Consider the following 43,972-nt stretch of genomic DNA (forward strand, 5'->3'; position numbering starts at 1 on the left):
GTGGTGGAGTAGTAGAAAAAGATATAAATTATTATTATTTAAAAGAAAATTCTTTAATAGTTAATGTAAGAAGAGATTTAGAAAAATTAGAAATTGGTGGAAGACCACTATCAAAAAAATATGATTTAGATTTTTTGTATGAAAAAAGAAAAGATCTATATGATAAATTTAAAGATTTTGAGGTTTATAATAAAAATTTGAATGTTTGTGCAAAAGAAATTGAGGAGAAATTTTATGAGAATATTAATAATTAATGGGCCCAATATAAATATGCTTGGAATTAGAGAAAGAGATCTTTACGGAAAAAAAACTTATAAAGATTTAATTAAATATATAAAAGATTATGTTTATAATAAGGATATTGAAATTGAAATTTACCAATCAAATTCTGAAGGACAAATTATAAATAAAATTCAAGAAGCATATAGTTTTTATGATGGAATAGTGATAAATCCTGCAGCATATACCCATACATCAATTGCAATTTTAGATGCCTTAAAAGCTGTAAATATACCAACAGTTGAAGTTCATTTAACAGATGTAGATAAGAGGGAAGAATTTAGAAAAATTTCCTATGTTTCATATTTTGCCATGAAAACTATAAAGGGCGAGGGATTTGATGGTTATATTGAAGCAATTAAGTATTTAAAAGAAAATTTCGAAAAATAATTATTGTAAATTTATTTTACAATTGATTGATTTTCATTTAATATTATATTTGAGATATTTTAATCCTATTTTATTGATAAGAGTCATAAAAAAGGTAGGATATACAGTGAATTAGAGGTGAAAGATTTGGCGTTATTTAATATATTTAAATCATTTAGTCAAAAAGAAATTGCCAACAATCAAAAATTAGTTGACAAAATTTTAGCACTAGATGAAGATATGCAAAAATTAACAGATAAACAGTTACAAAATAAAACAAATGAATTTAAAGAAAGACTTAAAAACGGAGAAAGTCTTGATGATCTTTTAGTAGAAGCATTTGCAACAGTAAGAGAAGCAAGTGATAGAGTTTTGGGAATGAAACATTATCCTGTGCAATTGTTGGGAGGAATTGTTCTACATAATGGACAAATAGCAGAAATGAAAACAGGAGAAGGAAAAACTTTAGTTGAAACTCTTCCTGCTTATTTAAATGCCCTTGACGGAAAGGGAGTTCATGTAGTTACAGTAAATGATTACCTTGCAAAACGTGACCAAGAGTGGATGGGGAAAGTTTATTCATTTTTGGGTCTTACAGTAGGTTGTATAATTTATGGACTTACAAACTCTGAAAGACAAAAAAATTATAATTGTGATATAACTTATGGAACAAATAACCAATTTGGTTTTGATTATCTTAGAGATAACATGGTTATTTATAAGGATAATATGGTTCAAAGAGGACTTCATTATGCAATAGTCGATGAGGTCGATTCAATCTTAATTGATGAAGCTAGAACTCCACTTATAATTTCTGGAGAAGGTGATGAATCTACAGATACTTATAAAAAGGCTGATGAATTTATAAAAGGACTTGAGGGAAGAATTTTAGATCCAAATGAAGATTTAGATCAAGATCCATTTGATAGAGAATTTGTTGTAGAGAAAGTAGATTTCTTGGTAGATGAAAAAAGAAAATCATCAAACCTTACAGAACAAGGAACAGAAAAGGCTGAAAAATTCTTTGGAATTGAAAATTTATCAGATCCAGAACATCTAGAACTTGCTCACTACATTAATAATGCCCTAAAAGCAAATACAACTATGACAAGAGACATAGATTATGTTGTAAATAAGGGCGAAGTAATGATTGTAGATGAATTTACAGGCCGTATTATGCAAGGAAGAAGATACTCAGATGGTCTTCATCAAGCAATTGAGGCAAAAGAAGGAGTTGAAGTTCAATCAGAATCAAAAACTCTTGCAACAATTACCTTCCAAAATTACTTTAGAATGTATGATAAATTATCTGGAATGACTGGTACTGCAAAAACAGAAGAAGAAGAATTTTCAGAAATTTATAGCTTGGATGTTGTAGAAATTCCTACAAACAGATCAATCCAAAGAGTTGATGATGTAGACTATGTTTATATAAATGAAAATGGAAAATATAATGCAATTATAGAAGAAATTAAAAAAGTTCACGCAACTGGTCAACCAATTCTAGTTGGTACAATTTCTATAGAAAATTCTGAAAAATTATCGAATGCTCTAAAAAAAGAAAAAATAAAACACGTAGTATTAAATGCTAAAAATCACGAAAGAGAAGCTGATATTGTGGCTCAAGCAGGTAGACTTAATGCTGTAACAATAGCTACAAATATGGCGGGTCGTGGTACTGATATTATGCTTGGTGGAAATGCTGATCATATGGCAAAACAAAGATTAAAAAGAGAAGGAATTTCTGATGAATTATTAGAACAAGTAGACTCTTTCCAAGAAACAGATAACCAAGAAATATTAGATGCGAGAAAAAAATATAAACACTATAAATCTCTTGTAAAACCTGAAATAGATCAAGAAGCTAAAAAGGTAAGAGAAGTTGGTGGACTATATATAATAGGTTCAGAAAGACATGAATCTCGAAGAATTGATAACCAATTGAGAGGACGTTCAGGAAGACAAGGAGATCCTGGTAAATCAAGATTTTTTATCTCATTAAAAGATGATTTAATTAGACTAAATGTAGGAGAACAAATTTCTAAATTTGTAGAAAATTACAATTATCCAGAAGATGATCCAATTGTTTCAAAAATGGTAACAAGATCAATTGAAAAAGCTCAAACTAGAGTTGAGGCAAATAACTTTGCAACAAGAAAAAGAGTCCTCCAATATGATGATGTAATGAATAAACAAAGAACAATAATCTATAATGAAAGAAAACAAGTTCTTTACGGAGAAAATATGAGAGAATCAATTTTAGCAATGATAAAAGATTCGATTTCTCAAGCTGTATATTCATTTACTAACCCACAAATAAAACCAGAAAATTGGGAAATGGTAGCCTTATTAAATCATTTAAAATCAATAGCAATCCCAGTTGAACTTTTAAGATTTGAAAATATTAATGATTTAACCCAAGAAAAATTAATAGATTATATTTACCAAACAACCTTAAATAAATATGAGGAAAAAGAAAAACAATTTGGTGAAGATAATATGAGAGAAGTTGAAAGGGTAGTTCTTCTTAGAGTAATTGATACAAAGTGGATGGAACACATCGATGCAATGGATCAAATGAGAAAAGAAATTGGTGTTAGAGCTATGGGTAATGATGATCCTGTTCGTGCTTATACAAATTCCGGATTTGAAATGTATGAAGAAATGACTAATGCAATACAAGAAGAAACCGTAAGGTTAATGATGGGTGTTGAAATTAGACAAAATATTGAAAGAAAACAAGTTTTAAGACCTGATTCAGAAAATCTTGAAAATGCTGAGGATCCTGATCAAGCAACTAACAGAGCTGAAAGAAGAAGATTAAAAAGAGAAGCAAAAAAAGGTAATATTAAGGGTAATTAGATGGCAGAAATTTATGAGTTAAGAGAAATCATTGAAGAACTTGAAAAAAATCTTAATATGATTGGAGCTCATCTTGATCCTGATAATCTTTTTTTAGAAATAAAAAATATTGAAAAAGAAACCCTTAAAGAAAATTTTTGGGATGATAGCCAAAAAGCCCAAGAAATAATGGCTGATTTATCTGATAAAAAAGATGATTATAAAACTTTTACAAATTTTAAAGAAGAATTAAAAGATCAATCTGATTTAATTGACATTATTGAACAAACAAATGAAGAATTAGATAGTTTAGTTGATATAGAAGATTCTCTAAGTATTTTAAAAAAAGAAATATCATCTTTTAAAATAAAAACTGAACTTGATGGAGAATATGATAAGAATAATGCCTATATGGTGATTCATGCAGGCGCTGGTGGACTTGAGGCTACTGATTGGGCAGAAATGCTTATGAGAATGTACACTAGATTTTTTGAAAGACGCAATTTTAAATTTGATATAACAGATTTAAATAATGAAGAAGCAGGTGGTATAAAGTCTGCAACTATTCATATAAAAGGCTCTTACGCTTATGGATACTTAAAAGGTGAAAGAGGAGTTCATAGACTTGTCAGGATTTCTCCTTTTGATTCTTCAAAAAGACGTCATACTTCTTTTGCATCGATAGATATTTTTCCAGAGTTAAATGATGATATGAGTGTTGAAATTGATCCTAAAGATTTAAGAATTGATACTTATAGGGCAAGTGGGGCAGGTGGACAACACGTTAATAAAACCGATTCTGCTGTTAGAATTACTCATATACCTACTGGAGTAATTGCTTCAAGTCAAGCAGAAAGAAGCCAAACTCAAAATAAAGAAACTGCAATGAAACTTCTTTTGGCAAAGCTTACTCAAATTAAAGAAGAAGAACATAGAGAAAAAATTGAGGATATTCAAGGGAATTACACCCAAATAGCTTGGGGAAGCCAAATAAGATCTTATGTATTTCATCCATACACTCTTGTAAAAGATCACAGAACAAATTTTGAAGTGGGAAATGTAGATAGTGTAATGGATGGCGATATTAATGGATTTATAGATGCTTATTTAGCAAAAGGGGGAAAGGAATAATCCTTTCCTTTTATTTTTATAAAATTTAAGGAGAAAAAATGAAAAATATAATATTAACAGGAGATAGACCAACTGGAAAACTTCATTTGGGTCATTATGTTGGATCTTTAAAAAATAGAGTAAAAATACAAAATGAGGGAAATTATGACAAAATGTATGTTATGATTGCTGATGCTCAAGCTTTGACAGATAATTTCAATAATCCTAAAAAAATTAGAGAAAATATTACAGAGGTTATGCTTGATTATCTTTCAGTAGGACTTGATCCTGAAAAAGTTACATTTTTTGTACAATCTTATGTAAAAGAACTAACAGAACTTACTTTTTATTTATTAAATTTAGTTACCTTGTCAAGACTTGAAAGAAATCCTACTGTAAAAAGTGAAATAAAATCTAAAAATTTTGAAACAAGTCTTCCAACTGGATTTTTAATTTATCCAGTAAGTCAAACATCAGATATTATTTTGTTTGATTCAAATATTGTTCCAGTTGGAGAAGATCAAGAGCCTATGCTTGAACAAGCTAGAGAATTGGTTAGGTCATTTAATAATACCTACAAAGAAATTTTTAGAGAGCCAAAAGCAGTAATTCCGGAAAATAAAGTATGTAGAAGACTTCCAGGTATTGATGGATCAGCAAAAATGAGTAAGTCATTAGACAATTGTATTTATTTATCTGACTCTAAAAAAGAAGTAAAAAGAAAAGTAATGTCCATGTTTACAGATCCTGGTCATATAAAAATAAGTGATCCTGGAAAAGTTGAAGGCAATGCAGTATTTACTTATCTTGATGCTTTTTGTGAAGATTATCATTTTGAAAAATATTATCCTGAATATAAAAATTTAGACGAACTTAAAGATCATTATAGACGTGGAGGTCTTGGTGATGTTAAAATTAAAAAATTCTTAAATAAAGTTTTGGAAGATTTTCTTGATCCTATAAGAGAAAGAAGATCTTATTATGCTAAAGATATTGATAATTTATTTAAAATTATGGAAAATGGATCAAAAGAGGCAAGCTTATATGGTCAAAAGAAATTAAATGAGGTAAAAGAAGCTATGGGAATAAATTATTTTGATGATAATAATTTAATTTCTGAACTTCAAGAAAAATATGACCAAGAGTATAAATAATGTTTTATAAATTGTTAAAAAAAAGTGCAATATTACTTGCACTTTTTTATTTTATGTTTTATAATGAAAAGGTAGTCATATAGAAACTATATATTTTACATAAAAAATTATAGTTAAAAAAAAGGAGTATTTAAAGACATGAGTAAATCGGAAAAGAAAAAACTAGGTTTAATACCTAAATTATTGATAGCGATTGCCTTGGGTACCTTAGCAGGTTTATATTTACCAGAATGGTTTGTAAGAATTGCCGTGACATTCTCAACTATTTTTGGTGCATTTTTAAACTTTGTAATCCCACTTATGATAATCGCTTTTGTTACTAAAGGAATTGCAGATCTTGGAGAGGGAGCAGGAAGATTACTTGCTGTAACAGTTCTTATTGCATATACTTCAACATTAGTTGGTGGTTCATTATCTTATGTAATGAGTTCTAATATTTTCCCATCATTTATCAGCCAAGACCAAGTTGCAAAAATCCAAGCTTCAAGTGAAATTGAAGTTAACCCATTTTTTGAAGTACCAATAAAACCATTTTTTGATGTTACATCAGCAATTATTTTTGCTTTTATGATGGGTATAGCAATCTCATGGTTAAGAAAACAAGGTAAGGGAGAATTTTCTTACGGACTTATTGGAGAATTTAATGAGATAATTACTAAAGTATTATCAACAGCAATTGTTCCATTATTACCATTTTTCATTTTTGGTAATTTCTCAAAAATGGCATTTACAGGATCAGTATTTGCAGTTCTTTCAATATTCTGGAAAATATTCTTATGTGTAATTGCTCTTCACTTATTATATGTATCTGCTTTATTTATAATAAGTGGTTCTTACACAAAGAAAAATCCAATAAGACTTATCAAAAATCAAGTAAAAGGATATTTAACAGCTGTTGGTACACAATCATCAGTTGCAACAATTCCAGTAAACTTAGAATGTGCTAAGCAAAATAGTGTTAGCAAGGGAATAAGAGATTTTGTTATTCCTCTTGGAGCTACAGTTCACATGCCAGGTTCTATGATTACAATCACTGCTTGTACATTTACAATTTTAACAATGTATGGAATGGATCATTCTTATTTATTAATGTTAAGATATATGGCAATTTTAGGAATTGCTATGGTTGCTGCACCAGGAGCACCAGGTGGAGCTGTAATGAGTGCCCTACCATTTTTACCAGTAGTAGGAATTCCTTCAGAAGGTGAACTTGCATCATTATTGATTACTTTATATCTAACACAAGATTCATTTGGAACTGCAGCAAATATTTCTGGAGATACAGCAATTTCTGTTGGTATTGATAAGATATTTAATAAACATATAGTTAAAAATGATGACTACAAAGACGGTTTCAATGAAAAAATTATAAATGCTAAAGAAATTTAATGAAAAAAACTAGGCCCTGTGTGACCTGAACCCCAAAATCCGGAATACGGATGGAGGGGTTTTTCTATGCCAAAATACACAAAAGAATTTAAAATAAAATTAGTGATGGAATATTTATCAGGGAAATCTGTTGGCAGGATGATGGTTGCTAAAAAATATGATATACCCGAGGGAGGGTATATTACAAAACTGGATAGTAAAATATAAATCAGGAGGCTTTGATAGCTTATCTAAAAAGTCAAAAAACAACAAATTCACTAGTGAATTTAAGCTATCTGTAATACAATATAGGCAAATAAATAATACTTCGCTTAAAGAGACTGCAGAGCGCTTTAATCTTGTTAATGGATCTATGGTATACAGATTGGATAAAGCATATCAAGAACATAGTCTATCTGGGCTGGAAGATAAAAGAGGAAGGCCTAAAAAAGACATGACCAAATCAAATAAAAAGTCTAAACTTAATACTCCAATAAACGAAAGTGAAAGAGAAGAATTAATAAGATTAAGGGAAGAAAATAGACTACTTAAAATGAAGATAATATAGGAAAAAAAGCTACAAGCCTTGCTCCTGGAAGAGGAAGCAGAAGCAAGGAAAAGACAAAGATAATCCTCAAACTTCTAAAAGAAAATCCAAAAAGTAAAATAAATGAATGGCTAAAAATAGCTAAGTTGCCAAAATCATCATACTATGAATGGAAGATAAAATTAGGAAATCCAGTAGATAAAGGCAAATAAATCAGAAAAGAAATAATAACAATAATAGAAGCATCAAAAGGTAGATATGGCTATAGAAGAGTAACTATGGTATTAAAAAATAAAGGCTTTAATGTTAACCATAAAAAAGTCTTAAGAATAATGAGAGAAGAATCCTTGCTATGCTCTAAATTTAAAACTAGATCAAGAAAATACTCATCATACAAGGGACAAATAGGTAAAGTAGCCGATAATATTGTAAAAAGACAGTTTACAGCTACTAAACCAAATAAAATATGGTTAACAGATGTAACAGAATTTAGAATAAAGGGTAAGGAAAAGAAACTATACCTATCACCAATATTAGACCTATACAACAGCGAAATAATCAGCTACACACTGAGCAATCACCCAACAATAAAATTAACTAATACGATGTTAGAAAAAGCATTAGGAGAAAATAAAGACATTATAAATTTAACTATACACTCAGACCAAGTATTTCATTACCAACATAGTACTTGGACTAAAAAACTATAAAAAATTAATATTAGGCAAAGTATGTCAAGAAAAGGCAATTGTCTAGATAATTCTCCAATGGAGAACTTCTTTGGAATATTAAAAAAAGAAATGTATTATGGAGAAGATTTTAATAGTTATGATCATTTGAGAAATGAGATCGAAAAATATATCAAATGGTACAATGAGGATAGGATTAAAACAAAATTAAACGGAATGTCCCCTGTTATGTACAGATTACATTCCGCTTAAAATATTATTAAATTATTCCGTGTTTACGGGTTCAGGTCAGATACAGTCTGCGGATTTTTTTATTTTAAAAATTTTAAATATAGATATGGAAAAGAGGAAATAAACATATATCGGATAAAAAGAGTAAAGGAAACTTTGCTCTTTTTTATATCAGACTTTATTTCGATAAATATAAATTACTATGTATAATTATCAAACGATATTTTTATATTATTCCCTAAATACTATGTATATTTTCAAAATTATGTATGTAGGGCAATTTATTCTACATGATTAGAAATTTGTAAATTCTATTAATTGTTAGGATGGTACATTTCTCTTCATAGCTATGAAAACATTTGAACTTGTTGTAAATCTATTTATATTGTACTATTTAATTGAAAGGAGGGTTAGTATAAATAAGAGAAGATATGAAATTTTATGTATTTTATTAAATGAGAATGATTTTGTACCAATAGATTATTTGAAGAAAAATTTCAAAGTGAGTCTTAGAACTATAAATGACGATGTAAAGATAATAAATAATCATCTGCTTAAGTATTCTGGTATTAGTATTGATGTTAGAGATAGTGAAATAATATTAGAAGATAAAAAAATGATTAAAAGTTTTTTATCTGGCTTAAACTTTTATGATTACACTCTTAACAAAGCTGAAAGGTTAAACGTGGAGACCTTAATTTTGCTTATATCAAAAGAGTATGCTACAAAAAAAGAATTGGCTGATATTATGTTTACATCTAGATCGACTGTAACTTCCGACATTGATGACTTAGCAATTTTTATAAAACAAAAAAATATATCGCTTGTTACAAAACCGGGAAAAGGATTGTATATCGATGGGTCACATAAGCATAAAAGAGAGGCTCTAATAGAGCTTGTTAGTGATAATTATTACCTTATAAATATGTTCATAAATTCTGTAAACAACTTATATGAAAATATAGCTTTTAGAATTGAGGAAAATAAAAAAACTATATTTAACATTATTGGAGAATCTGAATATAGGAATAGTGTTATATTCTCTGAAAAGTCTTTTGATATCTTATCAAACTATTTATTGATGTTGTCGTTAAGTTCTACTTACGATTATGAAATTACTGAAGAATCTGACTTTATATCAGATAATTTAGATAAAGATATAGCATATAGCTTGTATAAACAGCTCATTGAACATTTTGAATATAATTACTATATAGACGAATGTATATATCTTTCTAAACTAATATTAAACCTCCAGTTCAGAATAGTAGGAGCTAATGATAATGATTCAATAAGTATAAATTTTATAACTAGAGAATTAATTGACTCATTATCACGAGAATTATCTATTCCTTTATTCTTAGACTATAAGTTATTTGAGAGTCTTTCATTACACATAGAAAGAATGAAACAGTATAAAATAGAAGATATCGTTAATTATCCAGAACTTAAACTTATAGCAAATGAAAAGAAAGACCTATTTGAAAAAGTTAAAAAACACTCTGAAGTACTATCTAGTTACTTTGATAGAGATATATATGACATAGAAATATCATATATTGTTATATACGTCTATGCATCATTAGAAAGAATGATTGATAGAGCATGCAGGAGATTGAAATCAATTGTTGTATGTAATTCAGGCATAGGAACTAGTCAATTATTAAATCATAAATTGGAAGAATTGTTTAAGTTTAAGATAGTAGGATGCACAACAAGCCACCAATTGAGAAATATGGACTTAGATGATATTGATATCATAATTACTACGGTTGATTTATATAATATTAATAAAGAGTATATAAAAGTATCTCCATTAATAAATGAATATGATTATAAAAAAATATCTGACTATGTGTATGAAAGATCTAGCTCTATAATCAAGGGTTACGACCTTGATTTTATTGAAAATAAATCAAAAAAACAAAGTTATAAAGATCAGGATATATTTTTAGAAAAAATGAATTCAGATGAAGGTAATAGTTTGGAAGACTTTCTTATTGAGGATAACATCGTGCTAGATATTGAAGCATCTGATTGGAAAGATTCAATAAAAATAGCTTCAAAAGTTTTATTAAATAAAAACAATATTAGCCAAGAGTATGTAAGTGAAATGATTGAAAATATAGAAGAATTTGGACCCTATGTAGTAATTAGTGAAAATTTTGCTTTACCACATGGGAAAATTTCTTCAAAAGTTAATAAGACCAGTATGGCCTTAGCTAGATTAAGGAATCCTGTTAATTTTGGATCTTCAGTTTTTGATCCTATTAAGTTTGTTTGTATATTAGCGGTTGATGAAAACAAAGATCATTTAAAAGCTTTATTTGAATTAATTAATTTATTAAAAATAGATGAATTTAAAAGAGCTTTAGAATTGGCTAGAACAAAGGAAGAAGTCAGAAATCAAATAATAAAATATAATAGAATTTTTAATTAGTTAAAAATGCTTTTAAGTAAACAATGTAATAGATGAAAACAGAAAGGAGGTAGTTATGGAAAGTCAAATTAAAGTAAGAGAAGATCTAATATTTATCGATTTAGACTGCGATAGCAGAGAAGAGTTGATAAAATATATGTCTGATCAAATGATGGATGCTGGGAAAGTAAAAGAAACATATTTTAATGCGGTGCTTGAAAGGGAATTAATATATCCTACAGGTTTGAATACTGGAGATATAAAAGTTGCCATTCCACACACCGATCCTATCCATGTTAATTCAGCGGGGATAGCAGTAGCTACATTGAAAAATAGTGTGGAATTCAAAAATATGGAAGATCCAGATCAAAATATTGATGTAGATTTAGTATTTATGTTAGCGGTAGCAAACCCTGAAGCTCAGGTACCTTTGCTTGTTAAATTGATGGGCGTATTTAGTGACAAAGAACTATTAAAAAAAATAAAAGATTCAAAAACAAAACATGAAATAAAACAAATTTTAGAAAAATTAATAAAGGAGTAAATTATGAAAAAAATTGTAGTAGCATGTGGTTCAGGAGTAGCAACAAGTCAAACTGTTGCATCTAAAATCAACAGTATGTTAGAGGACGACGGTATCAGAGCAACTGTAGAAGCTGTAGATATAAAGTCACTTGAGAACATTATAGATACAGTAGACGTTTATGTATCAATAATGCCAGGAGGAAAAACTTACGAAAATGTACCAAAGATTAATGGGATAGCATTCTTGACAGGTATGGGTATGGATGAAGAATATGAAAAATTAAAAGGCTATATAAATAGTTAGGAGTCATAAAAAATGTTAGGTCAAATAATTAATTACATTTTAAATTTAGGGGCAGCCATATTTTTACCAATAATTATGATTATTATTGGATTGATATTCAAGATGCCTGCTAAAAGAGCTATAATTTCAGGTATTACTCTTGGTGTAGCATTCACAGGAATGAGCTTGATATTAGACTTTATGTTTGGGACAATAAGTCCAGTAGCGCAAGCTCTAGTAGAAAGAACAGGTCTTCAACTAAACGCTGTAGACGTTGGTTGGACCCCAATGAGTGCGATTGCTTGGGCGTGGCCATATGCTTTATTGATGTTTCCTATTCAAATAGTAGTAAATTTATTGCTCATAGGTTTTAAATGGACAGATACACTAAACGTAGATATGTGGAATGTTTGGGGAAAAATATTTACAGCTACCATGGTAAACGCAATATCTGGGAACATAATATTTGGTTTCGTCGCAGCCATTATACAAATAGTATTTGAATTAAAAATGGCTGATGCAAACCACGAAAGAATTCAAAAATTAACAGGCATACCTGGTGTAACTTGTACTCACTACATGACATTTCAATGTGCATTGATGTCTCCAGTTAATAAGGTTTTAGACAAGATACCAGGTCTTGGTGGAAGATCACTTGACTCTGATAGCCTTAAAGATAAGATAGGTATTTTTGGAGAAAATAGCGTAATGGGTTTACTAGTTGGTATACTATTAGCTATTATAGCTGGATATAGCGTTTCAGATACATTGAATGTAGGTATTAAAGTTTCAGCATCTTTAGTGCTATTCCCAATGGTTGCCAAATTGTTTATGCAGGCACTTCAACCAATATCAGATTATGCAAGTAATTACATGAAAAACAAATACAAAGATAGAGAAATTCAAATTGGTTTAGACTGGCCATTTATGGCTGGAAGATCTGAAATTTGGGTTGTATCAATCATACTTGTACCACTTGAAATAGCTTTGGCATTTTTATTTGCTAAGCTTGGATGGTCTTCAGTTTTACCACTAGCAGGAATTGTAAATGTTATTGTAGTAGTACCAGCATTAGTAGTTACAAATGGTGATATAATCAAAATGATAATACTATCAATTCTTTTCACACCAACATATCTATTGGTTTCAAGTAGATTTGCTGAAGCTATAACAGCATTAGCAGGGCAGGTAGGAACTATAGATATACCTGCAGGTCAATTTATAACTTACTTTGGGGTTGAGGCTCCAATATTTAGATGGGCAATTTCAGAAGCTTTTGCTTTCAATTTAGTAGGAATAGTTTCGTTTGTAGCCTTTGTCGGATTGTTTATAGTATACGTAAAAAAAGCTATGAGTAAAAAACAGCTTGAAGAAGAAAATAACTAGGAGAAAATTATGTTAGAAGAATTAAAAAACAACGTTATAAGAATATCAAAAGATGCACAATTAAAGGGACTATGTCAACCAGGATCAGGAAACTTTAGTGAAAAGGACAAAGAAACAGGATATGTAGTCGTAACACCTGCAACAGTAGATAGGATGAAACTAACAACTGATGATATTGTAGTTGTTGATTTAGATGGAAATATAATAGAAGCTAAAAATGATAGAAGACCGTCTAGTGAAACAATGATGCATCTTCAAATTTATAAAACAAGAGATGATATAAACGGTGTAGCCCATACACATTCTAAATATGCGACTAGCTTCGCTGTTATTGGTAAAGAAATTCCAGCGATAGTCTATGAGTTAGCTACTATGGGACTTAAAGAAGCAAGAATTCCAGTAGCTCCATTTGCTACACCAGGAACACCAGAATTAGCAAAAACAGTTATAGAATCATGCAAAATTTCAAATGCATTTTTGATGGAAAAACACGGAGCTGTTGGTATAGGTGAAGATTTGGAAAAAGCATATCTAAACATGCAATATTTAGAGGATATAGCACATATTTACTTCAATGTACTAATGATAAATAATGGAAAAGAACCAGATTCATTTAAACAAGAAGACTTTGATATCTGGAAATATCCAGAAAAATTAGATTTGGAGGGCTAAAATTAATGAAAATGAAAAAAATAATTAATAAACCAGAAGACTATACAAAGGAATTTATGGAAGGGATCATTAAAGCTCATTCAGATAAATACGCTTTGTTGAATGATGACTTTAGGATGCTTATTCGTAAGAATAATCCTAAAAAAGATAAAGTAGGTATAGTAACAGCTGGCGGAAGTGGACACCTTCCGTTATTCCTAGGCTATGTTGGTGAAAAAATGCTTGACGGATGTGCAGTAGGTAATGTTTTTGCATCTCCAGCTGCCTCTAAAATGGAAGATTTAATTAGAGAATGTGATTTTGGTAAAGGCGTTTTGTGTTTATATGGTAACTATGGCGGAGATAATATGAACTTTAATATGGCGACCGAAATGACAGATTTTGATGACATCGAGACCGTTAAAATTGCTGTTAAGGATGATATTGCCAGTGCACCTTATGAAAAAAGAGATACAAGAAGAGGTGTAGCCGGAATAGTATATGCTTATAAAATAGCAGGAGCTGCAGCTGATAAAGGTTATGATTTAGAAAAAGTAGCATCAATAACAAATAAAGCCTTAGAAAATATAAGAACTATGGGTGTAGCATTGAGTGCTTGTGTTGTCCCAGAAGCAGGAAAAGCAACATTTTCTATTAATGAAGATGAAATCGAGATAGGAATGGGAATCCATGGTGAAGCTGGAATTGATGTAAAAAAAATGATGACAGCTGATGAGGTAGCAGATTTATTACTAGAAAAACTTTTAACAGAAGTAGAACTTGAAAAAAATGATGAGATTTCTATCATGATTAATGGACTGGGATCAACACCACTAGATGAGATGTATATTGTATACAATAGATTATATGATTCATTAAAAGAGAAAAATATAAATATAATCCAACCACACATAGGTAACTTTGCAACTTCAATGGAAATGGCTGGTCTTTCAATAACATTGTTTAAACTAGATGAGGAGTTAAAAGAATTATTATTAGAAGTTTCAAGTACTCCATTCTATACAAATTATAATAGGTAGGTTAATATGAATACTAAAGATATTCTTAAAATAAATGAGATAATTGAACAACTGATGATTGAAAATAAGGAATATTTGATAGAATTAGATCAATTGTTCGGAGATGGAGATCTTGGCATCTCAATGTGTCAAGGATTTAGAGGGCTTCTTGAAAATCTTAATAGTGATGAAAGTGATTTAGGAAAAGTTTTTATCAAGATGGGAAGAGATTTTAATGAAAGCGCTCCTTCATCACTAGGTACTATTTTATCTTTTGGAATGATTGGAATGGCTAAGGCTACCAAAGGTAAAGAAGATTTATCAAGCGAAGAGCTTTATGATTCCATTAAAGCAGGAGTTGATAATATAGTAAGTAAAACGGGATCTAAAGAAGGCGAAAAAACTATACTTGATTCATTAATTCCAGCTGTAGAAAATACAGAGGGTGTAAAATCTGAAGGTATTGAAAAACTAGCTGCTGCTATGGCCAAAGAGGCTGATAAGGGTGCTGAAGAAACTAAAAACATGATAAGCCAACATGGAAGAGCATCCTACCATGGTGAAAAAACTCTAGGCCACATGGATGGTGGGGCTTATGTAGGTAAACTTCTATTCGAAGCTCTAGATAAATATTACAATAAGTAAGATATAAAGATAAGATGAAAAACATTAAATTGATAGCTTTTGATTTGGATGGGACCTTATTAAACGAAAATAGAGAATTATCAGAATATAATATAAGAGCTATAAAAAAGTTAGTAAAAAAAGATATAAAAATAGTTATAGCTACTGGTAGACCTTATGCTGGATTCAGTAGATTTTTAGCACAGTTAGGTACATTGGGTAAAGATAATTATTCAATAACAAATACTGGCTCTATTATAAGAGAAAATATCGATGAAGGGAATATTAAACTCAATGCTATGGATTTAAATGACTATTTATTTATCAAAGATTTAACTAAAAATTATGAAAATCTCCAAGTAGCCTTTTATACTGATGAGTATTTATACATTGAAGAGCTTTGCCCTAACGAAGCATTTATTCATGACAAGAACATCTTGAGGATGGATAGCAAAAATGTTGTTTCCTACAAAAATGAACCCATATGTAGAATAAATGTAATGGGGCCAGAAGATTTACTAGATAATTTTCAAAAAGAGAATTTAAATACTCTGGAGAAGAAATATGCCACAATGAGGAATGAAACATTTAGTTATGAGATATTAAATAGAAACTCAAGTAAAAGAAAAGGCTTAGAATTTCTAAGTAGATATTTAAATATTGACAGAAATCAAATAATGGCATTTGGGGATAACGTCAATGACGTAGAAATGATAGAATACGCTGGTGTTTCTGTTGCTATGGGAAATGGAAAAGACGTCCTTAAATCCAAGGCTGACTATATAGCTAAAGCTAATTCAGAAGACGGTGTAGCAAGGTTTTTAATAGATTACTTTGAATTAATGAATTAGGCTCCCTGCTTATCTTTATATAAGTTAAAATATTTCAAAAGTAAAGGTAACAAACAGCTCATTCTGTATTTGAAAAGATAGAGGAAGATTAAAAACTTAAAAGCTCAGGGAAATGACCTGAACCCCAAAATCCGGAATACGGATGGAGGGGTTTTTTGTATGCCAAAATACACAAAAGAATTTAAAATAAAATTAGTAATGGAATACTTATCAGGGAATTCTGGTGGACTTAAATCAATATCTAAAATATATAGTATTCCTAAAAGCACGTTAGAACTATGAATAAACCAATACAAATATAAAGGGGTTGATAGCTTATCTAAAAAGTCAAAAAACAACAAATTCACTAGTGAATTTAAGCTATCTGTAATACAATATAGGCAAATAAATAATACTTCGCTTAAAGAGACTGCAGAGCGCTTTAATCTTGTTAATGGATCTATGGTATACAGATGGGAGAAATCTTATCAAGAACATGGTCTATCTGGGCTAGAAGATAAAAGAGAAAGGCCTAAAAAAGACATGACCAAATCAAATAAAAAGTCTAAACTTAATACTCCAATAAACGAAACTGAAAGAGAAGAATTAATAAGGTTAAGAGAAGAAAATAGACTTATAAAAATGAAGATAATATACGAAAAAAAGCTACAAGTCTTGCTGATGGAAGAGTAATCAGAAGAAAGGAAAAGACAAAGATAATCCTCAACCATAAAAAAGTCTTAAGAATAATGAGAGAAGAATCCTTGCTAAGCTCTAAATTTAAAACTAGATCAAGAAAATACTCATCATACAAGGGACAAATAGGAAAAGTAGCAGACAATGTTGTAGATAGACAATTTAAAACAAGTAAACCAAATCAATTATGGCTAACAGATGTAACAGAATTCAGAATAAAGGGTAAGGAAGAAAAACTTTATCTGTCACCAATATTAGACCTATTCAACAGTGAAATAATCAGCTACACACTAAGTAATCATCCAACAATAAAATTAACCAATACTATGCTAGATAAAGCTTTAAGCAAAACAAGAGACACAAGCGAATTAATAATACATTCAGACCAAGGCTTCCACTACCAACACAGTTCTTGGGCAAATAAGTTAGAAAAATTTAACATAACCCAAAGTATGTCAAGAAAAGGCAATTGTCTAGACAATTCTCCAATGGAGAACTTCTTTGGGATATTAAAACAAGAAATGTATTATGGAGAAGATTTTAAAAGTTATGATGAATTAGTTAATGAGATAGAAAAATATATTAAATGGTACAATGAAGATAGGATTAAAACAAAATTAAACGGAATGCCTACAGATTACATTCCGCTTAAAATATTATTAAATTATTCCGTGTTTACGGGTTCAGGTCAGTGCCTAGTTTTTTTGTCTTTAAATTAAATAAATTTATAAATTTGAAATTGGCAAGCTTACTTTTATTAAGCAGCCTTTTTCTTTATTTAAAACTTGTATCTCTCCTCCGTGGATTTTTATTGTTTCTTTTACAAGGGATAGGCCAAGACCTGATCCTTTTTCTTTTGTATCATTTATTCTATAAAAGGCCTTAAATATATTTTCTTTTTCTTTTTCATCTATGCCTATTCCACTATCTTCTACAAAAATTTCTACAAAATTTTTACTTTTCTTTGAATAAATTTTAATGTAACCATTATCTATATTATATTTTATTGAATTTTCAATTAAGTTATAAAATGCCCTATAAATTAAAATATCGCTTCCTTGAATATAGATTGTTTCACAATTGTTTTCTATATTTATGTTTTTCTTGTCAGAAATTAAGGATAAATCTTGAATCGTTTCTTCTATTAAAGATGAAAGCTCGATTTTTTCATTTCTACTTACTGATTTTAATTCGCTTATATCGAGTAAACTTGTAACTAACTTTGCCAGTCTATCACTTTCTATTTTTATCATATTCATAAGATCTCTAGTTTGATTTTCATCCATTTTGCTTTCTTGGTAAAGATCGATTTGTGAATTTATAATTGTAAGTGGCGTTCTTAATTCATGAGCTGCTCTTGCAGTAAAATCCCTTTCGATTTCATATGATTGGTCTAGTCTTTCTATCATTTGATTAAATGATTTTGTTAATTTTTGAAATTCTTTTATTGGATTTTCTTCAACTTCATAAGATGTTAGATTTTTAAGTCGTATTTGTTCAATTTGTTTTGAAAATTTATCTAAGGGTTCTAAAAATTTTCCGCTAAGAAAATAAGAGCTTAGTCCACCCAAAATTGTAATTAAACTTGTAATTATCCGTGATTTTTTTGAATAGTTTATTTTTGTTGTTTTAATTTGATTTGAAAAATTATTTTCTAAATCTTCTACTTTATCTTTGTCTATATTTATGTAAAGTTGTTCATCTGTTGAATCATCCATAAAGCCACCAAGAGAATCAATATAAAAATATGCAGTTTTATTCGTGAAAAAATTTAAACTAATGCTCGTTACTGCAATTAAAATACTGGTAAGAATTGCGATTCTTAATCTTAATGAAATTTTTTTCATTTAACTTTCCTCAACATATAACCTACTCCAATTCTATTTTCTATTGGATCATAGTTTAGTTTATCCTTTAATTTTTTTCTTAGAGCTGATATGTGCACTCTGATAGAATTACTTAATAGGTCAACACTAGAATCCCAAACGTGTTCAATTAACTCTTCTTGGCTAATTGGTCGATTTTGATTTAAAAGAAGATATTCTAAAATACCTGTTTCCTTACGAGTTAATTTTAATTCTTCTTCGTTTATATAAACACTTCTATTTTTACTATCAAATTCAATTTTATCGAAAGAAATCTCAGTATTATTTTGAATAAAGTTTCTTCTTGTCAAAGATCTTACTCTTGCCTTTAATTCATCCAAATGAAATGGCTTTTGTAAAAAATCATTTGCTCCTGCATCAAGGCCATTTACCTTATCTTTTATTTGACTTCTTGCAGAAAGAATTAAAACTTTTGTTTCATTATCATTTTTTCTTAAATTCTTCAAAATCTCCATGCCGTCCATATTAGGTAGGTTTAAATCTAAAACTATTAAATCATAAGATTCAACTTCAATCATTTCCATAGCATCAAATCCATCAAAAACAGATTCAACCTCATAACCAGATTTTTTTAATGACTTATTAATTGTATCATTTAAAATTTTTTCATCTTCAACTATTAAAATTTTCATATCTTCTCCTTTATAAATATTATATCAAATCAAAATAAAATATTTGTTAAGAATATCTTAACAGAAAATTTATATCTTATTTGTTATTATAAACTTGTAAAGGGGTGATTGGTATAGGGATTAGAAAAAAGAAAAATTTACAAATAGGATTTTTGCTTTTAGGAGTATGTTTTATAATTTATGGAGCCTTTAGGGGAGAAGTTGATACAGTCTTTTCAAAAGCAATAAATTTATGTTTGGAGTGTGTTGGAATTGGATAAAATAAAATCTATAGTTATTGCAAAATATAGGTTCTTGATCCAAATTATTGCAACATTTCTTACAAATATCCACTTTCCAAATTTTTTAAAAGGAAGAATATATAGGGGAGAATTTAAAAAGATTTGTGTGCCAGGATTAAATTGTTATTCTTGTCTTGCTGCTACAGGGGCTTGTCCAATAGGTGCCTATCAAGCTGTTGTTGGTTCATCAAAATTTAAATTTTCATATTATATATCTGGATTTTTAATTTTTGTTGGAGTGATTTTTGGAAGAGTAGTTTGCGGATTTTTGTGTCCGTTTGGTTTTTTTCAAGAATTACTATATAAGATACCATTTAAAAAATTTTCAACAGAAAAACTAAAAATTTTAACCTACCTAAAATACATAATTCTTCTTGTAGCTGTTATAATTTTGCCTGTTTTTCTTACCAATAGTTTAGGTATGGGCAATCCATATTTTTGCAAATATATTTGCCCAGCTGGAGTATTGGAAGGAGCTATTCCACTTTCTATTGTTGACTCATCAATTAGAGCAAGTTTAGGGTCATTATTTAATTTAAAACTAACAATTTTAATAATAAGCATAGTACTTTCAATAATATTTTTTAGACCATTTTGTAAGTGGATTTGTCCATTAGGAGCTTTTTATGCCTTATTTAATAAAATATCACTTTTTAAAATAATATTTGATGCTAACAAGTGTATATCATGTAAAAAATGTAAAAAAGCTTGTAAAATGGATGTGGATGTAAGAAAAAATCAAAATCATACTGAATGTATAAGATGTGGAATGTGTATCAAGGCTTGTCCAACTTGTGCACTAAAATATGAATTTGGACTAGATAAGAAAAAAGAAATTAAAGGAGAAAAAAATGAAAAATAAAAAAATGCAAATATCAGCCCTAGCTTTGGCATTGGCATTTACTTTTGTAGGATGCGGAAAAAAAGAAAATACAGAAAATTCAACTAGTACTAAGACAAGTATAGAAAGCAATATGAAAGATAATAAAAAAAATGAAGACAATATAACATCTAATAAAAGTTCAATGGCTTCAAACTCAAATGGTCAGTCAGTAGATGATTTAATGCAAAAACAAAATGATATTTTGAAAAAACATGATAAACAATGGCAAGTAGCATTTTCAAAAGCAGATAAAAGTAAAATAGCAGGGGAGCCAGATGTTTCTTATGATATGTATTTACTAGATTTAGTAGAAAAATCCAAAGATGAACTTTCAAACAAAGATTATGACCTATTAAAAAAAGATGTAGAAGAAATTGGAAAGATTGAAAAAATAATCAACAAGAAAAAGGGAATAGAGGATCAATTTAATAAAGATAAGAAAAAAGAATCTGCATCAACAAAACAATTAAATTTATTCCCAGAATTTAAATCAAAAGATTTTGATGGAAAGGAAGTAACAAAAGATATTTTTAAAGACAAAAAATTAACTCTAGTAAATTTCTGGTTTAATGGATGTGCACCTTGTGTTGGAGAAATTCCACATTTACAAAAATTAAATAAGGAAATTGAAAAAATGGGTGGACAAGTAATTGGAATAAATACAGAAGCTCAAGTTGGAAAAGATGATGTAATAAAAGATGCAAAGAAAATTCTAAAAAAACAAGGAGCAACTTATAAAAATATAAGTCTTGATCCAGATAGTGAACTTGGAAAATATGCTCAAGAAATCATGTCATATCCTACATCAGTTCTAGTTGATAATGAAGGAAATATTGTAGGAGATCCAATAGTTGGAGCTATAGATAAAAAAGATACTTATGATAAAGTAAAAACAATGATGGAAAAAATAATAAAAGATGAAATCTAAATTGAAAATTGAATTATCCTTCTTGAAATAAAAAATACCAGAGTTCATACTCTGGTATTTTTGAATTAAAATTATTTATTTCTTGGGTGTTCAATTGCTTCTTGAGCTGCAGCAAGTTTTGCAATTGGAACTCTAAATGGTGAACAAGATACATAATCAAGTCCTACATTATATAGATATTTTACAGTTGTTGGTTCTCCGCCGTGTTCTCCACAAATTCCTAAGTGAAGATTTGGATTTGCTTTTTTACCGCGTTCAACTGCAGTTTCAACTAAGAAACCAACTCCTCTTTGATCTAAAACTTGGAAAGGATCTTTTGCAAAAATATCTTTGTCTAAGTAAAGATCCAAGAACTTTCCAGCATCATCTCTTGAAAGACCAAAGGTCATTTGTGTCAAATCATTTGTACCGAATGAGAAGAAGTCAGTAATTTCACCAATTTCATCAGCAGTAATTGCAGCTCTAGGTATTTCAATCATTGTTCCTAATAAGTAGTCAATTTTTTTGCCTTTTTCTTCAAAAACTTTTTCGATTTCTTCTTTAACTTGAGATTTTACATAAGCAAGTTCTTTAACATCAGATGAAAGTGGAATCATTATTTCTGGAACAACATTAATTCCATCTTCATGACAATGAATTGCAGCTTGAATTATAGCACGAGCTTGCATTTTTGAAATTTCTGGATATCTTACGCCTAGTCTTAGTCCTCTAAATCCAAGCATAGGGTTTACTTCTTCAAGATCTAGAATTCTTTTTTTAACTTCAGAAATTTCCATATTTAAATCTTCAGCAAGAGTTCTAATTTCTTCTTGTCCTTTTGGTAAAAATTCATGGAGAGGTGGATCAAGAAGTCTTACAGTTACTGGTCTTTCTCCCATTAAAGAATAAATTTGATAGAAATCTTCTTCTTGCATTGGAAGAATTTTATCTAAAGCTTCTTTTCTTGTTTCAAAATTGTGAGCTAAGATCATCTTTCTTACTTGGAAAATTCTATCAGCCTTAAAGAACATATGTTCAGTTCTACATAAACCAATTCCTTCAGCGCCGAATTCTAAGGCTTGTTTTGCATCATGAGGTGTATCGGCATTTGTTCTAACTTTCATATCACGATATTTATCAACCCAGCTCATGAATTCTCCAAATGTACCTTCAAGTTTTGGATTTTCAGTTTCAAGTGCTCCTATATAAATATTTCCAGTAGATCCATCTATTGAAAGTACGTCTTGATCTGAATATTTTTTGCCATCGATTCTAACGAATCTCTCATCTTCATTTACATAAATTTCATGAGCACCAGATACACAACATTTTCCCATTCCTCTAGCTACTACTGCAGCGTGACTTGTCATTCCGCCTCTTGCTGTAAGAATTCCAGAAGCTGATACCATTCCTTCTAAGTCTTCTGGTGAAGTTTCCTCACGAACTAAAATAACATCAACACCTTTTGCAGCTCTTTTTTTAGCTTCTTTAGCAGAAAAAGCAATGTAACCAACTGCAGCTCCTGGACTTGCTGCAAGACCTTTTGCAACAGCTTTATTTTCTTTTATGGATTTTTGAGAAAGTGTAGGGTGAAGTAGACCATCAAGATCTTTAGGGTCAATTCTTAAAACAGCTTCTTTTTCTGTAAGTAATTCTTCATGAACCATATCAACAGCAACTTTTACTGCAGCATGAGCAGTTCTTTTACCATTTCTAGTTTGAAGCAAGAATAACTCACCTTCTTGGATAGTAAATTCCATATCTTGCATATCTTTATAATGTTGTTCAAGTTTTTCAGCAGTATCACGGAATTGATCGAAAACTTCTGGCAATGAATCTTTTAATGTTAAAATTTCTTTTGGTGTTCTAACCCCAGCTACAACATCTTCACCTTGTGCATTCATTAGATATTCACCAAATAATTTATTTTCACCAGTTGCTGGGTTTCTTGAGAAAGCTACTCCTGTTCCAGAAGTTTCTCCCATATTCCCAAATACCATTGATTGAACATTTACAGCAGTTCCCATAGAATCATCAATATCATTTAATCTTCTATATAAAATTGCACGTTCATTATTCCAAGATGCAAATACAGCAGTTATAGCCTTATCTAATTGCTCTCTAGGTTCTTGAGGAAAATCTTCTCCTTCAATATCTTTATAAACTTTTTTGTATTTTTCGACAACATCTTTTAAATCATTAGCGTCAAGTTCAGTATCTTCATTAACACCTTTTTCATCTTTTTTAGCACTAAGAACTTTTTCAAAATTATTTTTATTAATTCCCATTGCTACATCAGCAAACATTTGAATAAATCTTCTGTAAGAATCATATGCAAATCTTTCATTGTTTGTTTTTTTGCTAAGACCTATAACAGCATCATCGTTTAAACCAAGATTTAAAATTGTATCCATCATTCCTGGCATAGAAATTGGAGCACCACTTCTTACAGATACAAGTAGAGGATCTTCAGTTGAACCAAAGGTTTTCTTATTATGTTCTTCTAGATCTTTTATATGACTTGTGATTTCATTTTTTAAGTCTTCCCAGATTTTTTTATCTTCTTTGTAAAATCTAGCACAAGCATCAGTTGTAACGGTGAAACCATATGGAACATTAATTCCCATGTTTGTCATTTCTGCTAAATTTGCGCCTTTACCACCGAGCAAAGAGCGCATTTCTTTGTCTCCTTCATTAAAATTATAAACATATTTTTCAGTCATTTTTTTCCCCTTTCATGCTTTTAATATGATTAATAATAATATCAGACGTTTCTTCGATAGATCTATTTGTAACATCAATAATTACACAACCTAAATCATCCATAATCGCTTTGGCATGGTCAAGTTCTTTTTGAATAATTCTAATATCAGAATATTGACTTTTACCAAAAAGATTTAAACTCTTTAGTCTTTCATCTCTATAAGATTTTAGAATGTTTTTATCTATAGTAAGGCCAACTATTTTTTGGCTATCAATTTCAAAAAGTTCTTCTGGTAGGCTTGCATTTAAAAGTATGGGTATATTACAAACTTTATAACCTTTGCTTGCCATATAAATTGAAATGGGTGTTTTTGAAGAACGAGATACTCCAATTAAAGCTATATCACAAGTTTTTAATGAACTAAAGTCTTTACCGTCGTCATATTTGATGGCAAAATCTAGTGCGTTTAAAGTCTTAAAACGGTTAGATTCATATAAAGATTCACTAGAAAAAGTATTTTTTGGCTTTATGTTAATTTTATTTGAAATGGTTCTTATAGAATATCCGGTCAAATCAACATAACTAATGTCATTTAGTTCACAAAATTTATTGATATAAGCATTCATTTTTGAATCTTGGAAAGAGTGATAGATTATAAAATTATCGCCAGTTTCAATTATAAAATTTAATATATCTTCTAAGGATTTTTCATCTCTTATATCAGAATATATATTTGTAATTGTTTCAACATTAAATTGACTAAAGGATACTTTTACAATTTGTTCTGTAGCATATCCACTTGTATCTGAAATAATGTTTACAATAAGCTTCATTCTATCACCTCTATTTATAAAAGATTCTATTAATATTATAGCATTTTTAAATAAAAATCCAAAACTTGAAAACATTTTTCAATCATATAAACTAATAATTATAAATTAAAATTTAAATCTTAAAGTTTTATTTGATTGACAAAAAAAATATTTAAAATATAATAAATGAAAGAAATAAATATAAAACTTTGACAAAAAGGAGTAATGAGGGAAATTTTTTAGAGAGAAGATGGATGGTGAAAATCTTCAAATTAAACTCATGAAGGTTGTTTTGAAATAGTTTAATGTAGCATGCATATATGCAAATAAGGGCCTTTTTAATAAAAAAGGAAGATAGGTGGTAACGCGATAATCTCGTCCTTGAGAATTGTGTTACTTTTTTTATTATTTATTTTTAATTTTATTTTGAAATTAAGGAGAAATTATGCAAACAAAATATGAACCACAAAAATTTGAAAAAGAAATTTATAAAAAATGGGAAGAAGGTGGATATTTTAAAGCTAATGTAAATAAAGATAAAAAACCATTTACTATAGTTATGCCACCACCAAATATAACTGGAAAATTACACCTAGGTCATGCTTTAAATAATACAATTCAAGATATTATTATAAGGTATAAAAGAATGCAAGGTTATGAAGCTTGTTGGATTCCAGGAACTGATCATGCATCAATTTCTACAGAGGCAAAAGTTGTAGGAAAAATAAAAAGTGAAGGAAAATCTAAAAATGAACTAGGTCGTGATAAATTTTTGGAAGAATGTTGGGATTGGACAAAAGAATATGGTGGAACAATTAAAAAACAATTAAGAACTGTTGGAGTTTCTTGCGATTGGGACCGTGATTCTTTTACAATGGATAAAAATCTTACAAAAGCTGTAAGAAAAGTTTTCAAAAAAATGTATGATGAGGGATTAATTTATAGAGGAAATAGAATTGTAAATTGGGATCCTGAAGCTAAAACTGCTCTTTCTGATGCAGAAGTTTATCATAAAGACCAAGAAGGTCACTTATGGTATATAAAATATTTCTTTGAAGATAGCGATGAATTTATAACAATTGCTACTACAAGGCCTGAGACTATGCTTGGAGATTTGGCTGTTGCTGTAAATCCAGAAGACGAGAGATTTAAAGATAAAATAGGGAAAAATTTAATCTTACCACTAGTAGATCGTAAAATACCTTTGATAGAAGATTCTTATGTTGATATGGAATTTGGTACAGGCTGTGTAAAAATAACTCCATCCCATGACCCTAACGATTTTGAAGTTGGAAAAAGACATGATCTTGGCCAATGTGTAGTTATTGATGAATCTGCTAATATAAAAGAAGGATATGGAAAATATTCTGGTCTGGATAGGTATGAAGCTCGTAAATTAATGATTGAAGATTTACAAAAAGAAAATCTTTTGGTAAAAACTGAAACAATTGAACATGCTGTTGGATACAGTGAAAGAACAAATGTAGTAATTGAACCATTAATTTCAAAACAATGGTTTGTTAAAATGGAAGATTTGGCAAAGGATGCAATCAAAGTTTACAAAAATGGAGATTTAAATTTAATTCCAGATTCTTTAGGAAAAACCTATATGAATTGGCTAGAAAATATTAGAGATTGGTGTATTTCTAGACAATTATGGTGGGGACACAGACTTCCAGTTTTCTATACTGAAGATGGGGAAATCATTGTTTCAGAAGATGATCCAGATGAAAATGGATATTTAAATGGGAAAAAAGTTACTCAAGAAGAAGATACACTTGATACTTGGTTTTCATCAGCTCTTTGGCCTTTTGCAACTTTGGGTTGGCCAGAAGAAACTGAAGATTATAAATATTTTTTCCCAACAGATATTCTTGTAACAGGTTATGATATTATATTTTTCTGGGTTATAAGAATGGTATTTTCTTCTCTTTATAATACAAATAAAACTCCATTTGACCATGTACTTTTCACAGGCCTAATTAGAGATCCTCAAGGAAGAAAAATGAGCAAATCTCTAGGAAACGGAGTTGATCCAATTGATGTTGTAAATAAATATGGAGCAGATGCCCTAAGATTTACAATAATTACTGGAAATTCACCAGGAAATGATATGCGCTATGATGAAAAAAGAATAGTAGCAAGCAGAAATTTTGCCAACAAATTATGGAATGCAACAAGATTTGTATTGATGAATATAGATGAAGATGATGATCTTGAATTTAATAATTTAGATTTGAGCCTTGAAGATAAGTGGATTTTAAAAAGATTAAATAATGTAGTAGAAGAAGTTTCTAAAAACTTAGACAAGTATGAAATTGGTCTTGCTGCAAGTAGGATTGAAGATTTTATTTGGGAAGAATTTTGTGATTGGTATATAGAATTTGCCAAGGAAAGATTAAATTCTGATGATAATAATAAAAAATCTACAGTTAAAAAAGTTCTACTTTATGTTTTAAAAGATATGATTTCACTTCTTCATCCATTTATGCCATTTATTACTGAAGAAATTTATAAGCAATTGCCAAATAAAAAAGATATGCTTATAGTTGAGTCTTGGCCACAAGTTAGGGAAGATTTCAATTTTGATGATGAAGCAAGAGTTGTTGATGGAGCAATTGAGGCTATAAAAGCTATAAGAAATCAAAGACAAACTTTAAATCTTGGATCAAAAACAAGACAAGATTTAATAATCTATTCATCTGATGAAAATACTAGAAATTTCCTAGAAATTTTAAAAGGGCAATTTGTAAATCTTTCAAAATCTGGAGAAATTTCAATAATAGATGAAGACAAAGAAGTAGAAGATGCAGTATCTTTGATTTTTAATGATTTCAAAATTTATATTCCTTTAGAAAATCTAATTGATTACGATAAGGAAAGAAAAAGACTAAAAGATGAAATCAAAAAATTAGAATCAGAAATTAAAAGAGCAGAAGGTAAGCTTAACAATCAAGGATTTGTTTCAAAAGCGCCAGAAGCTGTTGTAAATGAAGAACGTGAAAAACTAGAAAAATATAAAGATTTACTTGTAAAAACTCAAGAATCTTATAAGGAAATAGAAGATAAGTAATGTATAAAGATTTTGCTTATATTTATGACAAATTATCTTTTGACCTTGATTATGAAAAATATGCAGATAATATAAAAAAATTGGTCAATAAAAATAATATCAAAAGAGAGAAAATGTTGGAGTTAGCATGTGGAACAGGCATGCTAACCAATCATTTTTTCGATTTTTTTGAAAAAATTGATGCCTTGGATTTATCTCAGTCTATGCTTGAAGTCTTTTCAAAAAAATTTCAAGAAGAAAAAGTATCTTTGTATAATTATAATATGGTAGATTTTGAAAATGAAAATTCATACGATCTTATTGTAATTTTACTTGATTCTATAAATTATATTTTGGATGAAGATGATTTAAAAAAGTTAATAGAAAATTCTTTTAAAAATTTAAAAAAGGATGGACTTTTAATTTTTGATATAAATTCAGAATATAAAATGGAAGAAGTATTTGGTTCAAAATCTTATGTTTATGAATATGAGGATATTTTTTATACTTGGGATAATATTAAAGATGATGATATTATTGATATGGAGCTAAACTTTTTTGTAGAAAATGAGAATGGGTTATACCAAAGAATTATTGAAAATCAAGTTGAAAGATACTACTCTGTAGATTTTATTAAAAATATTTTAAATGAAAATAAGTTTTCTGATATTGAAATTTTTGATGAAGATACAATGCAAAAAATCAAAGATGATACTTTGAGGATTTTATTTAAGGCTAAAAAGGAGTGAATATGGAAGGAAAAGTTAAATTTTTTGATAACAAAAAAGGATATGGTTTTATAGAATCAGAAAGTGGTGACTATTTTTTTCATTATTCTGAGATAATTTCTGATAAGGATTATAAAACTATTGAAAACGGGGCAAGGGTAGAATTTGATGTTAAAGATTTAGGCAGGGGAGATACTGCCTTTAATGTGAAAAAAAGGGGTTAAGATGAAATATTTTATTTTGATTTTATTTATAATTCTTCTTCCTCAAATTTATTACTTGTATAGGAAAAAAACTTATCTAGATTTAAAAAATGGGTCAAGGTTTTTTATAAAAGAAGAAAGTTTTATAAATGACAATAGGTGTAAGGTGATTTTGACAAATTCCGATGGTTTTGATATATATGCTAACCGTTTTGATGTTGAAAATCCAAAGGCTGTTGTTCAAATTGTTCATGGTATGCTTGAACATTCCCTTAATTATTTACATTTTATTAAATTCTTAAATGAAAAAGGTTATGCGGTTGTAATTTCAGATAATAGGGGACATGGAAAATCTATTTCTGAAAATCATCCCTCTGGTTTTATAAAGGAAAAAGATGAGCTTGTTGATGACCAATTTGTAATAAATAAATATATTAGAATGTATTATAAGGACAAAAAAGTATTTATGTTGGGTCATTCTATGGGTTCTTTGATTTGTAGAAATTATTTGCAAAAATATGATGATACAATCGATAAATTAGTTTTGACAGGAACAGTAGCCTATATTCCTATTGCAAAAATTGGTATTTTTATTGGAAATATAGTAACTTTTTATCTAGGAGAAAAAAGAAGATCTCACCTTTTAGATACGCTTTCGGGAATAACAGGAAAAGATCCATCATGGATTTCTTATAATGAGGAAAATGTAAGGATTAAAAATAATGATCCAATGAGACTTGATGGTTTTTTGGCAAGAAGTAATGTTTGTTTATTTAATCTTGTAAATAATTTAAATAAAAATAACAAATTTAAATTAAGAAATAAAGATTTACCAATTGCATCTTTAAATGGTGTCGATGATGATGTTACTGGATCAGATAAGGGGCTTATGAATACTAAGAAAATTTTATCTTCTATTGGTTATAAAAATTTATATTTTAAAACTTATGATCATATGAAACATGAAGTTTTAAATGAAGATGAAAGAGAAAAAGTATTTGAAGATATTGATATGTTTTTTAAAAAATGAGTTTTTACTCATTTTTTTAATGACTTTTTATTAGAATACTAAGAATAAAAAAGGAAAAAATATGATAGAAGAAGATCTAATAAGATTAAGAAGACATTTTCATAAATTTGCTGAACCTGCTTGGATGGAATTTCTGACAACAGCAAAAATAATTGAAGAATTAAGAAATTATAAGCTTAAAATTTATTATGGGAAAGAAATTTATTTTAACAAAAGAATAGGACTTCCCGAAAAAAATAAAATCGATTCATATAAAAATTCTATAGAAATTACTAATTTAGAAAAAAAGGATGAAATTTTAGACTCTTATACAGGTTTAATTGCAGTTTTAGATACAAAAAAACATGGTCCTAATATCGGATTTAGATTTGATATTGATGCTAATGAATTGGAAGAAACTGATTCATTAGGTCACCTTCCTAATATTTTGGATTTTTCATCTAAAAATTCTTTTTCTATGCATGCCTGCGGTCATGATGCTCACATGTCAATTGGAATCGAGCTTGCAAAAATTCTTTCGAAAAATAAAGATAAATTAAAAGGAAAAATAGTTTTTATTTTTCAACCGGCTGAAGAAGGAGTTAGAGGAGCTTATTCTTTGATGAATAATCCAATAATTGATAATTTTGATTATATGGCGGGAATGCACATAGGTATGGATTTAAATAGTGGAGAAATTGGAATTGGAAGTCATGGTTTTCTCGCTACTAAAAAAATTGATATAATTTTTAAAGGAAAGGCTTCTCATGCTGGAGCAAGTCCAGAAAAAGGGCATAATGCACTTTTGGCAGCATCAAGTGCAGTTTTAAATTTTAATAGTCTTGCCCAACATTCTATGGGCAAAGCTAGAGTTAATGTTGGCAAACTTAATGCAGGAAGTGGAAGAAATATTGTAGCAAATAGGGCAAAAATTGAAATGGAAATTAGGGGAGAAAATAATCAAATTATTTCTTATTTATTTGATGGTGTAAAAAGAATTATAGTAGGTTCTGCTATTTCGTATGATTGTTCTTATGAAATTGAAATAAAAGGTCAAGCTCCATCTCTTATGCCTTATGATGAAAATTTTATAAAAAATTTAAGAAAATATTATAAAGATGAATCCTATAAAATTGTTGATTGTGAGCTAAAAGGTTCTGAAGATATAACCTATCTTCTAAATGAAGTGAAAAAATCAGGTGGAAAAAGTGTTCATTTTATTTTGGGATCTAATTTAAAAGACAGTCATCACAGTGAAAAATTTGATATTAATGAAAATGATATGGTAAGAGGAGTTAATTTAATGGTTGATTTTGTAAAATATATTCAAAAAATTGATCATATTGACTATGAAAGGATATAAAATGAAAATATTAATAACAGGATTTGATCCTTTTGATAAAGACAAAATAAATCCATCAATTGAACTAGTGAAAAAAATTGATGAAAAAATTGATAATGCACAAATTTTTAAAGTAGAAATACCTACAGTTTTTAAAAAATCTGGAGAAATTTTAGAAGAAAATATCAAAAAAATAAGACCAGATGTAATTTTGTGCATTGGTCAAGCTGGGGGATCATCCTTGATTTCTGTTGAAAGAATTGCAATTAATATTGATGATGCAAGAATTGCTGATAATTTAGGAGAAAAACCAATAGATGAAAAAATAAGAGTTGATGGAGAAAATGCTTATTTTTCAAATTTGCCAATAAAAAAAATTGTAGAAGAAATAAAAAAAGAAAAAATACCAGCAGAAATTTCAAACTCAGCAGGTACTTTTGTTTGTAATCATTTAATGTATGAAGCCTTGTATTTGGCAAAAAAATATAAAAATATAAAAGCAGGCTTTATCCATATTCCGTATTTACCAGAACAAGTTTTAAATAAAACAAATACTCCTTCAATGGATTTGGAAAATTCATTAAAGGCGATTAATATTGCCTTAAAAACAATAATTAATCATAAAGGAGAAGATGTAAAAATTTCTGGTGGGAAAATTTTCTAGTTTAAAGAAGCATTCGGTTTTTCAGAGCGTAGACAAACCCTCAAGCACGAATATCTGACTCCAAAAATTTTTGATTTCTAAATTTTAAAATTCTAAAATCGCAAACTCGCTAACGCTCATACAGTGCGATTTTTAACGAATTTTTAAATTTGAAATCAAATCAATTTTTTCCGTATGATATTCTTAGCATGATGATTTGTATACTTTTTCAACAGTCTGAGAAGCATTTTGCTTCTTTTTTTGTTTTTTTGTTATAATGAAATAAATTAATAAGGAGGATTTATGAAACTAGAAATAAAAAATCTTTCCAAAAGCTTTGGTAAAAAAGAAGTTTTGAAAAATATAGACTATACTTTTGACCAGGGAGTTGTTTATGCTCTTTTGGGAAGAAATGGTGCAGGAAAAACTACACTTTTTTCTTTGATTAGTGAGCAAATTAAAAAGGATTCTGGAAATATTTATCTTATAGAGGAAAATGAAAAGAAAGAACTTGATTTTAGGGATGTATTTTTTATGGTGGCAGAACCAGATCTTCCTAAATTTCTTACGGGATATGAATTTATAAAATTTTTCCTAGAGGCTAATAAGGAAAATATTAAGAATGAAAAATCTATAGAAGAATATTTTTCTCTTGTAGACTTTGATATGGAAGATAGCGATAGACTCATTCAAGATTATTCAACAGGAATGAAAAACAAACTTCAAATGCTTATGTTTTTAATTTTGAGACCAAAGGTAATTTTGATGGATGAGCCACTTACAAGCCTTGATGTTGTTGTTCAACTTGAAATGAAAAAAATAATTAGGAACATTCACAAGGACCATATAATTATTTTTTCAACCCATATTTTACAACTTGCAAAAGATATTTGCGATGATATTGTCCTTCTCCATGACAAAAATTTACAAAAAGTTGATAAGATGGTTTCAGAAGATAAGGATTTTGAAGATAAAATAATAAGGCTTTTGACAAGTAAAAATGTTGAAAATATTGATATAAATTTAGATGATGAAAATTTGGGTGATCATGATGAGTAAATATTTTTCTAAATTTCTATTGATTGAAAGAATAAAGATCACCAAAGTTTTTAATGGGATGGTTTATGGGATTAGAAAAGTTCCATTAATCGGAAAACACTTGGGCGACAAGTATTATTTTTATGATTTAAAAGAAATTATAAATACATTTGTTCCTATTTTTTCTATAATTTGGCAATTTATTAAATCAATTCTAACATTTGGATTCTCAATACTAATTTCAAGAACTATCTTAAAATTTTTGTTTGAAATTACCAATAAATCTTCTTTGTTTTTTAGGGGAAATTTTGATTTAAGTATTGGGGCAGTAATGCTTACTTGCATCCCCTTTATTTTTTATATTTCAAATATGATTACATCATCAATGCTAACTGAAAATGGAAATATATTTTCTGATTTAAGCAAAAATTTTAATTTTTTTCCAAATGATTTGGCGCGCATATTTTTGTATTTAGAACCTTTTTTAATTTTTCTTGGAAGGACTTTGGGATTTGTGATTTTTGGAAAAATTTTTGCAAATATTAATCCTCTCTATACATTTTTATTTAGTCTTGGTATTTATTTTTATAATATAAATATTACTGGATTTTGGACAAAAATATATGAAAAAAGGGAAGAATCATTTTTTGAAGATAGACCATTTTTACAAATCATTTTGATTTTAATTTTGGATTTGGGGATAAGTTTGTTAGTTTTAATAATAAAACTTGATTTTAAGGTTTTGAGCCTTGGATTTTTCTCAATCAATTTAATTTTATTCCCCTTTGTTGTGAAATATTTTAAAAATTTCAAGGGATATGACAAAATAATTGAAAAAACAATAAGGGTATACAAACTAGCAGTAGAAGATTCAAAAGATATGCAAGAAAATGTTGTAAAAATTAAAAACAAAGATATTAATAAAAATGAAAAAATTAATGGAGAAGGCTTTGTCTATTTGAATAATTTGTTTTTTAAAAGACACAAAAGACATCTATTAAAACCAACTTTAATAAAAAGTGGAATCTTTTTTGTAATTGGAATTTTATCATTTTTTCTTTTTTCAAATCTTACATTTAAAGGAGATGAAGTTTATAAAATTTTAATATATGCAATACCAATAATTTCATATATTTTATTCAAACAAGATAAAATTTTGATGGCTTTCTATAAAAATTGTGACTCATCACTTTTGTATTATAATTTTTATAGAGAAGATAAGAATTTATTGAAAATGTTTTGGTTAAGATTTAATTCAGTTTTTAAGCTTATGTCAATTCCTATGGGAGCTATGTTTATAATTTATATTGGTTTTGCAACAAAATTTTTGACCAAAACTGATTTAAATTTATCATTACCAATTTTTTATATAGTATTAAATGCTATATTTTTTACAATTTTGCCCTTGTTTCAATATTATATAATTCAACCCTTTGACAAGGAAGGAAAACAAAAATCTGTAGTTTTAGTTTTAATGAATATGTTTTTATATTATGTTTTTGTATTTGGATTTCCGGCTTTGGCGATAAAAATTGGAGAGATAAAATTTATGTTAATAATTTCAATTTTTATGGTTTTATTTGTTGGGATTGCAAGTTTTTTGATATATAAATTTGCTTCAAAAACTTTTAAAATTAAACAATAAAAAAAGGCCCCGAGGGGTCTTTTTATTTATTTTCTTCTATATATTCTAATTTTTCCTTGTTCATTACAGAGTCAGGAATCATTTTGCTTGTTATATAAATTAAAAATGGAAGGACAATAGCATCATCCAAAATTCCTAAAAATGGAATCATATCATTTATCAAATCGGCAGGCATTATTGCATAAAGAATAGCTCCAAGTCCCAAAAATTTTGCAAGTTTTGGAGTATTTTTATCTTTCATAGCCCTAAAATATACCGGTATAAAATTTGTGATTTTTGAAAATTTATTTTTCATTCTTTTCCCTTACTTTCTTTTTATATTAATAATATTAACTTCCAATTTAATTATACTAGAAAAAACCTACTTGTAAATTAAATATATTAAAATCTAATTTTAAATATATCTTACAATAATAGTATATTATGATTTTTTTAAATTTCAAGTTATAATATTAGAAAGGAGTTTTTATGACATTAAAAGTAGTTAATTTAGATATTTTAAAATTAAATGTGGATGCTATTGTAAATGCTGCAAATATTGATTTAATTGAAGGTGGGGGAATTTGTGGGCAAATTTTTGAAAAAGCTGGAAGAGAAAAGCTAAAAGAATCTTGCCAAAAATTATCACCAATAAAACCAGGTCAAGCAGTAATTACGGATGGATTTGATCTTTATCAGAAATTTATAATTCATGCAGTAGGTCCTATTTATAATGAAAATTATAAAGAGGCTTGTCAAAAAATTTTAAAAGATGCTTATAGAAATGCTCTAGAACTTGCTAAAAAAAATAAAATAAATTCAATTGCCTTTCCTTTAATTTCTTCTGGCATTTATGGATATCCTGAAAAAGAAGCATTTTTTATTGCAAAAAATACTATTGATGAATTTTTAGAAGAAAATGAAATGAATGTTTACCTATCAACATATAAAAAAGATATACTTTCTTTTATAATGGGATGACTTGAATATTTTATTTGCTTCCGGTATAAATAATTATGTAGAGAAGTAACACAAAATAATCTAGGAGTTTATATGAAAATTTTTAAATCAATTAAAAATAGATGGGAAAAATTCTTGAAAAATCTAGCAAAAGAAAATAAAAAGTCTTTTGGAAATGAAAAATTAGATTGTTGTTCAATGAACAAAAGAGAATATAAATAAAGAAAAAAATGACCTTGGCGGGTCATTTTTTATGTTTTTAATCTACAAGTTTTTTTGTAACTTCTACTACTCTTCTTGCTTGTGCTTTTACAGCTTGTTCAATTTCGTTTACAAAACTTTCGTTAGTTGCTGTTGCACTTGCTCCGTAAGGATTTCCACCTTGTGCATAAATAGAATCATCAGTGTAACCTACTGGAACAATTATTGCTCCCCAGTGAGCAGCGCTTGTATAAATTGTTTTAATTGTTCCTTCTTGTCCACCGTTATTATTTTGAGCAGATGTCATTGCAGATATTATTTTATTAGTTAATGAACCTTTTGCCCAAACTCCTCCTTGTTCATCTAAAAATGCTTTTAATTGAAAAGGGATATTTCCAAATCTAGTTGGTGCTGAAAATATAATTCCATCGGCCCAAATTAAATCATCAGATGTAGCTTCTTTTATATTTTTTGAGTCTTCTAAATATTTTTTCCAAGCAGGATTTTCTTCAGCTGCACTTTCATCAAGAAATTCTTTTACTTTTACAAGTCTAACTTCAGCTCCATTTTTTTCAGCTTCTTCTTTGGCCCATTTTGCCATTTGATAATTGTGGCCTGTTTGTGAATAATATATTATTGCAAGATTCATTTTATCTCCTTTTTATTTAATTTTAATTGTCTTTATAATCCTCATAGATATAACTAATATTGTTAAGATTAAACAATTGATTTTTATTTATATTATTATTTCTTCTGACTAGAGGGAAGTATTTTATTTATTGGGTAAAAATATAATAAGCTAATTTAAAAGGAGAAGATATGGAATTAACTGAAAAATTTGAAAAAGACCAATGTAAAAATCCTACAGAATATTCAATAATACATAAAGAAATTCCAATTAAAATGCCAACAGACATGTGGGAAGCTATTTCTTATTTATTGTGGTATGTGCCAGATATTTCTTCTATTCAATCAAAATCAAACGAGCTTATTTCTAACAAGGAATATGATTATTATACTTTTATTGAAATAATGACTTATATGAATTTAAGAGATGAAGATTGTTTGTTTACAGAAAATATAGATGAAAATATAGTAGAAGAATATAAAAGAAAAATATGTATAAATTCTCAAAAATTAATTTTGACTCAATCTGATGGGGAAACTAAAACAGAATCTTTATTAAGACACATTAGAAATGCTATTGCCCATGGAAGTTTTAATATTGTCGAAGATCTAATAGTTGGTTTCGATGAAAAAATTATAGGTAAGGATAAGAGTAAAACTACTGCAATTTTTAAAATTAAACCTAAAAATTTATTAAATGCTCTTAGAATGTTAAATGAAGATTTAACTAATCAAAAATTAATTTCAAAGGCACTTAAAAATTCTAAATATTGGGTTGAGCCTTACCAAGAAGATTTTGAAAGAAGCAATAAGTTTGATTTGTTTGCAAAAAAAGATGAGAAAAAATATGCAATTGAAATTAGAGATTATAAATCAAAAAGAGATATTGATAAGGGATTTGCAAAAAAACTTGCCCAAAATTTTAAAAATTTAAAAGATGAAAGAGTAAGACCTGTTCTTGTGATTAATACTTCATTTTTAAAAGAAGAATCTAAAAATGAACTTATAGCTTATGATGTTTTGATTTTGGATGTTAAAAATATCAAGAAAATGTTAAAGGGAAGAGATATGATTTTCGAGATAGAACAAGCTCAAAATTTATACAAATATAAAAAAGAAAATTAATATTTAAATTTATTTAGGAAAAATATTAGAAAATTAAACAATTGTATTATAAAATTATAAAAATACAAGTTATTTTTAATAAAATTGATATTTTTTTTATTTTGTAGTACAATATATTTTGTATTAAAATTTATATTTTATTATTCATAAGGAGGAAAAATGAGCGAAAAATATAATGAAAATAATAGTAGAAAAAAATCTACTGAAATAAGAGAGAAAAGAAGAGAAAGACATGTTGATGATTTTTCTAGAGATAATTCAATATCTTGGGGATCAATCATAGCAGGAGCAATTTCTTTTGCAGCTGTTTTTACAGTTTTAAGTTTAATTGTAACAGCTCTTGGTCTTGGAATTTTTTCACCAAATAATGAAAATCCTATTTCATCTATGGGAATAGGAGTAGGAATTTCAACAGTTATAATTCTTATTATTTCTTTTGCAGTTTCTGGATTTATTTCTGGAGCATTTTCAAAAGGTCAATCTTTACTTCATGGATTTATGAGTTGGGCTTTGTCAATCATGTTATTATTTGGTTTAGTAACTAGCATGATTTCTTCTGCGCTAGGACTTGTAGGAAATGCAACAAAAGCTGTAGCTGATACTGCAGGAAATGCTATTGGAACTGTAGCAAGTACAACAGCTGATGGAGCTGGTAATATTCTTTCAAATGTTGCTGATTCAATTACTGAAGTTGATACTAAAGATCTTGAAAAAAATATTGATGATACTTTAAGTGAAACTGATGTTAAAGAGTTACAACCAGATTATTTAAAATCACAATTAGGCGAATCTAAAGATGAAGTTTTAGAAGCAGGTAAAAAACTTGCAACAAATCCTGAAGATTCTGATAAAATTTTTGATGATTTATCAAAATCATTAGAGAAAAAAGCTAAAGATATTACTGATTCAGTTGATAAAGAAACTATAAAAGATGAAGTTTACAAAAATTCATCTCTATCAGCTGAAGAAAGTGATAAGGCTGTAGATAATATTTATGAAGGCATGGACAAAGCATCTAAAGAAGCTAGTGAACAAATAGAAAATGCTAAAAATGGTTTAGAAGATGCTAAAAAAGAGGCAAATAAAAAAGTAGAAGAAGCAAAAGATGGTGCAGAATCTGCAACAAATAAAGCTTCTGTTGGTGCTATTTTAGTATTTGTATTTTTAATCGTAGGTCTTGCAATAGAAATTTATACAGCAAAAGTCGGTGAACAATACGTTAATAGTTTGTAAAATAAAAATCCTTGAGAATTTCCTCAAGGATTTTTTTTATTTTATAATTTTTAAAACTTCTTTAATAGGATTAGAAGAGTTTATTGTTTGATTATATTTTATAAATTTATCATCTTCATTCAAACTTTTTGAAGAGTTGATTGATATTAAAAGTCCAGAATGATCTAATTTAAATATATCAGATCTTAAATTATATATTATATCATTTTGATTTTGTTCTCCTTCAAATCCGTTTTTTACAATATAAGCATTTGAAGAAGTTTTTAGAATATTTGCAAATCTTATTGGATCATTTTTTGTATTTTCGTTTGTAAGAATATATATTTTTTTATTTCCAATATCTTTGTCCTTATTTATATTAATCCTAATTTGATCATAATACATATAATAATCTTTATTGATTTCTTTTGTATCTTCTGGAAATTTAATGGATTGATTTTTAACAAAAGATGACCTAGTATTTAGTTTATCTTTATTATTTTTCATATAGGCTAGACTTTGTTTTAATAAATTTCCCCTATAAAAAACTATTTTTTCTAATGCATAATCCTTATGAATAAGTAAAGGAAGAATTTCATTCGCGTACTTATCATCAATGGATTCGTTATTAGATAAGTCTATAAATATATTTTGTATATTTGGATTATTTAATAAAACATTTTTTAATTTTTCCTTATCTCTATTTATATTATTTGAATCAAAGTTTGGTAAATAAATTTCTAGAATATTTTTATTTTCTTTTATTTCTAATTCTTTTTTTTCATTCATTCTACCAAGTAGTCTTTTATATCTATTTACGACTTGAGCATCTCCCAAATTTTTTGACCTTGGAGATTTATTTTTTTCTTTATAGTAAGGAAAAATCATTTGGTATGTTTTTTTATCAATTATTTTTGTCCTATTATCTTGCAATAAAGAAAGATAAGAGGAGATTATATCGTAGAATTCCTGGTCAGATCTACAATTTTTAATTCTTTTTTTGTAAATTTCAGTTTGGTCTATCAAAGTATTATAACTGTCTTCGTTGTTATTATCTATAGCATAGTTTCTAATTATATAATCATTCAATTTATTAAAATCAGATATTTTTTCAGCGCTTGTGAGAGATCTATCTTCTGTATTTGCTATGAAAATATCTTGTGTAATTGATTCCATAACTTGGTCTCTAAATTTTGGATAAGAATCAGATTCATATCGGTTTATCCTTTTAATAATTAAATTTACCAAGAAAAACAATATAAAAATCAATAAGAGAAGAAGTAAAATTCTTCTTCTCAAATAAATCATTTTCTGTTTTTTTAATCTAGTTTTTGATCTTTTTCTTATATTTGAATCTTTTGATCTAATTTTTATATCTTTTTTTCTAACTTTAATATTTTTATGCCTTGATGCAGATTTATTTTTATTTCTAGATCTATTTTTTTCTCTTTTCATAATTCACCTTAATATAATATATCAGAAAATACCTATGATTCAAAATTATTTAGGCAAAATTACGGAAAAAGTAGATCCTTTTCCAAGTCTTGATTTTAATTTAATTTTACCACCTAAACTTTCTACAAAATTTTTGGTAATTGAAAGCCCCAAACCATGACCGTTTAATTTTGTATTTCTAGCATCATCAATTCTATAAAATCTTTCAAAAATAGCTTCTTTTTTTTCATCACTAATTCCAACACCATTGTCTTTTACAATTAGGTATATATTATTCTTATCTTCGCTAAGACTAACCCTAATTAAGCCGTCATCTTTTATAGCCTTTATAGCATTTGAAACTAAATTTTGTACTATTTGACTTATCTTATCCTTATCAGAATTTATTATTATTCCATCTTTTATTTCTTCTATCAAAGAAATATCAAGTTTGTTAAGTCTCGGTTTTACTGTATCCAATAATGAATTAATATGCTCTGATAAATTAAATTCTTTTTTGTTTATTTTTAAATACTCAGAATTATCATTAAAAGATTTATTTAAATTTACAACAAGTCCTTCAAGTCTATGAATTTCTTCCAATAGAGAAGATAGGGTTTGCTCATCTGCGTCAATAACCCCATCTTTTATTGCTTCTATATAAAGTTGTAAGTTTGTAATAGGTGTTCTAAGTTCGTGAGAAATATCTTGGGCGTATTGTTTTCTTACAAATTTTTGATTTTTTAAATTTATTGATAAATATTTAATATTATTTTGTAAGTTTTCAAGTTCTATAATTTTGCTATCCTTTAAATTTATATTATAATCACCATCTTTAATCTTTAAAGTTGCATCTGAAATTTGCTTGATTGGGTTTGTTATATTAGTAGATAAAATCAAAGCTATAATAATTCCAATAGTGATAGAAATTAAAACAGCGATTAAAATAGAACTTTTAATATTTGTCATTAGCTCATTTGCAGCAAATTCTCCAGTACCATAAGTGATAATTAATTGACCCATATAATCATTAACATTTGGATTAAAAATATCATATGACTTACTAGCAGTTATATCATTTTTATTATCATCTCTTCCTTTAAACCTCATTATTGGTTCATTATTTTTATTTAATATTTCAATATCAACATTTAAATTTTGGGATATTTTACCAAGTCTTTCTTTTATAGTATAGGGATCATTGTCTGTAATAAGATTTTCAAATTGCTTTTTTATTTGACTAGGTCTTATATCTTCAGTAGTATCAATAAAATTTTTGGTATAAACATTAATTAAATAAGAAATAGCAATAGAGAAAACTAGTATGCAAGCAAAAATACCTGCTATAAAGTTTCTTATTATTTTATTTCGAAGAGTTGTCATCGATACCACCAGACTTATAACCCATACCATAAATTGTTTTTATATAAGATGGTTTTTTTGGATTATCTTCAATTTTTTGTCTAATATTTTTAATGTGAGTATCAATTGCTCTATCATAAGCATCATAATCAAATCCAAAAGTGATTTCAATTATTTCTTCTCTAGTAAAAATTTTATTTGGATTTGAGAATAGAGTTTTAATAATTTGGAATTCATTTTTTGTAAGAAAAATTTCTTTTCCATCTTTGAAAAATCTATTGTATTCAAGATCCATTTCAAGTCTATTATCAGTAGTTTTTATAATATCAGCTCTTGGCATATTATATTTTTCAATTCTTCTCAAAACAGTTTTTATTCTTTGCATAAGCTCTTTTGGAGAAAAAGGTTTTGTAACATAATCATCTGCTCCAAGTTTTAGACCATTAACTATATCATCTTCACTTACTTTTGCTGTAACCATTATTACTGGAACATTTGATTTATTTCTAATTTCTTTAATAAGATCTTCGCCGGAAATTTTAGGAATCATTAAATCTAATAAAACTAAATCAATATTTTCTTTTTCAAAAATATCCAAGCCTTCTTTACCATCAAAAGCTTGAAAAACATTATAATTTTCCTTTTCCAAATATGATTTTATTATTTTAGAAATTCCCTTTTCATCTTCTATAATAAGTATATTTATATTATTCATTTTTTCACCTCTCTATACAATTATACTTTACTATTTTAAATAAATATATCTTTTCAATTGGTAGTAATTTTGTATAAATAAAAAAATATGATAGATTTAAAAAAAGTTGGGTATAATAAAAATGTAGGAAAAAACAAAAAATAAAAAAGGAGATTAATATGATTAGTTCAATTATAATAGGTGCTCTTTGCGGATGGATCGCAAGCATGATTATGAAAACAGATGCTCAAATGGGAGCAATCGCAAATATAGTTGTAGGTATAGTAGGTGGAGCAATAGGTTCTTGGATATTAGGATTATTAAATATCAGTGTATCATCAGGATTTGTAGGAAGCTTAATTGCAGGAATTTTAGGATCTGTAATCTTAATTTATATCTATAATTTAATTACAAAAAAAACTAAATAATAAAAAAATTTTGACTGGCTAAAAAGCCAGTCTTTTTTTGTGATTAAATATGTAAATGATATAATAATTTTATGGATGTAAATGAAAAATATATAAAAGTAGCAAATGAAATTTTAGAAAATGGATACGATGAAGAAAAACTAAACCAAGAGGTAAGACCAGTTTGGGAAGATGGTGAAAGTGCTTATACAAAATTTTTACCCCAACAAATAATTAGATATGAGAAGGGAGAAGTACCTCTAATTAGTTTGAGAAAAATAGCTTGGAAATCTGCAATTAAAGAAATTTTGTGGATTTATCAAGATAGGTCAAATGATGTAAATTTATTGAAAAATAAATACAAAGTTAATTATTGGGATTCTTGGAAAAATGATGAGGGTAATCTGGGTACAGCGTATGGTTATCAAATAAATAAAAAATTTAAATCACCAGAAACAGGAAAAATGACAAATCAAATTGATCGTTTAATTGACCAAATAAAAAATAATCCTTTAAACAGAAGATTGATTATGAATTTGATCGATGTAGATGATATGGCTGAAATGACTTTAATTCCTTGTGCCTTTTTAACTATGTGGACTGTAAGTGGGGATTATTTAAATCTTACTCTAATTCAAAGAAGTGGAGATTTTTTGGCAGCAGCAGCTCCTGGTGGAATAAATGCTTTTCAATATTATGTTTTACTTAGGATGATTGCACAAGTTACTGGTCTAAAGGCTGGAAATTTTGTACATTTTATTCAAAATTATCACGTTTATAAAAAACATATACCAACAGTTAAAAAAATAATGGAAGTTAAAGTAGATGAAAAAAGTAAGCCAAAGCTTGAAATAAATCCTGATATAAAAGATTTTAAAGATTTTACAATTGATGATTTTAAATTGATAGATTACTATCCGGACAATACAAAATATGATATTGATATTGCCTTATAATTATTGAAATTAAATATTTTTTAAGTATAGTCAATCGGTATGGAGGAATTATGGAAAAAATAACTATAATTGGATCCGGAGGTTCCGGAAAATCGACTCTTGCCAAAGAATTGGGCGAAAAACTAAAAATTAAAGTTTTTTACTTAAATAAAATATGGTGGATAAACGACAAAGAACATATAAGTGATGAAGAATTTAAAAAAATTCAAAAAGACATAATAGAAAATAA

47 protein-coding genes (1 of these 47 only partly in view) are annotated in these 43,972 nt (G+C 27.9%); 38 read left to right on the top strand and 9 right to left on the bottom strand.

Annotated features, from left to right (window positions below; all coding sequences use genetic code 11):
* The 21 genes from ASHG_RS00405 to ASHG_RS00490 form a co-directional block, all read left to right on the top strand.
* Window positions 1-254: the final stretch of a shikimate kinase gene (locus ASHG_RS00405; RefSeq protein WP_040396757.1), read on the top strand. The gene continues 1,234 nt to the left of window position 1, outside the view; the window shows 254 of its 1,488 coding nt (coding positions 1,235-1,488); its start codon lies off the left edge, out of view; it ends in the stop codon at window positions 252-254.
* Window positions 235-669 (top strand): type II 3-dehydroquinate dehydratase, encoded by a 435-nt coding sequence (gene aroQ, locus ASHG_RS00410; RefSeq protein WP_040396758.1) that lies wholly within the window; start codon window positions 235-237, stop codon window positions 667-669. Before ASHG_RS00405 ends, aroQ begins: the two co-directional genes overlap by 20 nt.
* Window positions 670-795: 126 nt before the next feature.
* Window positions 796-3,510, top strand: coding sequence for a preprotein translocase subunit SecA (gene secA / locus ASHG_RS00415; protein WP_040396759.1), 2,715 nt, complete (start codon window positions 796-798; stop codon window positions 3,508-3,510).
* Window positions 3,511-4,620, top strand: a complete 1,110-nt coding sequence (prfB, locus tag ASHG_RS00420; protein WP_040396760.1) for a peptide chain release factor 2 — start codon at window positions 3,511-3,513, stop codon at window positions 4,618-4,620.
* A 38-nt stretch (window positions 4,621-4,658) separates the two neighbouring features.
* A complete protein-coding gene (trpS, locus tag ASHG_RS00425) occupies window positions 4,659-5,753 on the top strand; it encodes a tryptophan--tRNA ligase (RefSeq protein ID WP_040396762.1) in 1,095 nt (364 codons plus the stop codon).
* A 138-nt stretch (window positions 5,754-5,891) separates the two neighbouring features.
* Window positions 5,892-7,142 (top strand): dicarboxylate/amino acid:cation symporter, encoded by a 1,251-nt coding sequence (locus ASHG_RS00430; protein ID WP_040396763.1) that lies wholly within the window; start codon window positions 5,892-5,894, stop codon window positions 7,140-7,142.
* 66 nt (window positions 7,143-7,208) lie between these two features.
* Complete coding sequence (locus tag ASHG_RS09235; protein WP_244264211.1) at window positions 7,209-7,349, top strand: transposase; 141 nt, start codon at window positions 7,209-7,211, stop codon at window positions 7,347-7,349.
* Window positions 7,288-7,689, top strand: coding sequence for a helix-turn-helix domain containing protein (locus tag ASHG_RS00435; protein ID WP_244264212.1), 402 nt, complete (start codon window positions 7,288-7,290; stop codon window positions 7,687-7,689). Before ASHG_RS09235 ends, ASHG_RS00435 begins: the two co-directional genes overlap by 62 nt.
* Window positions 7,690-7,892: 203 nt before the next feature.
* Window positions 7,893-8,378 (top strand): IS3 family transposase, encoded by a 486-nt coding sequence (locus tag ASHG_RS00440; protein ID WP_316244684.1) that lies wholly within the window; start codon window positions 7,893-7,895, stop codon window positions 8,376-8,378.
* A gap of 21 nt (window positions 8,379-8,399) precedes the next feature.
* Window positions 8,400-8,609 (top strand): IS3 family transposase, encoded by a 210-nt coding sequence (locus tag ASHG_RS08810; protein WP_084689266.1) that lies wholly within the window; start codon window positions 8,400-8,402, stop codon window positions 8,607-8,609.
* 328 nt (window positions 8,610-8,937) lie between these two features.
* The gene (locus tag ASHG_RS00445; protein ID WP_040396764.1) at window positions 8,938-11,028 is read left to right on the top strand and encodes a BglG family transcription antiterminator; all 2,091 of its coding nucleotides are present in this window, start codon (window positions 8,938-8,940) and stop codon (window positions 11,026-11,028) included.
* A 55-nt stretch (window positions 11,029-11,083) separates the two neighbouring features.
* Window positions 11,084-11,551 (top strand): PTS sugar transporter subunit IIA, encoded by a 468-nt coding sequence (locus ASHG_RS00450; RefSeq protein ID WP_040396765.1) that lies wholly within the window; start codon window positions 11,084-11,086, stop codon window positions 11,549-11,551.
* 3 nt (window positions 11,552-11,554) lie between these two features.
* Window positions 11,555-11,836: a PTS sugar transporter subunit IIB gene (locus ASHG_RS00455; RefSeq protein ID WP_040396766.1), complete on the top strand. Its 282-nt coding sequence runs from the start codon at window positions 11,555-11,557 to the stop codon at window positions 11,834-11,836.
* A 12-nt stretch (window positions 11,837-11,848) separates the two neighbouring features.
* Complete coding sequence (locus ASHG_RS00460) at window positions 11,849-13,201, top strand: PTS galactitol transporter subunit IIC (protein WP_040396767.1); 1,353 nt, start codon at window positions 11,849-11,851, stop codon at window positions 13,199-13,201.
* Window positions 13,202-13,210: 9 nt separating this feature from the next.
* A complete protein-coding gene (locus ASHG_RS00465) occupies window positions 13,211-13,873 on the top strand; it encodes a class II aldolase/adducin family protein (RefSeq protein ID WP_040396768.1) in 663 nt (220 codons plus the stop codon).
* A 5-nt stretch (window positions 13,874-13,878) separates the two neighbouring features.
* Window positions 13,879-14,892 (top strand): dihydroxyacetone kinase subunit DhaK, encoded by a 1,014-nt coding sequence (locus ASHG_RS00470; RefSeq protein WP_208853620.1) that lies wholly within the window; start codon window positions 13,879-13,881, stop codon window positions 14,890-14,892.
* A 6-nt stretch (window positions 14,893-14,898) separates the two neighbouring features.
* Window positions 14,899-15,516 carry a dihydroxyacetone kinase subunit L gene (locus tag ASHG_RS00475; protein ID WP_040396769.1) on the top strand — a complete coding sequence of 206 codons (618 nt, stop codon included), beginning with the start codon at window positions 14,899-14,901 and terminating at the stop codon, window positions 15,514-15,516.
* Window positions 15,517-15,530: 14 nt separating this feature from the next.
* Entirely contained in the window at window positions 15,531-16,346 is an 816-nt protein-coding gene (locus tag ASHG_RS00480; RefSeq protein WP_040396771.1) for a Cof-type HAD-IIB family hydrolase, read from the top strand.
* A gap of 159 nt (window positions 16,347-16,505) precedes the next feature.
* Entirely contained in the window at window positions 16,506-16,628 is a 123-nt protein-coding gene (locus tag ASHG_RS09240; RefSeq protein ID WP_244264213.1) for a transposase, read from the top strand.
* Entirely contained in the window at window positions 16,629-17,018 is a 390-nt protein-coding gene (locus ASHG_RS09245) for a helix-turn-helix domain-containing protein (protein WP_262359307.1), read from the top strand.
* A 26-nt stretch (window positions 17,019-17,044) separates the two neighbouring features.
* The gene (locus ASHG_RS00490; RefSeq protein WP_262359308.1) at window positions 17,045-17,740 is read left to right on the top strand and encodes an IS3 family transposase; all 696 of its coding nucleotides are present in this window, start codon (window positions 17,045-17,047) and stop codon (window positions 17,738-17,740) included.
* Window positions 17,741-17,746: 6 nt separating this feature from the next.
* On the opposite strand, the gene ASHG_RS00495 is transcribed toward ASHG_RS00490, so the two are convergent.
* A complete protein-coding gene (locus ASHG_RS00495) occupies window positions 17,747-18,868 on the bottom strand; it encodes a sensor histidine kinase (protein ID WP_040396772.1) in 1,122 nt (373 codons plus the stop codon).
* On the bottom strand, window positions 18,865-19,539 hold the full coding sequence (locus ASHG_RS00500; RefSeq protein WP_040396774.1) for a response regulator transcription factor: 675 nt from the start codon (window positions 19,537-19,539) through the stop codon (window positions 18,865-18,867). The genes ASHG_RS00495 and ASHG_RS00500 overlap by 4 nt, the downstream gene beginning before the upstream one ends.
* A 104-nt stretch (window positions 19,540-19,643) precedes the next feature.
* On the opposite strand from ASHG_RS00500, the gene ASHG_RS09455 reads away from it, so the two are divergent.
* Genes ASHG_RS09455 through ASHG_RS00510 form a run of 3 tightly spaced genes read left to right on the top strand, consistent with a single transcriptional unit; the run spans window position 19,644 to window position 21,631 of the window.
* Window positions 19,644-19,799 carry a CD1871A family CXXC motif-containing protein gene (locus ASHG_RS09455; RefSeq protein WP_262359282.1) on the top strand — a complete coding sequence of 52 codons (156 nt, stop codon included), beginning with the start codon at window positions 19,644-19,646 and terminating at the stop codon, window positions 19,797-19,799.
* Window positions 19,786-20,682, top strand: coding sequence for a 4Fe-4S binding protein (locus ASHG_RS00505; RefSeq protein WP_040396776.1), 897 nt, complete (start codon window positions 19,786-19,788; stop codon window positions 20,680-20,682). The genes ASHG_RS09455 and ASHG_RS00505 overlap by 14 nt, the downstream gene beginning before the upstream one ends.
* Window positions 20,672-21,631, top strand: a complete 960-nt coding sequence (locus ASHG_RS00510; protein WP_040396777.1) for a TlpA family protein disulfide reductase — start codon at window positions 20,672-20,674, stop codon at window positions 21,629-21,631. The genes ASHG_RS00505 and ASHG_RS00510 overlap by 11 nt, the downstream gene beginning before the upstream one ends.
* A 71-nt stretch (window positions 21,632-21,702) precedes the next feature.
* Here ASHG_RS00510 and ppdK read toward each other — a convergent pair whose 3' ends face one another.
* Window positions 21,703-24,333 (bottom strand): pyruvate, phosphate dikinase, encoded by a 2,631-nt coding sequence (gene ppdK, locus ASHG_RS00515; protein ID WP_040396778.1) that lies wholly within the window; start codon window positions 24,331-24,333, stop codon window positions 21,703-21,705.
* Window positions 24,326-25,147 carry a pyruvate, water dikinase regulatory protein gene (locus ASHG_RS00520; RefSeq protein WP_040398332.1) on the bottom strand — a complete coding sequence of 274 codons (822 nt, stop codon included), beginning with the start codon at window positions 25,145-25,147 and terminating at the stop codon, window positions 24,326-24,328. Before ASHG_RS00520 ends, ppdK begins: the two co-directional genes overlap by 8 nt.
* Before the next feature lie 424 nt (window positions 25,148-25,571).
* On the opposite strand from ASHG_RS00520, the gene ASHG_RS00525 reads away from it, so the two are divergent.
* The 8 genes from ASHG_RS00525 to ASHG_RS00560 all read left to right on the top strand — a co-directional run bounded on the left by ASHG_RS00525 (window position 25,572) and on the right by ASHG_RS00560 (window position 34,786).
* Window positions 25,572-28,199, top strand: coding sequence for a valine--tRNA ligase (locus ASHG_RS00525; RefSeq protein WP_040396779.1), 2,628 nt, complete (start codon window positions 25,572-25,574; stop codon window positions 28,197-28,199).
* A complete protein-coding gene (locus tag ASHG_RS00530) occupies window positions 28,199-28,927 on the top strand; it encodes a class I SAM-dependent DNA methyltransferase (RefSeq protein WP_040396780.1) in 729 nt (242 codons plus the stop codon). Before ASHG_RS00525 ends, ASHG_RS00530 begins: the two co-directional genes overlap by 1 nt.
* 2 nt (window positions 28,928-28,929) lie before the next feature.
* A complete protein-coding gene (locus ASHG_RS00535; protein ID WP_040396781.1) occupies window positions 28,930-29,130 on the top strand; it encodes a cold-shock protein in 201 nt (66 codons plus the stop codon).
* Window position 29,131: 1 nt separating this feature from the next.
* On the top strand, window positions 29,132-30,139 hold the full coding sequence (locus tag ASHG_RS00540; protein ID WP_040396782.1) for an alpha/beta fold hydrolase: 1,008 nt from the start codon (window positions 29,132-29,134) through the stop codon (window positions 30,137-30,139).
* Window positions 30,140-30,200: 61 nt separating this feature from the next.
* Window positions 30,201-31,481: an amidohydrolase gene (locus tag ASHG_RS00545; protein ID WP_040396783.1), complete on the top strand. Its 1,281-nt coding sequence runs from the start codon at window positions 30,201-30,203 to the stop codon at window positions 31,479-31,481.
* Between the two features lies 1 nt (window position 31,482).
* Window positions 31,483-32,124 (top strand): pyroglutamyl-peptidase I, encoded by a 642-nt coding sequence (gene pcp / locus ASHG_RS00550; RefSeq protein ID WP_040396786.1) that lies wholly within the window; start codon window positions 31,483-31,485, stop codon window positions 32,122-32,124.
* Between the two features lie 282 nt (window positions 32,125-32,406).
* Complete coding sequence (locus tag ASHG_RS00555; RefSeq protein WP_040396788.1) at window positions 32,407-33,162, top strand: ABC transporter ATP-binding protein; 756 nt, start codon at window positions 32,407-32,409, stop codon at window positions 33,160-33,162.
* On the top strand, window positions 33,155-34,786 hold the full coding sequence (locus ASHG_RS00560) for a hypothetical protein (protein WP_040396790.1): 1,632 nt from the start codon (window positions 33,155-33,157) through the stop codon (window positions 34,784-34,786). The genes ASHG_RS00555 and ASHG_RS00560 overlap by 8 nt, the downstream gene beginning before the upstream one ends.
* A gap of 22 nt (window positions 34,787-34,808) precedes the next feature.
* Here the strand turns inward: ASHG_RS00560 and ASHG_RS00565 are convergent, their stop codons facing one another.
* Window positions 34,809-35,081: a YkvA family protein gene (locus ASHG_RS00565; RefSeq protein WP_040396792.1), complete on the bottom strand. Its 273-nt coding sequence runs from the start codon at window positions 35,079-35,081 to the stop codon at window positions 34,809-34,811.
* Between the two features lie 173 nt (window positions 35,082-35,254).
* Between ASHG_RS00565 and ASHG_RS00570 the strand changes: the two genes are divergently transcribed.
* Together ASHG_RS00570 and ASHG_RS09460 are read left to right on the top strand one after the other, a co-directional pair.
* On the top strand, window positions 35,255-35,746 hold the full coding sequence (locus tag ASHG_RS00570) for a macro domain-containing protein (protein WP_040396794.1): 492 nt from the start codon (window positions 35,255-35,257) through the stop codon (window positions 35,744-35,746).
* 72 nt (window positions 35,747-35,818) lie between these two features.
* Window positions 35,819-35,947 (top strand): LDCC motif putative metal-binding protein, encoded by a 129-nt coding sequence (locus ASHG_RS09460; protein ID WP_262359283.1) that lies wholly within the window; start codon window positions 35,819-35,821, stop codon window positions 35,945-35,947.
* A gap of 37 nt (window positions 35,948-35,984) precedes the next feature.
* Here ASHG_RS09460 and wrbA read toward each other — a convergent pair whose 3' ends face one another.
* Window positions 35,985-36,575 carry an NAD(P)H:quinone oxidoreductase gene (gene wrbA / locus ASHG_RS00575; RefSeq protein WP_040396795.1) on the bottom strand — a complete coding sequence of 197 codons (591 nt, stop codon included), beginning with the start codon at window positions 36,573-36,575 and terminating at the stop codon, window positions 35,985-35,987.
* A 170-nt stretch (window positions 36,576-36,745) separates the two neighbouring features.
* On the opposite strand from wrbA, the gene ASHG_RS00580 reads away from it, so the two are divergent.
* Both ASHG_RS00580 and ASHG_RS00585 read left to right on the top strand, forming a co-directional pair.
* Window positions 36,746-37,678, top strand: a complete 933-nt coding sequence (locus ASHG_RS00580) for a hypothetical protein (RefSeq protein ID WP_040396797.1) — start codon at window positions 36,746-36,748, stop codon at window positions 37,676-37,678.
* 159 nt (window positions 37,679-37,837) lie between these two features.
* Window positions 37,838-38,911 (top strand): TIGR04086 family membrane protein, encoded by a 1,074-nt coding sequence (locus ASHG_RS00585; RefSeq protein ID WP_040396798.1) that lies wholly within the window; start codon window positions 37,838-37,840, stop codon window positions 38,909-38,911.
* Between the two features lie 36 nt (window positions 38,912-38,947).
* On the opposite strand, the gene ASHG_RS00590 is transcribed toward ASHG_RS00585, so the two are convergent.
* The 3 genes from ASHG_RS00590 to ASHG_RS00600 are packed head-to-tail and all read right to left on the bottom strand — an operon-like array spanning window position 38,948 to window position 42,401.
* A complete protein-coding gene (locus ASHG_RS00590; protein WP_040396799.1) occupies window positions 38,948-40,345 on the bottom strand; it encodes a hypothetical protein in 1,398 nt (465 codons plus the stop codon).
* A gap of 45 nt (window positions 40,346-40,390) precedes the next feature.
* Entirely contained in the window at window positions 40,391-41,707 is a 1,317-nt protein-coding gene (locus tag ASHG_RS00595) for a sensor histidine kinase (RefSeq protein WP_040396801.1), read from the bottom strand.
* Window positions 41,688-42,401 (bottom strand): response regulator transcription factor, encoded by a 714-nt coding sequence (locus ASHG_RS00600; RefSeq protein ID WP_040396802.1) that lies wholly within the window; start codon window positions 42,399-42,401, stop codon window positions 41,688-41,690. The genes ASHG_RS00595 and ASHG_RS00600 overlap by 20 nt, the downstream gene beginning before the upstream one ends.
* Window positions 42,402-42,559: 158 nt before the next feature.
* Here ASHG_RS00600 and ASHG_RS00605 point away from each other — a divergent pair, with 158 nt between their 5' ends.
* Window positions 42,560-42,808: a GlsB/YeaQ/YmgE family stress response membrane protein gene (locus ASHG_RS00605; RefSeq protein ID WP_040396803.1), complete on the top strand. Its 249-nt coding sequence runs from the start codon at window positions 42,560-42,562 to the stop codon at window positions 42,806-42,808.
* A 71-nt stretch (window positions 42,809-42,879) separates the two neighbouring features.
* Window positions 42,880-43,743, top strand: a complete 864-nt coding sequence (gene thyA / locus ASHG_RS00610; protein WP_040396804.1) for a thymidylate synthase — start codon at window positions 42,880-42,882, stop codon at window positions 43,741-43,743.
* Window positions 43,744-43,972: the final 229 nt, after the last annotated feature.

The organism is Anaerococcus senegalensis JC48, assembly GCF_000321005.1.
In the GTDB taxonomy this organism is placed as follows: Bacteria; Bacillota; Clostridia; order Tissierellales; family Peptoniphilaceae; genus Anaerococcus; species Anaerococcus senegalensis.

Excerpts from the sequence above, each read along its gene's own strand:
- aroQ (WP_040396758.1), top strand. The coding sequence starts at position 235 with ATGAGAATATTAATAATTAATGGGCCCAATATAAATATGCTTGGAATT.
- prfB (WP_040396760.1), top strand. The coding sequence starts at position 3,511 with ATGGCAGAAATTTATGAGTTAAGAGAAATCATTGAAGAACTTGAAAAA.
- trpS (WP_040396762.1), top strand. The coding sequence starts at position 4,659 with ATGAAAAATATAATATTAACAGGAGATAGACCAACTGGAAAACTTCAT.
- ASHG_RS00430 (WP_040396763.1), top strand. The coding sequence starts at position 5,892 with ATGAGTAAATCGGAAAAGAAAAAACTAGGTTTAATACCTAAATTATTG.
- ASHG_RS09235 (WP_244264211.1), top strand. The coding sequence starts at position 7,209 with ATGCCAAAATACACAAAAGAATTTAAAATAAAATTAGTGATGGAATAT.
- ASHG_RS08810 (WP_084689266.1), top strand. The coding sequence starts at position 8,400 with ATGTCAAGAAAAGGCAATTGTCTAGATAATTCTCCAATGGAGAACTTC.
- ASHG_RS00445 (WP_040396764.1), top strand. The coding sequence starts at position 8,938 with ATGAAAACATTTGAACTTGTTGTAAATCTATTTATATTGTACTATTTA.
- ASHG_RS00450 (WP_040396765.1), top strand. The coding sequence starts at position 11,084 with ATGGAAAGTCAAATTAAAGTAAGAGAAGATCTAATATTTATCGATTTA.
- ASHG_RS00455 (WP_040396766.1), top strand. The coding sequence starts at position 11,555 with ATGAAAAAAATTGTAGTAGCATGTGGTTCAGGAGTAGCAACAAGTCAA.
- ASHG_RS00460 (WP_040396767.1), top strand. The coding sequence starts at position 11,849 with ATGTTAGGTCAAATAATTAATTACATTTTAAATTTAGGGGCAGCCATA.
- ASHG_RS00465 (WP_040396768.1), top strand. The coding sequence starts at position 13,211 with ATGTTAGAAGAATTAAAAAACAACGTTATAAGAATATCAAAAGATGCA.
- ASHG_RS00470 (WP_208853620.1), top strand. The coding sequence starts at position 13,879 with ATGAAAATGAAAAAAATAATTAATAAACCAGAAGACTATACAAAGGAA.
- ASHG_RS00475 (WP_040396769.1), top strand. The coding sequence starts at position 14,899 with ATGAATACTAAAGATATTCTTAAAATAAATGAGATAATTGAACAACTG.
- ASHG_RS00480 (WP_040396771.1), top strand. The coding sequence starts at position 15,531 with ATGAAAAACATTAAATTGATAGCTTTTGATTTGGATGGGACCTTATTA.
- ASHG_RS09240 (WP_244264213.1), top strand. The coding sequence starts at position 16,506 with ATGCCAAAATACACAAAAGAATTTAAAATAAAATTAGTAATGGAATAC.
- ASHG_RS00495 (WP_040396772.1), bottom strand. The coding sequence starts at position 18,868 with ATGAAAAAAATTTCATTAAGATTAAGAATCGCAATTCTTACCAGTATT.
- ASHG_RS00500 (WP_040396774.1), bottom strand. The coding sequence starts at position 19,539 with ATGAAAATTTTAATAGTTGAAGATGAAAAAATTTTAAATGATACAATT.
- ASHG_RS00510 (WP_040396777.1), top strand. The coding sequence starts at position 20,672 with ATGAAAAATAAAAAAATGCAAATATCAGCCCTAGCTTTGGCATTGGCA.
- ppdK (WP_040396778.1), bottom strand. The coding sequence starts at position 24,333 with ATGACTGAAAAATATGTTTATAATTTTAATGAAGGAGACAAAGAAATG.
- ASHG_RS00520 (WP_040398332.1), bottom strand. The coding sequence starts at position 25,147 with ATGAAGCTTATTGTAAACATTATTTCAGATACAAGTGGATATGCTACA.
- ASHG_RS00525 (WP_040396779.1), top strand. The coding sequence starts at position 25,572 with ATGCAAACAAAATATGAACCACAAAAATTTGAAAAAGAAATTTATAAA.
- ASHG_RS00530 (WP_040396780.1), top strand. The coding sequence starts at position 28,199 with ATGTATAAAGATTTTGCTTATATTTATGACAAATTATCTTTTGACCTT.
- ASHG_RS00535 (WP_040396781.1), top strand. The coding sequence starts at position 28,930 with ATGGAAGGAAAAGTTAAATTTTTTGATAACAAAAAAGGATATGGTTTT.
- ASHG_RS00540 (WP_040396782.1), top strand. The coding sequence starts at position 29,132 with ATGAAATATTTTATTTTGATTTTATTTATAATTCTTCTTCCTCAAATT.
- ASHG_RS00545 (WP_040396783.1), top strand. The coding sequence starts at position 30,201 with ATGATAGAAGAAGATCTAATAAGATTAAGAAGACATTTTCATAAATTT.
- pcp (WP_040396786.1), top strand. The coding sequence starts at position 31,483 with ATGAAAATATTAATAACAGGATTTGATCCTTTTGATAAAGACAAAATA.
- ASHG_RS00555 (WP_040396788.1), top strand. The coding sequence starts at position 32,407 with ATGAAACTAGAAATAAAAAATCTTTCCAAAAGCTTTGGTAAAAAAGAA.
- ASHG_RS00560 (WP_040396790.1), top strand. The coding sequence starts at position 33,155 with ATGAGTAAATATTTTTCTAAATTTCTATTGATTGAAAGAATAAAGATC.
- ASHG_RS00565 (WP_040396792.1), bottom strand. The coding sequence starts at position 35,081 with ATGAAAAATAAATTTTCAAAAATCACAAATTTTATACCGGTATATTTT.
- ASHG_RS00570 (WP_040396794.1), top strand. The coding sequence starts at position 35,255 with ATGACATTAAAAGTAGTTAATTTAGATATTTTAAAATTAAATGTGGAT.
- ASHG_RS09460 (WP_262359283.1), top strand. The coding sequence starts at position 35,819 with ATGAAAATTTTTAAATCAATTAAAAATAGATGGGAAAAATTCTTGAAA.
- wrbA (WP_040396795.1), bottom strand. The coding sequence starts at position 36,575 with ATGAATCTTGCAATAATATATTATTCACAAACAGGCCACAATTATCAA.
- ASHG_RS00580 (WP_040396797.1), top strand. The coding sequence starts at position 36,746 with ATGGAATTAACTGAAAAATTTGAAAAAGACCAATGTAAAAATCCTACA.
- ASHG_RS00585 (WP_040396798.1), top strand. The coding sequence starts at position 37,838 with ATGAGCGAAAAATATAATGAAAATAATAGTAGAAAAAAATCTACTGAA.
- ASHG_RS00590 (WP_040396799.1), bottom strand. The coding sequence starts at position 40,345 with ATGAAAAGAGAAAAAAATAGATCTAGAAATAAAAATAAATCTGCATCA.
- ASHG_RS00595 (WP_040396801.1), bottom strand. The coding sequence starts at position 41,707 with ATGACAACTCTTCGAAATAAAATAATAAGAAACTTTATAGCAGGTATT.
- ASHG_RS00600 (WP_040396802.1), bottom strand. The coding sequence starts at position 42,401 with ATGAATAATATAAATATACTTATTATAGAAGATGAAAAGGGAATTTCT.
- ASHG_RS00605 (WP_040396803.1), top strand. The coding sequence starts at position 42,560 with ATGATTAGTTCAATTATAATAGGTGCTCTTTGCGGATGGATCGCAAGC.
- thyA (WP_040396804.1), top strand. The coding sequence starts at position 42,880 with ATGGATGTAAATGAAAAATATATAAAAGTAGCAAATGAAATTTTAGAA.